The sequence below is a fragment of the Actinomyces sp. ICM47 genome, assembly GCF_000278725.1.
Lineage (GTDB): Bacteria > Actinomycetota > Actinomycetes > Actinomycetales > Actinomycetaceae > Pauljensenia.
Genome location: NZ_ALCA01000064.1, coordinates 1 through 47,266, shown reverse-complemented (window position 1 = coordinate 47,266; position 47,266 = coordinate 1). Strand labels below are relative to the sequence as shown.

Here is a 47,266-nt window from a genome sequence, read left to right as displayed (position 1 = left end):
CCCGCCGATCACTCGGAGGGCGTCGTCTTCTGGATGAGCATGAGGAACTCAGCGTTCGACTGGGTTTCCTTGAGCTTGTCGAGGACCAGCTCGAGGCCCTGCTGCTGGTCGAGGGTGCCCAGGACGCGGCGCAGCTTCCACATGATGCGCAGCTCCTCGGGCGCAAACAGCAGCTCCTCGCGGCGGGTACCCGACGCGTTGAGATCGATCGCCGGGAAGATGCGGCGCTCGGCAAGCTGACGCGAGAGGCGCAGTTCCATGTTGCCAGTGCCCTTGAACTCCTCGAAGATAACCTCGTCCATCTTCGACCCGGTCTCCACCAGCGCGGAGGCGATGATGGTCAGCGAGCCGCCCTCGGAGAGGTTGCGGGCCGCGCCGAAGAACTTCTTGGGCGGGTAGAGCGCGGACGCGTCGACACCACCGGAGAGGATACGGCCCGAGGCGGGCGCAGCCAGGTTGTAGGCGCGCGACAGTCGCGTCAGCGAGTCGAGGAGAACGACGACATCCTGACCCAGCTCCACGAGGCGCTTGGCGCGCTCAATCGCGAGTTCAGCAACGGTCGTGTGGTCCGATGCGGGACGGTCGAAGGTGGAGGCGATGACCTCGCCCTTAACGATCGAGCGCATGTCGGTGACCTCTTCGGGGCGCTCGTCCACCAGGACGACCATGAGGTGCACCTCGGGGTTGTTCAGCTCGATGGCCTTGGCCATCTGCTGGATGACCATGGTCTTACCGGCCTTGGGCGGCGAGACGATGAGGCCGCGCTGCCCCTTGCCCACCGGGGCAACCAGATCGATGACGCGCGGCGTGTAGGCCTTCGGCGAGGTCTCCATGCGCAGCTGCTCGGAGGGGTAGACCGGCGTCAGCTTGCCGAATTCTCGACGCGCCTGCGCCTGCTCAATCGTCATGCCGTTCACGGAGTCGACGCGCACGAGGGCGTTGTACTTCTGGCGCTGACGCTCGCCCTCGCGGGGCAGGCGGACGGCACCGGCGACCGCGTCACCGGCGCGCAGACCCCAGCGGCGCACGTTGCCGAGCGTCACGTAGACGTCGTTCGGGCCGGGCAGGTAGCCGGAGGTACGCACGAAGGCGTGGTTCTCCTGGATGTCGAGGATGCCGGCAATCGGGGCGAGGTTGTCCTCGCCGCCGCGCGCAGGGCGCGCTTCGCGATTCTCACGGCCCTCACGGTTGTCGCGGTTCTCGCGCTCGCGACGGGAGCGACGTCCGCGTTCGCGGCGTCCACGCCGTCCCTCGGTGTCGTCGCCGTCGGGCAGCTCGATGTTCAGGACGGTCTCGACGACGGTCGTGTCGGGTTCAGGCGTGGACTCACTGCGCTCGGAAGCGGGCAGCGGCAGGTCGAGAGTGACATGCGCGGGTTCCACGGCTCCCTGACTCACCGCGCGGCGGCGGCGTGAACGACGCGGGGCCTCGGCTGCGGGCATCTCAACGGCAGGCATGTCGGCCACGGGAGCCTCGGGCTGCGCGGGAACGTCCGGGGTTTCAGACGACGAGGCAGGGGTCTCCTCGCCCGGAGCGGCTTCCTGCGTGGTCGGAGCGCTGGCGTCGTTGCTCAGGAGCTCGATCAGCTGGGGTTTGCGAAGCTGGGAAATGCCCTTGAGACCGCGGGACGCGGCCAGGGCCTTCAGCTCAGGCAGCTTCATCGCCGACAGCGACACGGTCGTCATCTCGGCGGGGGTTTCGTTGCTCACGAAGTGGTCCTTACTGGAATGCGCCCAAGTCGGGCGAGGTGAATTGCTCAAGCACACGAGAAAGCTTGATGGAGGAAGATGCGCAATGAGGGCGCACCGCAATGATCGGAGTCGAGCATTCGACTCGGACCTGAAAAAAATATAGCAAGACCGCCAGCCAGCTGTCGATTAGACAGCGAAACTGACGGTGCTTGCGCAGAAACTCACAGATGAGAGGCTAGTTAGAACTCCACCTTCGCTAAAGATCCACGAGTGATCTGCACGCCGGAAGCGGCCACCGTGAGGGGAAGGACACGCCACCCCGAGTCCGCGGCTTCGCGGCGAATCTGCGCGCCAACGGGTTCCAGCGAGATGACAGTAGGTCCGGCACCCGAGACCACGGCGGCGTATCCCGCACCGCGCAGCCAGTCGACGAGGGCCAGCGAGGGCTCCATGGCACCGCGGCGCTGCTCCTGGTGGAGGCGGTCGCGCGTCGCTTCCATGAGCACCGCGTGCAGATCCGCTCCCCCGCTGGCCTGCGCATGACCGGACAGGATCGCAGCGAGCGCGCTCGCGCGGGCGACGTTGAAGCGCGCATCCACGTGAGACACGTTCTCGGGCAGCGCAGCGCGGGCGGTAGCAGTACGCAGTTCGAAGTCGGGAATGAAAACGACGGGAGACACGCACGCCGGCGGGTTCAGCCGAAGCGCACCCACCTCCTTCGTGTCCTCGTTCATCCAGGCAACGGTGGCCCCTCCATAGACGGCGGGTGCAACATTGTCGGGGTGTCCCTCCAGCTCCGAGCCGATCTCGAGGATCTCCTGGCGCCCCAGCACGTCCGGATCGCCGATGAGCGCACGGGCCAGCGTCAGGCCGGCAACGATTGCGCTCGCGGAGGAACCCAGGCCTCGCGAATGAGGAATGCGGTTCATGCAGCGCATGCGCACCCCCACCTGGGGAGCGCCCGCGTGGTCCAGGGCCAGACGCAGAGCGCGAACGACCAAGTTATCCTCGCCGAGGTCGACGTTGCCAGCCCCCTCGCCTTCGACGACGACCGAGGTCGACCCCGTCGTCGCGTGGATTGACACTTCGTCCCACAGGTCGAGCGCGAGGCCCATGCAGTCGAAGCCGGGACCCAGGTTGGCGCTCGTCGCGGGAACCTTCACCGCGACAAAGTCATCATGCACGCGCACCTCACTCACCCTCAACGCGGATCGTGGAGGTCACCTCGCGCACGGCGTCGGACACGGCGAGCGCACGAGCGACGGCGCGCAGGTCTGCCTCGCGGGCCTGATGGCTGGTCACGACGATGACGCACGCACCGGGAACCTCGTCGTTGCGCTGGTGCACCGACTGGATCGAGACGCCGTGGCGGGCGAAAATACCGGCGACGTCGGAGAGCACGCCGAGACGGTCCTCGACCTGCAGGCGGATCTGGTAGCGCGTGTGGGTCGATCCGGGATCGAGGATCGGCAGGTGGGCGTAGACGGATTCGCGAGGGGCGTGACCTCCGAAGGCGCGGTGATGCGCAGCGGCCACGAGGTCGGACAGGACGGCCGAGGCCGTGGGAGCCCCGCCGGCACCCTGGCCGTAGAACATGAGGCGTCCGGCGTTCTCACCCTCGACCAGAATCGCGTTGAAGGCACCGTCGACGGAAGCCAGCGGATGGTCGGATGGCACCTGGGCGGGGTGAACGCGCATGGCGACTCCCTCGCGGCCATCCTCACCGATGCGGCGCTCGGCAATGGCCAGGAGCTTGATGGTGTGGCCGACACGAGCGGCCTCTTCCATGTCCTCCTTGGTGATATTGGAGATACCTTCGACCGCGACGTCGTCGATGCCGACGCGCGTGTGGAAGGCCAGCGAGGCCAGGATGGAGCACTTCGCTGCGGCATCCAGGCCCTCGACGTCTGCGGTCGGATCGGCCTCGGCGAAGCCCAGGTCCTGCGCCTGCTTGAGGGCATCCTCGTAGCTCAGGCCCTTGGAACTCATGGCGTCCAGGATGAAGTTCGTCGTGCCGTTGACAATGCCCATCACGGTGGTGACGCGGTCACCGGCCAGCGACTCGCGCAGACCGTATACGACGGGGACCGCGCCGGCCACGGCGGCCTCGTAATAAAGGTCCGCGTCGTTGGAGGCGGCAGCCTCGTACAGTTCGGGGCCGTGGGCGGCCAGCAACGCCTTGTTACCCGTCACGACCGAAATACCCTGTGTGAGGGCGCGCAGCACGAACGTGCGCGCAGGCTCGATGCCGCCGATCAACTCGACCACGAGGTCCATCCCGTCAATCGCCTCAGCAGGGTCCGTCGTCAGCAGCTCGCGATCAATCGGCGAGTCACGCGGAGCATCCACATTGCGGACGAGAACGCGGCGGACCTCCATCTCAGCACCGGAACGTGCCGCGAAATCCTCACGGCTCGACTGCAGGATGCGAATGACCTGGCTACCAACGGTTCCAGCTCCAAGAACGCCAACTCCGAGGACCGGACGGGGTGCAGACATAGGAATTTTCTCCTTCGTGAAACGGGCACTGACACCAGTGTATGTGGTCAAAGCCCCCACTTTCTTTACGGGGACCTTCGTCCTACAATTGAAGCGTGGGAGACTTAAGACCCACACCCCTGAGACACAGAGCATAGGTCGATAGACGAAAGCGGTTGTCCCACCCCATCGGTCGTAGGACAATAGACCCAAGCGCCGGAATCCGGCGCACTGACGGAGCTTTGCTCCCTACAACCGTCCCCACAGGGATACGGAAAGATCCGAGAAGAGGAAGAATGACGACAGCAGACCAGAAAGCCTGGGAAGGTTTTGTCAAGGGTAACTGGTGCGATGAAATCGACGTGCGCGACTTCATCCAGCTGAACTACACGCCGTACGAGGGCGATGCCTCGTTCCTGGCGGGTCCCACCGAAAAGACCATGCGGGTCTGGAACACCCTTGAGGAAAAGTACCTTTCCGAAGAGCGCAAGGTGCGCATCCTCGACGTTGACACCGATACCCCGGCTGACATCGACGCCTTCAAGCCCGGTTACATTTGCGAGGACGACAACGTGATCGTCGGCCTGCAGACCGACGCCCCGCTCAAGCGCGCAATGATGCCGAACGGCGGCTGGCGCATGGTCGAGACCGCCATCCACGAGGCCGGCAAGGAATACAACCCCGAGGTGAAGAAGATCTTCACCCAGTACCGCAAGACCCACAACGACGCAGTCTTCGATATCTACACCCCGCGTATTCGCGCCGCTCGCTCCTCCCACATCATCACCGGCCTGCCGGATGCCTACGGCCGCGGTCGCATCATCGGCGACTACCGCCGCGTGGCCCTGTACGGCGTGGACCACCTGATCGCCGAGAAGCAGAAGGATAAGGATCGCTACGCCGACCAGCCCTTCTCCGAGCACTGGGCACGCTACCGCGAGGAGCACTCCGAGCAGATCAAGGCCCTCAAGAAGCTGAAGAACCTGGCCGCCTCCTACGGCTACGACATCTCCGGCCCCGCCACCAACGCACACGAGGCCGTGCAGTGGACCTACTTCGGCTACCTGGCTTCCGTGAAGTCCCAGGACGGTGCCGCTATGTCGATCGGTCGTCTCTCCGGCTTCTTCGACTGCTACTTCGAGCGTGATCTGAAGAACGGTACGCTGGATGAGTCCGGCGCGCAGGAGATCATCGACGCCCTCGTCATCAAGCTGCGTATCACCCGCTTCCTGCGCACCATCGCCTACGACCAGATCTTCTCCGGTGACCCCTACTGGGCCACCTGGTCGGACGCTGGCTTCGGCGACGACGGTCGTACGCTGGTCACCAAGACCTCCTTCCGTCTGCTCCAGACCCTGGTGAACCTGGGTCCCGCGCCCGAGCCGAACATCACCATCTTCTGGGACGAGAACCTGCCCCGCGGTTACAAGGAGTTCTGCGCTCGCATTTCGATCGAGACCTCGTCGATCCAGTACGAGTCCGATCCGCAGATCCGCGCCCACTGGGGCGACGACGCCGCCATCGCATGCTGCGTCTCCCCCATGCGCGTCGGCAAGCAGATGCAGTTCTTCGGCGCTCGCGTCAACGCCGCCAAGGCTCTCCTCTACGCCATCAACGGTGGCCGCGACGAGATGACCGGCAAGCAGGTCATGGAAGGCTACGAGCCCGTCCAGGGTGACGGCCCGCTCGACTTCGACGACGTGTGGAAGCGCTACGAGGAAATGCTGGACTGGGTCGTCGGCACCTATGTCGAGGCCCTCAACATCATCCACTACTGCCACGACCGCTACGCCTACGAGGCCATCGAGATGGCACTGCACGACGCTGAGATCGTGCGCACCATGGGCTGCGGTATCGCCGGTCTGTCCATCGTCGCCGACTCCCTGGCCGCAATCAAGTACGCGAAGGTCTACCCGATCCGCGACGAGACCGGCCTGGTCGTCGACTACCGCACCGAGGGCGACTTCCCGACCTACGGCAACGACGATGACCGCGCCGACGACATCGCCGCGACCGTCGTCCACACCGTCATGGACAAGATTCGCGCGATCCCCATGTACCGCGACGCGATCCCGACCCAGTCGGTCCTGACGATCACCTCGAACGTCGTCTACGGCAAGGCCACCGGTTCCTTCCCGTCGGGCCACGAGAAGGGCACCCCCTTCGCCCCCGGCGCGAACCCGGAGAACGGCATCGACACGCACGGCATGGTTGCCTCCATGCTGTCGGTCGGCAAGCTGGACTACAACGACGCGCTCGACGGCATCTCGCTGACGAACACGATCACCCCGCAGGGCCTGGGTCGTTCCAAGGAAGAGCAGATCCAGAACCTGGTCGGCATCCTCGACGCGGGCTTCGTTCCGGACGATTCCTGCGCCTACGACGGCACCAAGGGCTACTGATCCACCATTGGCGGGGGTCGATGTGCAACCTGCGTTGATCCCCGCCACCCACCATCGTGGGCGCACCGCAACCCGGTTCGCCCAGCCGGCACCGCCGGCGTCTCACAAGTAAGGAGAAATGTTATGGCAACCAAGACCTACGAAGAGCGTCTCGCTGACATGAAGGCCGCTCGCGAGGAGCGCGGCGACAAGGACGGCCTGTACCACGCGAACATCAACGTGCTCGAGGAGTCCACCCTGAAGGACGCCATGGAGCACCCCGAGAAGTACCCGAACCTGACCGTTCGCGTCTCCGGCTACGCCGTGAACTTCGTCAAGCTCACCCGTGAGCAGCAGCTGGACGTTCTGTCCCGCACCTTCCACCACTCGGCCTGATCGGTCGAATGTAGTGGGGCGTCGGGCGTACGCACGACGCCCCACTACTCTGTATGCCGCTGTCGGCCAATCCCACCGACCTACCCCGGCCTCGTTCCTGCGTGAACACCGCGCCCCATCCCCTCGAAGAAGGAAACATGACGCAGCTCCTCGCTATTCCGACTTTTCGCGAGCAGGACTTCCAAGCCCCCCAGTCCCGCACCGTCGGTGCGGGTGTTGAGGGCCTTGAGGAGATCACGGACCTGGAGCGTTCCGAACGCCTGCGACGCATGCGCGAGGGCACGCTCGGTTCGATCCATTCATGGGAACTTGTCACAGCCGTTGACGGTCCCGGAACGCGCATGACCGTGTTTCTGAACGGCTGCCCGCTGCGCTGTCTGTACTGTCACAACCCCGATACGTTCCTCATGAAGGACGGCGCGCCCGTGTCCGATACGGAACTGCTGTCTCGTATTGCGCGCTATCGCCGCATTTTCCGCACAACGAAGGGCGGAATCACGCTATCCGGCGGTGAAGTTCTCATGCAGCCCCATTTCGCCAAACGCATCCTCCTGGGTGCTAAGGAGATGGGTGTGCACACATGCATTGACACCTCCGGTTACCTGGGCGCGAACTGCGATGACGAGATGCTTGATGCCATCGACCTCGTGCTGTTGGATGTGAAGAGCGGCGACCCAGAGACGTACAAGAAGGCGACGGGCCGCGATCTGGCTCCCACGATCACCTTCGGCGACCGCATCGCGGCACGCGGCGGTGACACCCGTATCTGGATCCGTTTTGTCTTGGTTCCGGGTCTGACGGACGACCCTGACAACATCCGCAAGGTTGGCGAAATCGTCAGCCGCTGGAAGAATGTCATCGACCGTATTGAGGTTCTGCCTTTCCATCAGCTCGGCAAAGACAAATGGCATTCGCTCGGCCTGGAGTACCAGCTCGAGGACGCGAAGGCCCCGACACCCGCAGCGACGGAGGATGTGCGCAACTACTTCCGTTCGCTGGGCTTCGAGGTCCACTGACCTCCGCGTACATACAAGGACCCTGGGAGGGGTGGGCTAGGCTCGCTCCCCCGGGGTCCACGTGTATCCGGGGATGCCCCAGCCTCGTTCGGCCACGTGTGCGCGCGAGGACTCACGGTAGGGCGTATCGAGGCGATCAACGTAGAGGGTTCCGCGCAGGTGGTCGTACTCGTGTTGGAAGATGCGAGCGAGCCATCCGCGGGCGGCGACCCGGACAACGTTCCCGTCGGCGTCGTAGCCGCGTAGGATCGCTCCGAGCGCGCGGCGTAGCGGGTACTGGACACCGGGGACGGAGAGGCATCCTTCGGACTCATTCGTCATGTCGGGCTGCGTGGGTAGAATCGCGCCGACGCCATCGTTATCCCAGACGAGTTCGAGCGTCGGGTTGACGACGACGCCGCTCATTGCGGAGTTGTAGCCGCGGGCTGCTCCGTCGTCGACTCCCAGGATGTCCTTGTAGCGCCGATCAAAGGCACCACCGCCGCGATAAGACCAGACGAAAAGCTGGAGGCCGACGCCCACCTGCGGAGCGGCTAATCCGACGCCGGGGGCTGCGTGCATCGTCTCGATCATGTTGGCCACCAGGTCGCGCAGGGTTGAGTCGAAGGATTCGACGGGATCCGCGACCCGGTGGAGGACAGGCTCGCCCGTGATGCAGATCGGCAGGACGCTCATGCCCGCTCCCCCGTTTCCCCGCGGCTTATGACGCCAACGCCGGAGGCTTCGATGGCGCGCGGCACGCTCGGGTCGAGTGCCTTGATGACGCAGGCGGGGTTTCCGACGGCGACGGAGTTCGGGGGAATCGAGCGCGTGACGACCGCGCCCGCGCCGATAATCGAGTTTTCGCCGATGGTCACGCCGGGGCAGACGACGACGGAGCCGCCCAGCCACACGTTGTCCTCGAGGGTGATGGGCGCGGAGGATTCCCACTTGGCGCGACGAGGCCCGGGCTCGGTCGGGTGGATCGCCGTGTAGAGGGAGCAGTTCGGTCCGATGAGAACGTCAGCACCGATCACAATAGGAGCAACATCGAGGGCGGTGAGGCCAAAGTTAACCCAGGAGCCGTCCCCGATGGTGATGTTGTCACCGTAATCGACGCGCAGGGGCGGGCGAATATCAACATTCTCCCCCACCTGTCCGAGGACCTGGGAGAGCAGGTAGCGAGCGATGTCTGGGTCGCTCGGGTGAGCCTGCTCGTAGAGGCCAAGAAGACGAACGGCCCGCCTCGTGAGCGCCGAGAGTTCATCGTCCGCAACGTAGTAGTCGCCGTCGCGCATGCGTCGGGCGGGCGTGCGCCCATCGTCGTGGAATCGGGGGTCGTCGAAATTGGTTCCTGGGGAGATGGTCATGCGACCAGGGTAGTCGAGGCCCTCTCCAGTCGCGGCGCGCGGCGCGCGTCCAAGTGGCCCAGAAGTGCGTGCAGCTGGGAAATGTCGGCTGCGGGGTCTTCGGGGTGCCACTGCACGCCGATAATGGGGGCATCGATCGACTCGATGGCCTCGATCGTTCCGTCGGGAGCGTAAGCGCTGACTTGAAGGCCTTCGGCGAGGCGTGCGACGCGCTGGTGGTGCGCCGACGAAATGATCAGCTCCGAGTTGGTCAGGACGGGAGTCAAGGCACGCTCAAGGTGGCTGTCGGTCTCGACGCGCACGCTGTGGCGAATGAAGCGGTGGTCGGAGAGGATCGTGGGGTTCGTGTGGGTGCCATCCGCACCGTCGATATGCTGTTCGAGGGTGCCGCCGAACGCGGTGTTGATGATCTGCATACCGCGGCAGATGCCCAGCAGCGGTGTGCCGGTGCGGGCGGCGTAGTCGACGAGAGCGAGCTGTCCCTGGTCGGCGCGGTACCAGTGGCGACCCTCGCGGTTGTAGCCCTGCGAGCCGCCGTAGTTGAGCGGGTGGACGTCCTCGCCGCCCATGATGATGATCGCGTCGGCGGCCTGTGCACGCAGCGCTGCCCCCTCGGCTCCGTCCTCCTGCGCGTACTCGCGAATGACGTTCCAGGTCGGCAGAGCTGCCTGAAGAAGACGATCCCACAGGCGCATGCAGATGTTGTTGTATGCCTCGTCCCCCGGTCGTGCCGGCAGGACGTTGGAAATCAACAACGTCGGCTTCGTGTGGTTCGTCATGGTCTCTATCATGGCAGGAGACGGGTCCGCGCGCGCGGTGCGTTCACAAAATGGCGTTTTGTGACAGCGCGCGTCCACGTCGTACGGCACTGCGAAAAGTGCGCGTTTCTCGCGTGAAATCAACGGACGAGGCCGGGGTAGGCCACGCGATCACGTGTCCATGCCCCGGCCTCGTTCCACGAAACGAACGCTCAGGCGAGCGCGCCCATCGGATCCCACGCGGGCAGGTGCAGGGGTTCCTCCGTGATGACGGCGCGCAGATCGGCGGGCAGGTCGTCCACGTGCACGGCCACCTCGAAGACGTTGGCGTCGAACCAGGCGGCGTCCATCGTGAAGAAGCCCTTGTCGCCGTGGTCCTCACCCCAGGAGTTCTCCACGCGGAAGCGGCGGCCCTCCCCGGCCTCGTCAATGTCGACGCCGGTGAAGAGCATCGCGTGGTTCATCGCGGACTCGCCGGTGTTGACACGCTGCTCCTTGGAGGTGGAGAAGTCCACGCCGAACAGGTTGTCGAAGTCGTAGAGTCCCTCAACGAACAGGCCGGAGGCGCGATCAGACTGCTGGCTGCAGTCGGCGCCGAACCAGACGGCGCGACCCGAGGCGAGGATGGAAGCCGTGATCTGACGGATCTGCTCGACGGGGGTGTTCACGTACAGGATCGGGCGACCGCCGACGACATTGCCCATGTGGTCGACGGTCAGGGTGTGGCCCTTGGGGTGCTCGGCGCGCGGGTCGTCGACGAGGCACACGTACTGCGTGAGGTCCACGTCCACGTAGCGGGAGTAGAACTCGCGCGGGGTGAGGACGCCATCGCGATGGAACTTGCCCGAATCGTCGCGCCACTCCCACTCGAAGGAGGCCGGGGGTTCGCCCAGGCAGATGACGAGGATGCGCCACACGTCGGCCAGCGCGGCTTCCTTGACCTCGTTGATCTCTTCCTCGGAGGCTCCGTCTGCGACGAGGGCACGAAGCTCCAGGGCGGTGCGGCGCAGGACGACCTTCAGGCGGTTGTTCATCGGGGCGGTGTGGCCGGAGGATTCGGTCTCGGGCATCGCGGTCTTGGGGACGAGGCCGTGCTTGAGGTACAGGGACACAGCCATGTCCCACTGGCCGCCGTCGGAGAGAACGTCGCCGAGGAGGAACTGCAGGAGTCGACCGTCCAGCTCCTCGGTCGAGGCCGTGGCGATGATGTCGGTCAGGAAGAAGTTGGCGCGCTCGAACTTGTCCCAGAAGAGGACGTAGTTCTGCGAGAACTCGAAGTCCTTGAGGCCCAGATGCGTGCGGGTTGTCGAGCGCAGGAGGTTCAGGGAGGAGAAGAGCCAGCAGCGGCCGGACTTCTTTTGGGAGGTGACCTTCCAGTCGTCCACCTTGTGGGAGACGACGGTGGGGGTGGCGACGACCTTCGCGCGGTCGAAGGCGACGGATTCGACGCCGGCGTGGGAAACGGCGTTGCGCGCCACCGTGCGGGCGCTGTCCGAGTATGCCTGAAGGCGGTCAATCAGCTCGTCGGTGATCTCGTGAGCCATAAGTCTGGGCATCCTTTCTATCGAGAGTCATTCTCTATAAGGATACGCCTGGCGCGTGATGCGAACGACTCGACTCCGTTTAGAATGAGTGTGTTTCATGTTCAGTGAACGCACAGGAGCATTCATGGTTACGGTAGGCGCATCGGGGCGCGAAGTGGTTCTGAGGGCCGGGAACTATCGGGCGCGGATTGTCACGGTCGGCGCGGGCCTGGCCGGCTTGACGTATCGGGGGCACGAGCTCATCGTCCCGCACAGCGTGGACGAGTGTCCCCCCGCTTACCTGGGCAAGGTGCTCATGCCCTGGCCGAATCGCGTCGCCGGAGGCACCTATTCGTGGGAAGGGACCTCCTACGACCTGCCCGTCGACGAGCACGCTTTCGGCACATCCCTGCACGGTTTTGTGGCCTTCCAAGAGTGGGAAATCGCCGAGGCCGACGCCTCCTCGGTGCTCCTACGCGCTCTCATCCCAGCGCGCTACTCCTACCCGTGGACGCTCGTTGCGTCCGCGCGCTACAGCCTGGATCTGGAGCTCGGCCTCGCCGTCGAACTGTCGGCAACGAACATCGGCGAGGGCATCGCCCCCTACGGCGTCGGATTCCATCCCTACCTGGCTGTCGACGGTGTGCAGGTGGACGATCTGGAGCTTGAGAATCCCGCGTCGATTATCTACGAGGCCAACGCCTCCATGATCCCGGTCGCCCCCCACGACGTCGCGTCCTTCGGCCTGGACTTCCGCTCCCACGCCCTCATCGGCACTTCCCTACTGGACCACGCGTTCGGGGGGCTGCCGGAGGGCACCTGGACCGTCACGCTGCGCGACCCCGCCTCCGGCGTGGGCGTATCGCTGTCCTCGGATGCTCCCTGGCTGCAGGTCTACTCGGCGGATAACATCGACCGCGTGGGCGTTGCCGTCGAGCCGATGAGCTGCCCGCCCAACGCCTTCAACTCGGGCACGGACGTGATCGCCCTGAACGCGGGCGAGACCCACACGCTGAGCGCGCGGATCGCCGTGACGCTGGCCAGTAACTGACAAACGCGTGATACAGTAACTACGCAGTTACAGTTACGAGGAGGTAACAACAATGTCACAGGAGCATAAGTTCTTAATCTCGATGACGGTTCTCGATCACCTCGGACGCCAACTCTATCGCAATTTCATCACAGTGATTGGTGAAGCCATTTCGAACGCATGGGATGCTGACGCAAGGAATGTTTGGATCGAACTAGACCGTTCTACTCAAACGCTGTCAATCCTCGACGACGGACACGGAATGTCCTCTAAGGACCTCGACGATAAGTTTCTCAAGATAGGATACACAAAACGAGGTCGCGAGGGAACAGAGCGACACAGCGCAACAGGGCGTCCATACATCGGCGCTAAAGGAATCGGGAAACTAGCATTACTATCCTGCGCAGACACAATTTCCATTGCTTCAAAAACAACATCCACAGGGCCCACCGGATGCCTAATTAGCAACATTGAACTAGACCAAGCTATTACGAATGATCTAACAACTGAAGAAGTTATACTCAACGACGCAATCCCTCAAGCTTACAAACTACTTGACACACTGCCAAGTAATAGCGGAACCGCACTGATCCTTAATGGCATGAGAACCGCCAATTCGGGTGATGAATTTCTACGATCTTCAATTGCTCAGGGCTTCCGATTTTCATTGATCGATCCAGAATTTCACATCTACTACAACAAAGTAGAAGTCACAGTACAGGATCTAGGAAAGCTGATCTCTAAAACACAGTTTGCCTGGCTATTTCCTGGAACAAAGGACGATTTTACAGATCAGTTAGATCACGCTATTGAAAGATGTCGGAATACAGTGCCAGAAAAGGAGTATACGATACCGATCACTGTATTGAATACTAATAGCGCAGGAGCAGAAAACGATCCAGCAGTTGATGATATTCAAATTACTGGATTTATAGCATCCACAAATAAGCCACGAGATCTACACATTTACGGAAGCGACGAGCGCGCCACTCTTGACCTATTTGTCAATGGACGCATCAGGGAACGAAACATCCTCCAGCACATTCCATCATCAAGAGTGCCTGAACAATACATCTATGGCCAGATTCATGTAAACGGTCTCGATCGCGCCGGTACCGACCCCTTTACATCAGCTCGTGAACAGGTGATAGCGAATGACCCCATTTATCGAGCTGTCCTTGCTGAACTTAAGTTAATCCTCAAGAACATATACGACCACTGGGACATCATGCGTATACAACTCAAAGAGGAAGGTGACCCAACGACTAAGAATGCATCAAAGGATACCCGCGCGGCCGACCAGCTCGCCAAAGCAACCATGAAACAGATTCGCGACAAGTTTCCAGTTATGGAACGAGAATACTGGGACAAAACACTAAATGAACTCGTTGATCGCGCATCACTCAATTCAAGATTTTATACACGCGCTTTTTTCGCAGAAAACCTGCTGCGACACATACTCATCGACGCCGGTTATCAGCACAGATCTGACTATCCAACTCACATTCAGCAACTTTTATACGAGGATTCGAACCCAACAACACCAAATTCGAATATGACCACTGGCCATTCCTCAAACGTTCAACAACGCAAAGGTTCAATTTGGAAGAATATTGTACAGAAAACCCGCACCAAGGAAGCTAAGCAAGGATATAGCGGTCGAACTAGTATACGTCACACGATAAGTGATTTGGACTACCTACTTCTTAGCGATCTTCTAAGATTTGCTGACAAGACCAATAGCAATGGTCTTTCATTCAGAGCTGTCGCACCCGAATCCACTCGCAATATCGAAAAAATACTTTGTCTGCGCAACATCATCATGCACTGCTGCACCCTAACTAAGTATGGACGCCAAGAATTTATGCGCCTATATGAGCATCTGATTGAAGAAATGATTGAGTTCGCAACAAGTGAATAATCCTTCAGCACTTTTTACATAGCTTGAGCACATCAGCCTATCAGCATTGGAATACTTTACCTACTAATTGTCCGAAGACTGGAGGAACAGCATTCCCAATGAGACGACCGACATTTTCTAGGGTTATCTTCTCGTCCGGTCCAGTGAAGATAAAGTCCTTCGGGAACCCCTGAAGGATCGCGGCTTCGCGCAGAGTGAGGCCGCGATCCTGGGTGGGATGAGTAAAGCGTCCCGCACCAGTGTTATATGGCTGCGTCGTGATCGTTGGCGATGGCTCGTCCGCCCGCATGCGGCCGTAGAACGACCCAAAGCTCGCATTGACATCACGAATTTGACACGGCAACCGCAATTCAATCGGCCAATCCTGCCATGTCCCTCCCTGCCGTGAATGCTGTGCCCGCTTCAGGTTCATCGGGGACAGACGGCGTGCATAGTGCAGCGGATCTCGGGGATCATGCTCTCCTGAGGCCAAACGCGGAAGATCTCCGATAGCACTGTCAACCGTGACATACTCGTCCGGTGCGTGTGTGGGTGTCGGCAGCTTCGGTTCAGCTGCCAGTGCGCCTACGAGAACTAGACGACGGCGTTTCTGAGGCAGACCGAAGTCGGGCCCATATAGGATCCCGTAGTCAACTGAGTACCCTTCTGTCTCAAGAGTCTGTACGAAACGCTTGAACATGGCGTCACGCGCAAGAAGAGGAACATTTTCCATCGTCACGTAGTCGGGACTTGTCCCGCAGACGAGGCGCCCGAATTCATCAAGTAGACGCCAGTTCTTGTGCTGAGACGGATCTTTGCCCCGCCGTTGACTGGAAAATGGTTGACACGGCGCGCATCCGGCAAGAAGACGAAGTGCACCTTGCCCCCACAGCTCATTCAGCATCTCAGCAGTCACGTCAACCACCGACGCTTCGATGAACTGAGCGTTCAGGTTGTGCTCGTAGGGATACTTGCAGCGATGCTCAAGATCGATGCCTGCAACTACCTCAATTCCTGCCTGTTGCAAACCAAGAGAGAGACCGCCTGTTCCACAGAACAAATCGATCGCACGAATGTTCGACACGGCGTGCCCCTCTTCTGGTCACAAGCAACACAACGACAGCATTATCCTACCGTGATACACCATTAGTTGAACGCAGCAGACAAGGCCTCAAATGTCTAGAGACGTATCACTCTCACCAGCTCCTAGTAAGCTCCCGCGGCAGCGCGAATCAGCGTCAGGGCAACTGCGCCGGCCGTGGAGGAACGCAGGACATTGGCCCCCAGGCCGACTGTTCGAGCTCCGGCGTCCACCAGCTGAGCGGTCTCCTCCGGACCGATTCCTCCCTCGGGGCCGACAATCAGGGCGACGCGCGCGGGCAGGGACCCATCCGTAGCATCTCCCTGCACCCGTGCAAGGGCAGCTCCCAGGGACTGCGTGGCCTCCTCGTGACAGACGAAGGCCACCCCGGCCTCGTCCGTGAGGGCACGCACCCAGGAGGCCAGCTCCCGGCTGTCTGCCACCGCGTCAACGACGGGCACGTACGCGCGGCGAGACTGCTTAGCGGCCGCCCGCGCGACGCCCTCCCATTTGGCACGGCCCTTCTCGGCTTTCGGTCCCTTCCACTGGACGATTGCGCGCTGCGAGGCCCACGGGATGACCCGATCAATACCGATCTCGGTGCAGATTTCCACGGCGGCCTCGTCCCGCCCGCCCTTGGCAAGGGCTTGGACGAGGATGATCTCTGGGAGCGGGGCATCTTCCTGAACAATCTCACGCACCACGAGAGACAACGAAGACTTGTCGGCACTCGCGACCTCACAGATCAGTCGCAGCCCGCGCCCGTCGACGACGTCCACCCACTCCCCTGCACCGATGCGGCGCACGGAAGCGGCGTGACGACCCTCGCTACCTCCGAGCGTCGCGCGCTCCCCCACCGCCAGCGACGAGGGAACGCAGGAGAGGTCCTCAGCGAGAAAAACGGGCCGTGTCATCGCGCATCAGCCCATAAAAGTGTCGCGCAGCTTGTCGAAGAACGTCGGCTGCTGGCGGTAGGGTTCCACGCGGACCTCACCGCGCACCTTCGCAAGTTTTTCCAGCAGTTCGCGCGACTGATCGTCAAGCTTCTTGGGGATTTCGATGTCCACATGCACGTGCATGGCACCACGGCCCGAGCGCTGCAGGTGGCCGACTCCCAGACCCTCCAAGACGATATCGTCGTTGGGCTGCGTCCCCGGGTCGATCGTAACGTTCTTCTTCCCATCCAGGGTGTCGAGCTCGAACTCGGTACCCAGGGCGGCAGTCGTCATCGGGATCGTGATCCACGTGTGCAGGTCGTCTCCGCGGCGATCAAACACGGGGTGCTTCTTTTCGCGGATGGACAGGTACAGGTCTCCGTTGGGGCCGCCGCCCGTACCGACCTCGGCCTCGCCGCTCACGCGGATCTGGGTGCCCTCGCTGGCACCGGCCGGAATGTTGATGCTCAGAGTGCGGCGCGTCGGAACACGACCCGCGCCGTTGCACTCGGTGCAGGGACTGGGGATCGTCGTACCGAAACCCTGACACGTGGGACAGGGTGCCTGGGTCTGCATGCGGCCAAACAGGGAGTTCTGGATCTGCGTGACGAAGCCGGATCCCTGGCACATCGTGCAGGTCTCGGGAGAAGTACCCGGCTGGCACATCGAGCCGTGGCAGGTGTCGCACAGAACGTGCGTCTTGAAGGACACTTCCTTTGCTGCACCGAACGCGGCGTCCTCGAGGGTGATGTCCACACTCACCTGCTGGTCCTTGCCTCGGCGCACGCGCGAGGCCGGGCCGCGTGAGGAGGCACCGAATCCGCTGGCGAACACAGCCTCGAAGATGTCGGAGAAACCGGTGAAGGGCGCGCCCGCGCCAGCTCCACCACCGCGCAGGGCGTCGGGGCCGCCGATGTCGTACATCTGGCGCTTCTCAGGGTCCGAGAGCGTTTCGTAAGCGACCGACAGCTCCTTGAAGGCTTCCTCCGAGTCCGCACCCGCGTAGTCCGGATGGAGCTTACGCGCGAGCTTGCGGTACGCCTTCTTGATCTCGTCCTGGCTGGCGTCTCGGGAGACGCCGAGGACCTCGTAATAGTCTCTCACGCTTCCTGTTCCTTCCCGCGGGGGCGCTTATTCGTCGTCTGATCGGTCATGGATTGCATGGTCAGTTGGTATTCTCCTGGGCCAGGTACCTGGACAGGTAGGCGGCGACGGCTCGCACGGAACTCATGGTGCGCGCGTAGTCCATCCGCATGGGACCGACGATTCCCAGGTGCGCGCTTCCTCCGGTCTCGTCCGCCCCGGCACGGTAGGTTCCCGTGACTACGGCGGCCTCAGCCAGGGCGTCGTGAGGATTTTCAGCGCCGATGCTCACGTGCAGGTCTTCGCCGGGATCGGCCTCGGAAAAGAGACGCATGAGGACAACCTGCTCTTCGAGGGCGTCCAGGACGGGGGCAATGTCGCGGAAGTCCAGTGCTCCGCGCGCCAGGTTGGCGGCACCAGCAACGACGATCTTCGCCTCACTGGCTCCGGAGAGGACGTCGGTGAGTGCCGCGCCAACCGCATCAACCGCGCCACGCAGCTCAGGCCGACACGAGGCCGTGGCAGCCTCCGCGCACGAGCGCACAGTTTGTGAGGTGGCGGCTTCACAGTGAACCCGCAGGTGGTCGCGCACCTGGACGACCTGGGCATCGTCAAGGGGGGTATCGAGAGTGAGGGTCCGCTCCCCCACCTCTCCATCGGTCGTGATCGCGACGACGAGGACGCGGCCTGGCGCGATGCCGAGAACCTCGAGGTGCTTAAGGATGCGCACGCGCGAACCCGGGTATTGCACGAGGGCCACCTGATGAGTGACCTGCGCGAGCAGTCGAACGGAGCGTTCCACGACGTCGTCGATGTTGACGGACTCGGAGAGAAACGTTTCCAGGGCCTGGCGTTCCGGGGCACTCATGGGCTTGAGCTGGGCGAGGCGGTCAACGAAAACACGGTAGCCGCGGTCGGTCGGGACTCGGCCCGCGGATGTGTGCGGCTGATAGATGAGTCCGGCTTCCTCCAGGACCGCCATGTCGTTGCGGATCGTCGCGGATGAGACACCCAGGCCTCCCGCAGCGATGGCTTTTGAGCCGACAGGTTCGCGAGTGGCCACGTACTGGGTGACGATGGCTCGCAGGACGTCAAGCCTGCGATTTTGCGCGCTATTGCGTGCCATCTCACTCCCTTCGCCCTGGCACTCTCTTTTTCTGAGTGCCAATGCTACTCCCCGCGCCCAAGCCGAGGCGACCCGTGCGCTGCCGGATATGTGCGCTCATTGCGAACCTCACGGCCACGGCCCGCCTCACTGTGCCCAGGGCACCGTCACGAAGTCGATGAGTTCTTCGACGCGCCCCAGCAGCGCGGGTTCTAGGTCGCGATACGTGCGCACGGTGGAGAGGATTCTCTTCCAGCCCATGGCGATGTCACGCTGGTCGGCGTGCGGCCAACCGAGGGCGTCAAGGGTCCCATGCTTGATATCGATACCACGTGGAACGTCAGGCCAGCGCTCAAGGCCGACGCGAGCGGGTTTCACGGCCTGCCAGATGTCGACGAAGGGGTGTCCGAGGACGAGAACCGCGCCCGGCCACCTGCGCGAGACGGCCTCGGCGATACGCGATTCCTTCGAGCCTGGAACCATGTGGTCAACGAGGATGCCCGCGCGCGCTGTATCCGTGGGGCCGAAGACCTCCAGGACTGCCTCGAGGTTGTCGACGCCCTCGAGGAGCTGGACCGCAATGCCTGCCTCTGCCAGGTCCTCTCCCCACACATGCTGCACGAGTTCGGCATCATGGCGTCCCTCCACCCAGATACGCGAACGCTTGGCAACCTTGGGGCCGCTCGATGTAGGGGCGAACGAACCGGAGTTCGTGATACGCCGCCCCGTCGCACTGACCTGCACAGTCGACGAGGCTTTGGCGGCCTTGGGTCGTGGAGGCAGCGCCTCGATGGGACGCCCCTCCAGCCAAAAGCCGGGGCCAAGCGGGAAGGACCGACGCACTCCGCGCCGATCCTCGAGTTCGACGAGGTGAACACCACCGGACTTTTCAACGCGCGTGACAGCTCCGACCCAGCCGGAGGACACGTCCTCAAGGACCATGCCGATCTCGACGTGTACGGCCACCGAACGCGGGCGACGGGCACCGGGACCGTCTCGATGCGGGTCGTGGGCGAAGATATCACGCCCGTAGGGATCTGCTGTGCTCACCCGGGATACTCTAAGCGGCCTCAGCCGAACGCCTGGAGCGCCACGCGGACGAACAGTGCCACCAGCGCAGCCAGAATCCAAGAGGAGATCGAGCCAATCAGGAACTCCTCAGCCTTCTCACCCGTGGAATCCTGCGAGATCTCAGGGAATCGAATGACGCCCTTAGCCGCGACGACCGCGCCGATAGCGACGTCCGCACCGGCACCCACCAGGACGATGACGAGCAGGCGTTCAAGGGGGCCAATCCAGCGTCCTCCGCGCAAGGCAGGCCCCTCTTCTTCAGCTATTGCCACGTCAGCATCACCATCCGACGGGGAACTGGAGGTCGACGAGGCTTCCTCATCCCCAGCTTGAGGATCGTCACCCTGCGGATCTGCCGCCTTGCTTTCCCCGTCAGATTGCTCTGCGTCGGCGGGCAAGGGAGGAAGGACGGGAGCGTTAATCCACCCTGGGACAGGGTCCGTCGATCGCCCTCGGGCGCACATGAGGATCGCGGTGATGAGATGGTTAGCAGGCCCCATCGCCATAAAAGTAATGGCAATGATGAGGTCAAGTGGCCGCACATCGAGCAAGGACAACGCAGGGTATTCCCCAGGTTCTACGGTTAGGAGAGCCACAAAGCCGATAGTGGCCAGTGCCCACCTAGTGAGCACGCCGCGAGCGGACCCGTCCACCAGGTCCCATCCGAACCAGACGAAGGCGAGCACAGTACCCGTCACGTTCGCAACCGTACTCACCCCGAGAACGAGCCACGAATAGAGCACGACCCCGATGATGAGCGTTACAAACAGCACGAGGCGACGCGACCACCGCCTCGGATCGGACGTCAGTAGGACTGTCAGCTCCGCGGCAGCGATGCCAAGAAGAAGAGTTTCATGCACGAGTGGCCTCCGCAATGAGGAGAGAGGACTGGATGAGCCCCGCCCCCGTGCCCCGCGCGAAGTCTGAAATGGCCTGTTGCGAGAGCTTTTCGACGCGCGCAATCTCCACCTGCGTCTTACCGAGCAGGAGCGAGGCGGTGATACGACGGTGGCGAGCAGAGAGTTTGAGGATCGCATGGTCACGCAGGCTCAGCAGCGCATTGACCACGGTCTGGCAGCTTGACGACACGTAGGTTTCCACGGAGGCATGAGCTACAAACCACGTGCGGATAAAGGGGTTGGAGGAATCCTGGACATCGTGCGCGCGATTGATAGCCGCACGCGCAGCCCACCACGCCGACCCGTCCTGGAGGGATGTTCCTTCACCCGCACGGGGACGCGCCGGTGCCTGACGATGGACTCCGGAAGAGAACTCTTCGATACGACCCGCACCAATGCCAAAACGTAACTGAAGCTGAGGAGGCAGCAGAAGCTGAGCACGCAACGTTAAGAGCAAGGCGTCTTCAAGGGAGTAGGCGACAGCCTGAAATTCGTCGCCCACCGTCGGGTAAGGGGCTTCCAGGAGACCAAGCCCCTCAGCAGCCCTCTCAAGAGCAGCTTCAAAGATTCTCTGAGCCTCTGCACGATTGGTCAACGTACGAGAGCCCACGATGTCAGCAATGACAGCGTATCGCAGAGTCACAGTCCCACACTTTTCCTTGTATACTGCTCTCTACAAGTCCCATTACGGAGACGTCTTGTAGACAGCTCGGTTTCACATGACAACTCTAGGGGACCATACTTCAACCACAATGTCAACATTATTGCGACGTAATCGGAGCTTGTCACACCCTATACAAGCACAAACTGACAAATGGTGGGTATTGGTTGACACATTTCATCTTGTATTGCACTAGGTACAAGTCAGTTAATTATTTGTCTGAACAATATTGAATGTTTACCATAAACATTAAAATCCGCATCATTGCAGCTCATCAGGATCAATATCCCATCAATTCGCGCGTCACATAGTCAGCCAACAACCGTCCACGTAGCGTCAAAACCGCACGCCCACCCAGCGCCGCGACACCGTCGATCAGCCCATCCGCGATGAGCGCGGCGACGCGACCACTCGCGCACTCGTCGACGACGCTCCCAGACACGGCCTCGTCACCCCGACCAACCCCCGCAAGTCCCTCAAGCACCACGCCTTCGGACGTACGCAACCCCAGCATGACACGTTCAAGTTCGCGCTCCTGCGCACCCAGGACCTCCCCCGCTGCCGCGGGCGAGCCACCCGCGCGCAGGCGTCCGGCATACGCTCCCGGGTTCTTGACGTTCCACCAGCGCGCACGCCCCACGTGAGAATGGGCACCCGGCCCAAAACCCCACCAGTCCCAGTCACGCCAGTACGCCAGGTTGTGCGCGGAGGCGTGTTCAAAGTGGGTCGACGGGTATCCCGATAATCGGTCAGCCTCGGTCGCGCGCGCGAAGTTGGAGATCTCGTACCAGGCGTATCCGGCCTCGGCAAGCAGTGCGTCTGCCAGCTCGTACTTGGCGGCCTCATCGTCCGGGTCTGGCGTGGGCAGCTCGCCGCGCGCGACCTGCGCACCCATCTTCGTCCCCTCCTCGACGACGAGGGCGTAGGCGCTAATGTGATCGGATTCGTAGGACAGGGCGGCACGCAAGGACGTTTCCCAGTCCGCAAGGCTCTCACCGGGCGTCCCATAGATGAGATCGACGGACGTCGACAGGCCCGCCTCCTTTGCCCACTGAACAACGAGGGGCACACGCTCGGGCGTGTGAGTACGATCCAAGGTCGCCAGGATCGCCGGCACGGCAGACTGCATGCCAAAGGACACTCGCGTGAAACCGGCGCCAGCCAATGCGTGCAGATCCTCACGCGTCACGGTGTCTGGGTTAGCTTCGAGCGTCACCTCAGCACCGGGCGCAATCCCGATGCGCTCACGCAGGCCCGCCAGAATGTCGATCAGCTCGGTCGCATCCAGCATCGTCGGTGTACCACCACCGAAAAACACCGTCTGCGCGCGGCGCGCAGGCAGGCCGGCCTCCTCCATGACACGCACCGCCAGATCCGCCTCAGCCAGGACAGACGGCGCATAGTCGCCTATCTGCGCGCCCGGCCCGAAACCCACCGTGTACGTATTGAAATCACAGTACCCGCAGCGCACGCGACAAAAAGGCACGTGCACGTACAGGGACAACGGGCGACCACAATCAGCCTCGACGAGGCCGGGGTCAAGCGCTCCGTCAGCTGGCCACCGCGTTCCGTCGGGCTGGGCGGGACTCATGAATGTCCGTCAACCACGAGGGCGGCGAACGCCGACGATGTCATGAGCGTGGCGGCCCGCATCGATGCCTCGCGTCTCAAAGTGCGTGACGACGCGGCCTTCGAAACGCGGCGCAAATCCGCCACGCTCCGGCTGCGGATCCTCCGGGTCCGGACGCTCGCCCGCATGCGGGTTCTCAAATAGTTCGCAGGCCTCAATGACGTCGCGCATCTGCCAGGCATAGTCATCCCAGTCGGTGGCCAGACGCCACACTCCACCATCGCGCAGGAGACGTCCGATCTCGAGCGCGAAGTTGTCGGAGACCAGGCGACGCTTGCGGTGCCGGGCCTTGCGCCACGGGTCCGGGAAGAAGGTCCAGACCTCGTCGAGGGATGCGTCCCCAAGCATGATCGGGAGCGCCTGGGCGGCGTCGGCCTCGATGACGCGGATGTTGTCCACGTCGGCCTCGACAGCCTTAGAGATCAGTTTCGCGATGCCGGGAACCCACACCTCGAGGGCCAGGAAGTTGCGCTCGGGGTGGGCGGCGGCCGCCGCGACGATCTGCTCGCCCGTGCCTGAGCCAATCTCAAGCGTCACGGGAGCGCTGCGTCCAAACAGCTCGGCCAGATCGAGCGTAAAGTCCTGCGCGACCGTCGTGTATCCGACGCCGCGACGCGGCTCGACCACGTAGCGGTGCGCATGCGCCTCCCACGTGCGCGCCAGGTTCGACGGCAGCTCGCGAGTACGCCGCGTGAAAGACTTCGTGCGGCTCATGAACACCGTGCCCTCTGGAGCCTCGCCCGGACGTCGGCCCGCGGCCTGCTCACCTCGAGCGCAGGCCTCCACGGCCTCGTTCACCTGATTCGCGCTCACTTCTTACCCGTCGGGACGTCGGAGGTCAGGGCAGCAATGAAGGCCTCCTGCGGCACGTCGACGCGGCCGATGGACTTCATGCGCTTCTTACCTTCCTTCTGCTTCTCGAGCAGCTTGCGCTTACGGCTAATGTCGCCGCCGTAGCACTTGGCCAGCATGTCCTTACGCAGGGCCTTGATGGTCTCGCGAGCGATGACGCGCGCGCCGACCGCGGCCTGGACCGGAATCTCAAACTGCTGGCGGGGAATGAGTTCCTTCAGGCGCTTCGTCATACGCTGGCCGTAGTTGTAGGCGCCGTCGCGGTGCACGATCGCGCTGAACGCGTCCACGCGGTCACCGTTAAGCAGGATGTCGACCTTGACGAGGTCAGCACTCTGCTCGCCGCTCTCCTGATAATCCAAGGAAGCATAACCGCGCGTGCGAGACTTGAGCTGGTCGAAGAAGTCAAAGACGATCTCGGCCAGGGGCAGCTGGTAGTGCAGCTCGACACGATCCTCGCTCAGGTAATCCATCCCCCGCATCGAGCCACGCCGATCCTGGCACAACTCCATGATCGTGCCCGTGAACTCCGTGGGAGTCAGGATCGTCGCGTTAACGACAGGCTCGCGCACCTCGGCGATCTTGCCCTCGGGGAACTCACTCGGGTTGTCGACGCGCACTTCGGTGCCGTCTTCGGTGATGACGCGGTAGACGACGTTCGGGGCGGTCGCAATGAGGTCCAGGTTGAACTCGCGCTCAAGTCGCTCTCGGATGATCTCCAGGTGCAGCAACCCCAGGAAGCCGCAGCGGAATCCAAAGCCCAGAGCCGCCGAGGACTCCGGCTCGAAAGTAAGCGCCGCGTCGTTGAGCTGAAGGCGTTCCAGCGCGTCACGCAGATCCGGGAAGTCCGAGCCATCGACCGGGTAGATGCCGGAAAAGACCATCGGGTTCGGGTCGCGGTATCCGGCGAGGGCCTCGGTCGCGCCACGCACCTGGCTGGTAACGGTGTCGCCAACGCGGGACTGACGCACATCCTTCACGCCCGTGATCAGATAGCCCACCTCACCGGCACCAATACCCTCTTCAGGCTTCGGTTCGGGTGAGATGACGCCCAGTTCAAGAAGCTCGTGGGTGGCACCCGTCGACATCATGCGCACGCGCTGACGGGTCGAAAGCACACCGTCGACGACACGCACGTAGGTGACGACCCCACGGTACGTGTCATACACGGAGTCGAAGATCATCGCGCGCGTCGGGGCATCGGGATCACCCTCGGGAGCGGGGATTACCTCGACAATACGGTCGAGAAGTGCTTCGACGCCCTCACCGGTCTTGCCGGACACCTTGAGCACCTCATCCTCATCGCAGCCGATGAGCTGAGCAACCTCATGCGCATACTTCTCGGGCTGGGCACCCGGCAAGTCGATCTTGTTCAGGACCGGGATAATCGCCAGGTCATTCTCGAGAGCCAGGTACAGGTTCGCGAGCGTCTGAGCCTCGATGCCCTGCGCGGCGTCGATGAGCAAGACCGCGCCCTCGCATGCCGCCAGGGAACGGGACACCTCGTAGGTGAAGTCCACGTGCCCGGGCGTGTCAATCATGTTGAGCGCGTATGGGGTGTCCTTGTACGCCCACGGCATGCGCACGGCCTGACTCTTGATCGTGATGCCACGCTCGCGCTCGATGTCCATGCGATCCAGGTACTGGTCGCGCATCTCGCGAGCCTCAACGACGCCGGTCAGCTGGAGCATGCGGTCCGCGAGCGTCGACTTCCCATGATCGATGTGGGCGATGATGCAGAAGTTACGGATCTGCGCCTGCGGGGTGTGGGACGGGCGGATCTGCGCCTGCTGCGCGGGCGTGGGGATGGGCACGTGTACCTCCGTGAAGTCGTTAACCTCTTTATCGTCCCATTGTCGCAGGCCTTTGTGCCAGTTCAGGGGCGGGAAGTCGCGCACACTCGCCCAGGCTCACAGCCACGTCCGCGCGCTACTGGAAGTCCTGCGGGCTGATGCCGGCCTCGGCGAGCAGCTCCACGGCCTCGGTCATGTCGCACTCATCCCAGTCGTCGGGGTGATCAGCCTTGAGCTTGCGGGCAATCGACATCGCGGTGTCGTCGTCTCCGCGCAAGATCGCCAGGGTAAGGAGGATCGTGCGAATGCGCGCCGTGAACTCGTCTCGGTCCCCGAGGTAGCGTCGACAGTCCTCAGCCAGGACAGTCCACAGGCCTTCTCCCGCGACGCGGTCCCCGCCCATCCAGGTGTTGCGCGCAATTTCGTTGCGCAGACGCAGAACTCGCCAGTCGCCTCGGTCGGCGACATGCAGGAGGGCCTGAAGGTTGCGCTCGTACAGACGGATCGCCTCCTCGTACTGACGGTCAGCAGATAGCACTTCGGCGAGGTTGTCGCGCACCGTCAGCACCGTCATGTCCTCCTCGTCGCACAGGGGCTCCATGTCTGTCAGCAGCTCCCGGTAGACGCGCGCGGCACGAGACCACTTACCCGTATTCTTCCAAGGCATGGCCGAGTTATTACGGATCGCGAAGGCGAGCTGGGGGTCCAGGGACGGGTTGTTTCTGACATCGGCCACCAGGGCGGAGAACTTGCGGGCCGACATGTCCGCGTCTCCGAGGATGGCGAGCCAGTAGGCCTCTGAGTTGCGCAGCATGAGGATGAGCGGGTGATCGCGCTCCAAGTAGCTGGTTCCCAGGTGGACCGCGCCTGCTGCGAGCACGCGGCACTTCCCGTAGTCGCCGAGGGCCGCGTGCCAGTCAATGCAGAGCTTCGCGGCCTCAAGCCTCAGTTCGATCGAGGCTTCTTCGTTATCGTAGGCGTCACGTGCATACTCGAGCGCCTGGTCGAGTCTGCCGGACGTGGCACTACGAAGAGCCGCACTCAGGGATGCTCGGGCCTCCATGTCGGGGGTGGAAGCACAAGACGAGCTCGGGCATCCAAAGGAATTGAGGGGGACAGACATTCCGTGAATCGTTTCGGTCGACATCATTGTCACCTATCTTTCAGTGAGGAGTTATTCCGCGAACACATCCAGAGTGACACCCACCTACGCTTACTGTCACGTCCGACAATAAACCCTGTGCATAACTCGCATCCCACGGATGCTCTGTGGATAACCACTGTTCGATCCCTCTCGTCCCTCTCCCGTATGCTGGTGCCATGAATTCATTCCTCACCGGCATCGTGCGCGCACTCCTCGGCTTCCTCACCAACACGGGTTCGTCGAACACCGAGTCCACGAGCCAGGACGCAGCGCCCGCTCATCCGGAGCCGCGTCACAACAACCGCCAGGAGAAGCGTTCAACGTCGCACGCTCCCACACCCACTCCCCGGCCCCAGCAGCCCCAGCCACGCGGGAACGCCCACCGATATGAGGACCCGGCTACCTCGAACCGCCCCCACACCTCAATCCGAGAGGCCAGCATCGCCGACGCACTGGCCCATGCCTCGTACCAGCCGATCATGGACGGCGACGCCGACCCGGGCGAGGTCGTGTGGACGTGGGTGCCCTACCAGGAGGACGCTTCCGTGGGCAAAGACCGCCCCGCTGTCGTCATCGGCGCACAGGGTGAGGGCGTCTACCTCCTCCAGCTGACAAGCAAGGACCACACGCACGAAGCCGCGCAGGAGGCCGCCGCGGGGCGCTACTGGTTCGACATCGGAACGGGTGCGTGGGATTCGAAGGGACGCCCCTCCGAGGTTCGCCTCGACCGCGCGCTGTGGGTCAAGGCCACCGACGTACGTCGCGAAGGTTCGATTCTTCCCGAGGTGACGTGGCGTCGCATCGTCGACGCTCTCGAGGAGCATTACCGCACGCACGGCGAGTGACACACCGCCCGGACAGCAAGCCGGCCCCGCCGAAGAATGCGCGACCACTCGCCGGACCACTCACGACCTTGACGTGACCGAACTTACGAGGCCTTGGCCCATCTCGGGGCGCGACGGCAAGCAACACTGCTGGTATGCTTGGTCGTTGGACTCCCGGCCTGGTCGGGCAGGGGGTCTGGTTAGGACCGTTTGCGGGTGTCCCCACGCCTAAGTCCCGGTCTTGACACAGCCCTCACCGACCCTGCAAGACATACATCAAGGAGAAATCCGACTGTGGCAAACATTAAGTCCCAGAAGAAGCGCATCCTGACCAACGAGAAGCGCCGCGTTCGCAACCAGTCCGTGAAGTCCGAGCTGAAGACCCTGGTGCGTCACACCCGCGAGGCCGTTGAGGCCGGCGACAAGGAGAAGGCTCTCGCCGCGCTGCGCGTTGCTTCGCGCAAGCTGGACGTCGCCGTCTCCAAGGGCGTCATCCACAAGAACCAGGCCGCGAACCGCAAGTCCAAGCTTGCTCGTCGCGTCGCCTCGATCGCTGACTGATCGCGAACAATAGTTCGACGTGAAGCGGGTCGCCCTTCGGGGCGGCCCGCTTTCGTATACCCACTCCCCCATAACCAGGGCGCGGGTACGCACGACAAAGCCCCAGCCTCGTGAATGTGAACGAGGCCGGGGCCGGGTGCGCGAAGCGACGACCGTTAGTCGAGTTCGAAGGCTCCCGTGTAAAGCTGGTAGTACACACCCTTCTGAGCGATCAGATCGTCGTGGCTGCCGCGCTCGATGATGCGGCCGTGGTCCAGAACCATGATCGCGTCCGAGTTGCGCACCGTCGAGAGGCGGTGGGCGATGACGAAGACCGTGCGCCCCTCCATGAGGTTGTCCATGCCCTGCTGCACGTGGGCTTCGGTACGCGTATCAATTGAGGAGGTCGCCTCATCCAAGATCATCGCGGGTGGGTCGGCCACGGCCGCGCGGGCAATCGACAGGAGCTGAGCCTGTCCCTGAGACAGATTCGATCCGTTACCGGTCAGCATCGTGTCGTAGCCGTCGGGCAGACGGCGAATGAACGAATCAGCGTTAGCCAGCTTCGCGGCCTCGATGCATTCCTCGTCCGTCGCGTCCAGGCGGCCGTAGCGGATGTTCTCCATGACCGTGCCTGTGAAGAGCTTAACGTCCTGCAGGACGACGCCCAGAGAGCGACGCAGGTCCGACTTGCGGATCTTGTTGATGTTGATGCCGTCATAGCGGATCTTGCCGTCGGCAATATCGTAGAAGCGGTTGATCAGGTTCGTGATCGTCGTCTTGCCCGCTCCCGTGGCACCCACGAAGGCGATCTTCTGGCCGGGCTTGGCCCACAGGGAGATGTCGTGCAGGACGTCCTTCTTACCGTCGTAGGAGAAGTCCACGCCCTCCATGACGAGTTCGCCGCGCAGGCGCGTGTAGGTGACCGTGCCGTCCGCCTTGTGGGGGTGACGCCACGCCCAGATGCCCGTGCGTTCCTCGGTGGGTTCGACCGAGCCGTCGGGCAGTTCTCGGGCGCGCACGAGGGTCACGTAGCCGTGATCCTCCTCAGGTGCCTGGTCGATGAGCGCGAACACGCGGCCTGCGCCCGCCATGCCGAGGGCGATCATGGGGACCTGCATCGACATCTGTCCGATGGTCTGAGAGAAGTTGCGGACCATACCCAGGAAGGACACGACGATGCCGACAGTGATGACATCGATGCCAAAGAAGTGGATATTCGGCGTCTGTTCCAGGATCATGACGCCGCCGACGATAGCGACCACGACGTACATGATGTTGCCGATGTTGCCCAGGGCAGGCATGAGGACGTTGCCGTAGATGTTCGCCTTCTGTGAGGAGTCGAAGAGTTTCTGGTTGTACTCGACGAACTCGTCCTTGGCGTCCTGCTCATGGTTGAAGACCTGGACGACCTTCTGGCCGTCCATCATCTCTTCAATGAAGCCTTCTTCGTCCGCCAGTGCAGCCTGCTGGGCCTTCATGAAGCGGCCCGAGAGTCCGCCGAGCTTGCCAGTCAGGAACGCCATGAGGCCGCCCACGACGAGGACGACGAGGAAGAGCCACACGGAGTAGTAGAGCATCGTGCCGATCAGCACGATGATCGTCAGGCCCGACTGGATGAGAGTCGGGATCGACTGGCCGATGAGCTGACGGATCGCATCCGTGTCGTTCGTGTAGGTCGACATGATCGCGCCGTGCGGGTGCGTATCGAAGAAACGCAGGGGCAGGCGCTCCATCGAGTCGAACATGTCGTCTCGCATGTGCTTGAGCGTCCCCTGCGTCACAATCGCCATGGCGCGGGTGTAGATGAAATTGCCTATGACACCGGCGCTGAAGATGATTCCCATCGTGACGACGAGGCGCACCAGTGTTCCTCGCACGGCGTCGAAACCGCTCTCGAGGCCCGGGGTCACGACGTTGTCAACGATCTGCTGCATGAAGATCGAGCCGACGGCCGAGGCCACGGCGGCCAGGATGATGCACACGACCGTCAGGGTGATGCGCACTGGGTAGTGGTGGAACACGTAGCGCATCAGGCGACCGAAGGGACGCTCGATTCCCTCGAGCTTCTCCGAGTCCTCCACGCGGGCGTTAACCGAACGTGCCATGTCAGGCCACCTCGCTTTCGCTCGCGGCGTTCTGGGAGTTGTAGATCTCGCGGTATTCGCCGCCCGCTGCCATCAGTTCCTCGTGGGTACCGCGTTCCTTGACGCGACCGTCATCCAAGACGATGAGCTGGTCCGCGTGCTCGACGGAGGAAAGGCGCTGGGCGATGATGATCGTCGTCGTGCCCGGGATCTCGGTCTCGAAAGCGCCTCGGATCAGTGTGTCGGTCCTGGTGTCCACCGCGGAGGTCGAGTCGTCCAGAATGAGAATTTTAGGGTTCTTCAGGAGCGCGCGGGCGATGCACAGGCGCTGCTTCTGGCCGCCTGACACATTGGTGCCGCCGCGGGAGATCACGTAGTCGTAGCCGCCGGGCAGCTGCTGGATGAACTCGTCGGCCTGCGCGAGCTTGCACGCATGCTCAATCTGCTCATCGGTGGCGTCCGGGTTACCCCAGCGCATGTTGTCCTTGATGGTGCCGGAGAAGAGGACGTTCTTCTGCAGGACGACGGAGACAGCGTCGCGCAGCGAGGTCAGGTCGTAGTCGCGCACGTCGCGCCCGCCGACCTTCACGGAGCCTTCGGAGACGTCGTAGAGACGGCAGATCAGCTGGATGAGCGAGGTCTTGGCTGAGCCGGTGCCGCCCACGATGCCGAGTGTCGAGCCGGATTCGAGGCGCAGGTCAATATCGGACAGCGCGTATTCTTCGGCGGTGGCCGAGTACTTGAAGGACACGTTCTCGAAGACGACGGAACCATCCGCAACGTTGGTCGCACCGTTCTCGGGTGAGGTCAACGATGGCTCGTGATTAAGGACCTCGGCGATACGGTGCGCGGACTCGGCCGCCATCGTCGTCATGACAAAGATGAAGGCGAGCATCAGCATATGTGTCAGGATCTGGATGCCGTAGGTGATGAGGGCGGTCAGGCCGCCCTTCGTCAGCTCGGTTGCCCCCGAGTTGATAATGATCGAAGCACCCACGTAATCGACGGCCACGATCGCGGCGAAGATGAAGAACATCATGACGGGGCTGTTGAGCGCGATGAGTTTCTCAGCGTTGGTGAAGTCCTTGCGCACGTCGGCTGAAGCCGAGCGGAACTTTGTGGTCTCGTGTTCCTCGGTGACGAAGGACTTCACAACGCGGATAGCGGCGACGTTTTCCTGCACGGAGTTGTTCAAGGCGTCGTACTTCTTGAAGATACGGCGGAAAATCGGGAAGGCGATGAGCACGATAGCCGCCAGGATGATGGCAAGCACCGGCACCATTCCCAGGAAGATGAGCGCCATCTGGACGTTGATGCGCCACGCCATGACGATGGAGAAGATAATCATGAGCGGCACGCGTACAGCGATACGGATCATCATTCCGAATGCATTTTGCACGTTCGTGACGTCGGTCGTCATGCGTGTGACCAGCGAGGAGGTGGAGAAGCGGTCGATGTCCGCGAACGAGAAATCCTGCACTTTAAAGAACAGATCCTGACGCAGGTTCTTCGCCAGTCCCACCGAGGCGGTCGCTGCGAAGCGCGCGGAGAGAATGCCACAGGCCAGCGAGGCGAAGGCCAGTCCGGTAAGGATCAGTCCCAGGCGCATGACGGGACTCAGGGACACGCCGTCGAGCGCATCCACCAGCGAGACCATGGTCAGCGGGATCAGACATTCGAGAATCACCTCCCCGATGATGAACAGCGGGGTCAGGATCGCGGGAGCCTTAAACTCCCGCAGTCGCCCCATCAACGTTCGAATAGTTTTCATGAATCTCCTCAGTTCCGTCGTTCTTCTTCTCGGTGACGAGGCCGTGGCGCTTTCTCAGCGTCCGTGCAGCCTGCAGATAGTGATGATTGCTTTTTCGATGGCACGCTGCGGGTCACGCGACGCGCCCTTCGTTTCGGCGTCGGCAGTGGCGATCGCGCCGAAGGCCCCGGCCAGCGAGGCGTCGGACCAGCCGCGCAGCTCACGCCGGGCACGGTCGACCTGCCAGGGGGCCATTTTGAGGGCAGACGCAGAGCCACCGATAGATACCTTCGCCATGGCGCGGAACTTCATGGCCAGCGCGGCGACGAGCACCTGCGGGGCAATGCCTGTCGCAAAGGCGTGGCGCGTAAGAGTGAGGGCCTTGGCGGAGTTTCCGGCGACAGCCGCGTCGGCGACGTCGTAGCCGGTGGCCTCGACGCGTCCGGCCTGGTAGCGGCGCACGTCCTCGAGGGTGATGCGTCCGCTCACGTCGGAGAGCAGCTGGGCGAGGGCACCGGCCATGGCACGCGGGTCATTACCGAGCGCGTCCACAAGGGCCTGCTGTGCTTCGGTGTCCATCTGTCGGTGCGCGGCTCGCACGTCGGAAGCGATGAGTGCCAGCTTATCGCGGTCGTTTTTGAGTGGATCGGCCGGGATCACGGGCCATTTCGCCTTAGTGATCACGTCGATGACCTTCTTGCCGCGAGCATTGCCGCCGGGGTGGGCCAGGAACATCCACACGTCGGGGGCGGGGGCTGCCGCGTAGGCGATCAGGTCGTTCGCGAGGGCGTCACTCATCGTTTCCAGGTCGCGGATGATGACCATGCGGGACTCGCCGAACAGGGAAGGCGAGGCGATGACGTCGATCTGTCCTGCCTGGTAGGTGGCGGCGTTGATGTCGGTGCGCTCCAGGTTCGGGTCAGCCTCGTATGCCAGGGCGCGCAGCCGGTCGAGGGCACGGTCGACGAGAAGGCCCTCGGGTCCCTTGATCAACACGATGGGGGCCAGCGTAATGGGGGCGGGTGCCGCCGAGCGTGATCCGCGTGCTGCCACGTCTTCCTGCCTTTCGACGCGATGGTAACTCCCTAAGTCTGCCACCGCGGGCGCTCATCTGCGTCCGCCTTTGCCCTGGGCGGACATGAGTCGTGGCAGGTGTCACCGCCTGTGGCCAAGGTTTGCACAGAGGGGTTCTCCGGGGAGCTGGCACCGATGAGGGAACATGCACTCTCGTGGCATCGGTATTCCACGCAATCGTCACGGGTCCGCGCGAGGATCCCAGGCCTCGTCCGTGAGGGAAACGACCCAGCGCCGCCACACGCACCACAGTGCGAACCCGCATCCCGCGCACGCGTATAGAGAGAGGATGGTCCGCGCTCCCCCTGGCACCTGTGTCCCCGATCCTGGCATCCCCTCGAAGAACCGTGCGGAGAATGCGATCCACCCGGTCGCCCAGGAGGCCACTCGCGCGCAGAATTCGGCGACCCCGGGGCTGATGGGCGCGAGGAGGGCTCCCGTCAGGCCCGCGAGCGTGGCCACGGGCACCGCAGGCTCGGCGGCGACGTTGGCGGCGATCCCCCACACGGGCACGGATCCCGACAGGGACACGACGAGTGGCGCGGTGGCGAACTCGGCCAGGGCGGGCACGCACACCATTTCGGTCAGCCGACGCAGGACCCGACCGATGCGCGTGTCTCCCCGGATACGCCGTTTCGTGCTCCTGGCGATGGCAGCCGCGGGTCCGACGACAGCCAGGGCCGCCAGCGCGGAGAGCGCGAACCCGTAGGATCGGGAAGCCCACGGGTCGATGAGGAGGGTCCCGATGACGACGGCACCGAGAGCTGCGACGGCCTGCCCTTCGCGTCCGAGGATCAAGCCAAGAGCCGCGACCGACGCGACGCACACGGAGCGCACGACGGAGGCCTCCGGTCCGACGAGCACAACGATGGTCCCCAGCACCACGAGTGTCGCGCCGACGCGCAGGGGCACGCGCGCAGGCAGGATCAGGGTCAGGGCCGCCAGGATGATAACGATGTGGGAGCCGGACACAGCCGTCAGGTGCGTGAGAGAGGTGGCTTTCATGGCGTCGGACAGGTCGGAGGGCACCAGGCGGTCGTCACCGATCGCCATGCCGGGAACGAGGCCTCGCGCGTCTCTGGCCAGATGTTCGCACGCACGCGCGAAGGCCCGGTGTGTGTCCCGTCTCCAGACGTCCAGGCCGCCGGGACGCTCTGCGAGAATCGAGGTCCGGGCTCGGATCGAGCCGACGGACGGAGCGGCGGCCGCGAAGGAGGCATCGAGACTACCAGAGATCTCGTAGACGTCGCCGCGCGCTGCATCCTCCCACCCCGGGGCACTCACCAGGGCGGTAGCATCTGAGGCCAGCCACCGCTCCCCCACTCTCACCGCGAGGATCCTCACACGCGCTCGACGCTTCGTCGAAAAACCGGACGAGGCCGGGGCCGGGTCACGCTCGAGCCGGACCCGCGCGTGGATCGGCCCGGAGTCCATTCGCGCGGGGTCATCACGGTAGGCGCGTCCCGCAGCGGAGGCGACCGCGAGCGCGCACGCGGTGGCTGCGAGGATGAGGGCGGCTGCTAGGCGGAGGGATCTCGGTGGGGTGAGGGCGTGGCGTGGTGGGCGTGTGTGCCTGTGGGACCAGGCGTAGGAGGTGGCGGTGATGGCGGCAGCGAGCGCGCATGTGGCGATGAGAGGGTGGGGTGCGGGGTGGGTGGTGGCCCACCAGGTTGTGGCCCAGGTGGCGGTGGCTGGGGTGAGGAGGCGCAGGTCGATCATGCGTGGGGCGCTTTGGTGCGTGGTGTGGGGTGCGCGCGGAGTGGTGTCGGGTGGTGGGGTCGTGGATGTTGCTGTGTGTGGCCCCTGCGGGGTGGGGGTGCGCGTGTTTCCTCCGGTGTTTGTTGTCTCGTTTTGTCCGTTCATGGGCAGACGCCTGGTCGTATTTTTTCGATGAGGGAGGGGCCTATGCCGGGGACGTCGTCGAGGGCGTCGACGGTGGCGATGTGGGGGTGGGTTGCACGGTAGTTGATGATGCGTTCGGCGAGGGCTGGGCCGATGCCGGGCAGGGTTTGTAGGTCGGTGGCGGTGGCGGTGTCGAGGCGGACGCAGGCGGGGTGGGTGGCGTCGCCGTTTGCCGTGGGGGCCGGTGGTGTTTCTCCGATTCGGGAGATGCGTATGTGTTCGCCGTCTGTGAGGGGGCGGGCTAGGTTGATGGTGTCGAGGTCGGCGTCTTCTAGGGCGCCTCCTGCGGCGGTGATGGCGTCGGTGACTCGGGAGGAGGCGGGCAGGGTGAGGACGCCGGGGGTGGCGACGGCTCCGGAGACGTAGACGATGACGTGGCCTGCGGGTCCGGGAGGACCGGGCGAGGCGTGGGAGGCGGGGCGGCTGGGCGCGTTTCCTTCCGGTGCCGTCTCTGGGTCCTGGCGTGTGGTTTCTTCGGCCTGGCGTTCGGCTGATTGCTCGGCGGCTTGTTCACTCGCGTGTGCTTCGTCTGCGGTCCGGGCGTTTCTCCACACGCCGATGCCTGCGAGGGCGACGAGGACGATGAGGAGTGCGGCGACGGTCGTCCCGCCGGGTAGCAGGCGCGCGTAGGTGGGTTCGGGCGGGTCATCGTCGTCGCTGACCGCTGAGTCGTATACGGCTTTCGTCAGGGCTGCCATCCTGCGGTGTGCGATCCATCGTGGAGGGTTCATGTGTCGACGCTAAGCCCAGCGCCTTGCCTGTGTCGCGCCGCCTGCTTTCGCCTGTGGATGGGCGCGACACGGAGCAACCCCCTGTGGATATGCGCGACACGAGCACCGCGCCTGTGGACGGAGCCACACGCGCTCTCCCCTGTTATCGCGCGCATGGGATTGTCATCCCAAGGGATACTGTGTCGGTAACGTCGACAGACAGTGGCGCACCGCGCCCACAGCCGAAAGACCACACCATGAGCGAGAACATCGAAGATCTCAAGGCGCGCCTCGCCGAAGCTGAAGCCGCCGCGAAGGCGGCTGAGGCCGAGGCAGCCCGCGCGAAGGCAGAGGCGCTGCGTCTCCAGCTCGAGGCAGCGGGTGCCGCCGCGGATGCCCCTGCCGCCACCGCGGGTGCTGAAACAGCTGAGGCCGAGGTGGCCCGCGCAGCGGCCGACGCTTTGCGTTCCCAGGTCGAAGCAGCCGAAACCACCCCCGAAGCGCCAGCATCCGTGGGTGAGGCGGCCCAGGCCTCGTCCGAGGTATCCGGCGGCCTCTCCGCGTTCGCCTCAGGGATCAAGGCCGCCTACTCCTGGGACGTCCCCGCGGTCACCATCGGCACCCTCATCGAGGACGGAACGCGCGTGCCCGGCGTGAGTGCTGCGATGCCGGTTCCCATGTTTAACCGTCACCTGCTGGTTGCCGGCGCGACAGGCACGGGCAAAACCCGCACGCTCCAGCTCCTCGCCGAGGGGCTGTCCGCGAACGGCTCCTCCGTGCTCCTGTGCGACGTCAAGGGTGACCTGACGGGCCTGGCCGAGGCCGGTGCCAGCTCGGAGAAGCTCCTGTCCCGCACCGCGGCTAACGGCCAGGCGTGGGCACCCACGTCCTTCCCGATTGAGCTGCTGAGCCTGGGTGGGGCGGATTCGCAGTTCCCGGGCGTGCCCGTGCGCGCCGAGGTCTCTGACTTCGGCCCGATCCTGCTGGCCCGCGCACTGTCCCTGAACACGACGCAGGAGCAGGCCCTGCAGCTGATCTTCGCGTGGGCGGACGGCCAGGGACTCGAACTCGTGGATCTGCCGGATCTGCGCGCTGTCATCTCCTTCCTGACCTCGGACGAGGGCAAGGAGGAGCTGGCGACGATCGGCGGCGTCTCCAAGGCCACCGCCGGTGTCATCCTGCGCGCCCTGACCGCGCTCGAGTCCCAGGGCGGCGGCCAGTTCTTCGGTGCCCCCGGCTTCGACACGGCCGACCTGATGCGCATGGATTCGACCGGACGCGGCATCATCTCCCTGCTGGGCGTGGGCGACATTTCCTCGCGCCCCGCCCTGGTCAGCGCCGTCATCATGTACCTGCTGGCCAACCTGTTCGCGACACTGCCCGAGGTCGGCGACGCGCCGCGCCCCAAACTGGTGTTCTTCTTCGACGAGGCCCACCTGCTGTTCGCGGACGCCACCAAGGAGTTCGAGCGTCAGGTCGTCCAAACCGTGCGCCTGATCCGCTCCAAGGGCGTGGGCGTCGTCTTCGTGACCCAGACGCCCAAGGACATCCCCTCCGACGTGCTCGCCCAGCTCGGTTCGCGCGTCCAGCACGGCCTGCGCGCCTCGACGCCCGATGACTTCAAGAAGCTCAAGGCGACCGTTCAGACCTTCCCGAAGACGTCCCTGGAACTCGACGAGATCCTGACCACCCTGGGCACGGGCGAGGCCGTCGTGACCGTCCTGGACCCGAAGGGTAACCCCACCCCGGTCACGCCCGTCGGCATCTGGGCACCCGCCTCCGTCATGGGTCCCGCCTCCGCCGACACGCTCGCGCGCATCAACCAGTCGAGCGTCATCATGGGCCGCTACCGCGACGCCGTGAACCCGGATTCGGCCGAGGAGAAGCTCGAGCGCCGCGCCGCCGAGGCCCAGGCCGCCCGCGAGGAAGCGGCCGCCCAGGAGGCCGCCGCCAAGGAAGAAGAAAAGGCCCGCAAGGAGGCTGAGAAGGCAGCGGAAAAGGCGGCCAAGGAAGCCGAAAAGGCTGCCGAGAAGGCCGCCAAGGAAGCGGAGAAGGCCGCCGCCAAGGAAGAGGCCGCCCGAGAAAAGGAAATGGAACGCTTGCGCCGACAGGTCGAAAAGCAGCAGGAGAAGGAGGAAGCAGCCCGCCAGCGAGCCGCCGAGCGTCGCGCCCGCCAGGTCGAAAACGTCCTCGGGTCCGTCCTGCGCACCGCCGGCCGTGAGATCACACGCTCGATCTTCGGCACGCGCAAGCGCTGACGCGCTATTTTCCACCGTTTTCTTCCCCACGAGGCCGGGGCTGGGTTGCTCGACAACGCAAACCAGCCCCGGCCTCGTCTCACAGTTCGACCATCACGCCAAGAGCAGGCAAAATGCGGGTAGGCTGCGTGGCAAGTGACCAACACTCGCAGGGAGAGTCTCATGCGCATCGGATTTATCGGAACGGGAGCCATGGCCCAGGCCATCGCTCGCGGTGCCGTCGCGTCCGGTGTCGATCCTGCGACGCTGGTCTTCTCTAACCGCACGGCTGCTAAGGCCTGCGACCTGGCCGACGAGCTGGGCGCGACCGCCGCGTCGTCGAACACGTCCCTGGCACGCCAGGTTGACATCATCATCCTGGCTGTCAAGCCCAAGGACCAGCGCACGGTTATCAAGGAGATCGACTCCATCGTGGTCGGACGCCCCGACGCGTGCGTCGTGTCCCTGGCCGCCGGGCGCACCCTCGACCAGATCACGCAGGATTTCGGCTCGGGCATCCCCCTCATTCGCGTCATGCCGAACGTGGCGGCCACCGTCGGACAGTCCATGACTGCCCTCACCGCCTGCCGGACCAGCGACGCGCAGGTGGACGCCGTGCGCGACCTCATGAACTCGGTCGGTCGAACCATCCTCATTGACGAGGACTATTTCCCTGTGTTCCAGGCCCTGGCCTCGTGCTCTCCGGCCTGGTATTTCCAGATTATTGATACGTTCGCCCGCGCGGGCCTCAAGTACGGGCTGTCCAAGGACAGCGCCGTCGAGATCGCGGCGCAGGCGATGGCGGGAGCCGCCACGCTGCTCCTCGCTGAGCGCGAGGCGGGCACAATCCCCGCGCAACTCATTGACCGGGTGACGAGCCCCGGCGGCACCACAATCGCAGGATTGCTGGCCGCCGAGGAAGGTGGTTTGTCGAACGCACTGGTAGGTGCTGTCGACGCCTCCATCCACGCCGATTCCCATCTCGGCTGACACCACCACCTGCCGCGACGCGGCTTACTTTCTCCACCTCACGTGGCGCTTTCGCGCACCCTCAACACAGGAACACTCATGTTGCTTTTCAACGCAGTCGTGCTCTCCGTGATCGTCATGCTGGTCCTCAGCGTCGCACGCGTGCACGTCGTTATCTCGCTTTTCGTCGCCTCGCTGGTGGGCGGCCTGGTGGCCGGAATGGGTATTTCGGGCACGATGGTCGCCTTCCAGGACGGCCTGGCCGGCGGCGCCAAGATCGCCCTGTCCTACGCCCTCCTCGGCGCGTTCGCGATGTCGGTGGCCCACTCGGGTCTGCCGCGCCTGCTGGCGAACTGGATCATCGCCAAGCTGCGCAACGCCGACCAGTCGAACTCGGCGCGCGTCGCCCGCTCCGTGAAGTGGGGCATCCTCGGCGGCGTCCTCGTCATGGGCGTGATGAGCCAGAACCTCATCCCGATTCACATCGCGTTCATTCCGCTGCTGGTACCCCCGCTCATCGGAGTCATGAACGAGCTGAAGATGGACCGCCGCCTGGTCGCCTGTGCAATCACCTTCGGCATCGTCACCACCTACATGTTCGTGCCAATCGGCTTCGGTCGTATCTTCCTGCACGACATTCTCTACAAGAATATTGAAGACGCGGGCCTGCCCGTCGAGGGCATCGTCAACCCGATGGCCGCCATGGCGATCCCGGCCGCCTCGATGGCCGTGGGCTGCGCTATCGCCCTGCTGGTCTCCTACCGCAAGCCGCGCGAGTACGAGCAGCGCGAGACAGAGTTCAGCTCCCAAGATGACAAGCCAATCGACATGAAGAAGGTCTGGGCGGCCGTCATCGCCCTCGTCGCCTGCTTCGTCATCCAGGCTGTCCTGACCAAGATGGACTCCGAGGCCGACCCGCTCCTCGTGGGCGCTCTCGTGGGCCTGTGCCTCATGCTCGCCATGCGCGTCGTGCCGTGGCAGCAGGCGGACGACGTCTTCTCTGGCGGCATGCGCATGATGAGCCTCATCGGCCTTATCATGATCACCGCCCAGGGCTACGCGGCTGTCCTGAAGGCTTCGGGCCAGATCGAACCCCTCGTCGAGCAGACCTCCGCGATGTTCAACGGTTCCAAGGCGCTGGCCGCCGTCATCATGCTGCTCGTGGGTCTGATCATCACGATGGGCATCGGCTCTTCGTTCTCGACGCTGCCGATTATTTCCGCGATCTACGTGCCCCTGTGCGTGACGCTGGGCTTCTCCGCCACCGCCACGGTCGCAATCATCGGCACGGCGGGCGCGTTGGGCGATGCCGGTTCCCCCGCCTCCGACTCGACGCTGGGTCCGACAGCCGGTCTGAACGTGGATGGTCAGCACGACCACATGCGAGACACGGTCATCCCCGAGTTCATCCACTACAACATTCCGCTGCTCATCGGCGGCTGGATCGCCGCGATGGTTCTCTGAACGTTTCACGTCGTTTCACGAGGCCGGGGCCGGGTTCACTGTTCAGGTGACCTGGCCCCGGCCTCGTTGTGTGCCCAGGCCAGACGCGTCAGCGCGTCACGAGTATGCACGCCCTGGCCCGCGCGGTTTCCTCCCACTGGGCGGATTCCCAGAGTTGTTCCAGCGTGAGTGCCTCCGCCCAGGTTTCCACCCATGTCTCGCCGAATTGTTCATCGTTCCACGGGTCGTGGACCAGCGCACAGTCACCGACGATCCCCCACACGTACACCCAGTGTGGGGTCGGCTCCCCGTTCAGGTTCTCCAAGTCGACCAGCATGATCGCGCGTTTGCCGCTCGCCAACGCCCCGCGCAGGTCCTTGAGGCTGGCGGGTCCGATGCGGTCATGCACCCCGAGGCCGCGCGCTTCGTCCACATGCTGGTCGTGGATCGCCCGACGCACAGCAGGCGACGCAGCATGCGCACGCATCAGCCCAACGACGGGACCGTCGTGCGTCACGAGGACTTCGACCGCCAGACCGCGCCTGGCCAGGGAGGATGCCAGCCCGTAGGGTCCCACACCGAGCGAATACGTGGCCTCGCGCCACAGCTCCATCTCCTCGACGAGGCCGTGGCTGACCTGGGCGGGAACGGCACCGCAGGCGTGCGCGAGGGCCATGAGGGCGCTCGCAGGTCCGCATGTGAACTCGGTTTTCTGGCGAACATAGGCAGGAATAGGCACGCCCGGGCCGTTCCATCGCAGCCAGGCGCGTACGAGCGCGTGACCGTGATCAGAGTGTTCCTCGATGGACAGCGGAGAGCCGACGACGCCAGCGGGCGCGAAGCCCCGCGAGCGCAGCGCGGCCTCCCAGCGGGAGTTCGTCTCGCGTGACACGGCCTTGATCAGCGGGGCGTTCGGCGCTGAGTCGATGACCGCCTGGATGAGAGTCTCCCAGCGCGGTGTATGCGTATCGTTCTCGGTTGTCGTTGCTGCCTCGTGCAGGAGGCAGGTTGCGCTGATTGTTCGGTGAGCGGATGTGGCCCGGTGGGTTTCGAGCAGCGCGTGGTCCCTGTAGGTCCACAGTGTGGCCGACACTGCGGGGCCCATCATGGCCCAGAGCTGTGCGTCGTGGTCGGTCACGCCGAGGGCGAGTAGTTGGTCGCGCGCGCCGCCCCCGGGTGTGATCGGCGTTGCTTCGACGCTGTGGCGAGCGCTCATGCCGACTGCGCCTGACGGCCGGGCACGGCGGCGAGCAGGTCGGCCGTGTATTCCTTCGTGGGATGGCGCAGGATCTCCTCCGTGCGTCCTTGTTCGACGACCACCCCGTCTTTCATGACGACGAGGCGGTCGCACATGGCTCGGGCGACCGCCAGGTCGTGCGTGATGAAGAGCAGGGCGAAGCCTTGCTCGGTTTGCAGGCGCGTGAGTAGCTCCAGGACGGAGGCCTGCACGGAGACGTCGAGGGCGGAGACGGCCTCGTCGGCGATGAGGACGCGCGGGCGCGTGGCGAGGGCGCGCGCGATTGCCACGCGCTGGCGTTCCCCGCCCGACAGGCGGGCTGGGCGGCGCTTCGCGTACTCGGCGGGCAGGTCAACGGCGGCGAGCAGGTCGGGAACATCGCTGGCCGGTCGACCGGCGACGGCGGCCGCCTCGGCGAGTGTCTGGCCGATGGTGCGCGCAGGGTTGAGAGCCGAGTAGGGGTTTTGGAAGACGATGCCGACTGCGGGGCCTCGTTCGGCCTGGGCGTTCACGCGCACGGTGCCCGAATCGGCGTGTTCCAGCCCGACGATGATGCGCGCGAGCGTCGTCTTGCCCGAGCCGGATTCTCCGACGATGCCGATGGATTCTCCCGGTGCGACGTTGAGGGAGACGCCCCTGAGGGCGACGCGGGTGTCCTTGCGTGAGCGGAACACCTTGGTCAGGTCTCGCACCTCGACAACCACGTCTGCGCCCACGTGAGGCTCGTGCCCCGCGCGCGGATTTGGTCCATCGATCCGCGGCTCCGCGTCAGCCAGTCGTTTCGTGTACTCGTGGCGCGGCGACACCAGCACCTCGTTGATTGCTCCCTCTTCGACGATCTGGCCGTCTTTCATGACGATGACGTCGTCGCCGAACTGCCGTGCGAGCGCCAGGTCGTGGGTGACCAGCACGAGCGTCATGCCGCGCTCGTCGCGCAGGCGCGTCAGCAGCGTCAGGATGTCGCGCTGCGTCGTGACATCCAGGGCGGTCGTCGGCTCGTCGGCGATGAGCACCCCCGGCTCGGAGTCGAGGGCGGCCGCGATGGCGACGCGTTGACGCATGCCGCCCGACAGCTCGTGCGGGTACGAGCGGGCGACGCGCGCGTCGAGGCCAACCTCTGCGAGTAGCGCACGTGAACGCTGGGCGCGCTCGGAGCGCCTGCCCGTGCGGGCAGCCGTCACCTGCTTGGCGCAGCGTATGGTCGGAGCGAGCGAGGTGAAGGGGTCTTGCGGGAGCCAGACGATGCCGCCCCCACGCTGCTTCTTCAAGCGTCCTTGATCGGTCGCCAGGTCGTAGTCTTCTCCACCCAGCGACACCGTTCCGCTGGCGGATAGCGCGGATGGCGTCAGCGCGCACAGCGTGCGCGCGAGCATCGATTTGCCCGCGCCTGATTCACCCACGATGACGAGAGTGCGCCCGGGGCGCGCGTGCACGCTCACGTCGTCGACGATCACGTGTCCAGCGCGGTCGGTCACGCTCACGTGGGAGGCGACGAGGCCGTGGCTGGGAAAATCGGACAGAGGCTGGTTCATCGCTCGCCCTCCTGTCGTTCGGCGACCCAATCCCCTGCGATGTTGATCGCCGTGGCTGTGATGATGATGGCGAGGCCGGAAGCCACCGCGGCGGCTGGGTTCTGGGCGAGGATTGCGCGCCCGTCGGCCAGCTGTCGCCCCCAGTCGGCGTCTTGTGCCCCGACGCCCAGGCCCAGGTAGGACAGGCCGGACAGGGACACGAGCGCGAAGGCGATGTTGACAAAGAGATTCGCCCACACAATCGGCGTGATATTGGGCAGGACGTGGATGCCGAGGATACGGGGGCCGGACAGGCCCAGCACCCGCGTCGCTTCAATGTAGGGCTGCGGCTTCTGCGCGAGGGTCGCCGAGCGAATCATGCGGATGTCCGAGGGCGCGAAGAGCACGATAAGGACGCCGACCGTCACCCAGTAGCTGCCGCCGATCACACCCGCGACAACGATCGCGAGGAGCGTGACGGGAAGCGAGAGCAGCACCTCGCAGGAGCGAGACACGCACGCATCCCAGGCCCCGCCCCACCACGCGGCGCTCATCCCGAAGACCAGACCGGCCGCCATGGACCCCACCGCGATGACGAGAGGACCGACGACCGCCGAGCGCGCACCGGCAACCGTCAGGGCGAGGACGTCGCGCCCCACCTTGTCGGTGCCCAGCAGGTGGCCGGGCGTTCCCGCCGGGGTGACGCCCAAGGCGACGTGTTGGTCCAACGCGCCGGGCACCAACACCGAGGAGAAGAGGACGCACACGGCTACCAGGCCAAGAAACGCCACGGAGAGGACCACGGAACCGGGGACGCGGCGCGCAGCCGAGCCCAGGCCTCGTCCCAGGACGCGAGGAGACAACGACACCGCCATCACGCTCCCCTCCCCTCGCCCACCGCCTGACGTGGATCGACGGCGAACGCGGCAACGTCAACGATCAGCGTCACGGCGATGATGACGACCGCGACGAGCAGCGCAATCGCCTGCACGACGGGCACATCCTTGTAGGTGATGGAGTCGGCGAGCAGCTGGCCGAGGCCGGGCAGGGAGAACGCCTCCTCGACCAGGACCGTCGACCCGAACAGCGTCCCGAGGATCAGGCCGCCGGAGGTCAGGATCGGCAGGGCCGCTCCCCGCACGTACATGGCCGTGATCCGGCGGCTCGGCACACCCCGCGAGCGCGCGAAGGTCACGTAGTCTTGGCTCAGTTCTGCGCCGACGGCTGCGCGCGTGATGCGCACGAGCATGGCACCGATGCCGGTGGCCAGGGCGATGGCGGGCAGGGTGAGATGCCAGAGGGTGTCGGCCAGGCCGGTGCCTTCGCCGAAAACGGGGAACCAGCCGAGCATGAGTCCGAAAACATAGAGGAGGACGAGTCCGAGGGCGAAGCCGGGTGCGGACACGCCGACGACGGACCAGCCGACGATAGTGCGGTCGACCCACGTTCCTTTGCGTCGCGCGGCGAGGATTCCCAGGGGAATGCCGACGGCGACGGCCAGGAGGAACGCTCCGATGGTGAGCCACGCGGTGAGGGAGACGCGGGAGGCGAGGACATCCGTGACGGGGGTCGCTGATCGCACCGAGTCCCCGAAGTCGCCGGTGAGCGCGCGGGTCAGCCAATGCCAGTAGCGCAGGAGAAGGGGTTCGTCGAGGCCGTAGCGCGCGGTCACGGCCTGGCGGACTTCGGGGGTGAGGCGGCGCGTGCCCACCAGGATCTTCACGGGATCTCCGGGTACCAGGTACAGGAGGGAGAAGACCAGGAAGGACAGGGCGAGCATCACCACTACCGCCCCGGTGAGGCGGCGCAGGATGTAACGCAGCATTAACGCGTCAGCTCCAGAGAGGCCGCCCACGGGGTGTTGAAGAAGTAGGGCGTGTACTGCGTTGGGGTGACGCGCGAGGAGAAGGCGGTCGAAGTCTTTCCCCACCAGATCGGCGAGTAGATCGTGTTGTCCTGTGCGATGCGTTCGGCTTCGACGATGTCGGTGACGCGCGCGCTCGGGTCGGTCTGGGTGGCCTGTGAGGCGATGAGGGCCTGGACCTGCGCGTTCTCGTAGCGCGCCGGGTTGTCGGGCCCCAGCAGCCAGCCGGCCACCTCGCCCGGGTCACCCGTCGTGGAGGTGTAGCTCATGAAGGACAGGCCGTAGGTGCCGCTGCCGACCTCGGAGATCCATTCTTCGATGGGCTTGGAGCTGACGGTCAGGTTGACGCCGATCTGCTTGAGGTTGTCGGCAATCGCCAGCGCCGTGGAGCCCAGGTCCGGGATGGAGGACGGGTAGGTGAGTTCGGCGCTGAAACCGCCGGGGACCTTGGACTGGGCGAGTTCGGCGCGCGCGGCGTCGAGGTCGAAGGAGTCAATGGGCAGGCCCGCCTGCGCGTCCGCGGCCGCCTGTTCGCCGATCTCGCTGCCCAGCTGGTCCGGCGGCTCGATACCCGTGGCGACGCTCGCCTGCCCCTTGAGGATCGAGGAGACGATGGTGTCGCGGTCGACGGCGTGGGCGACGGCCTTGCGAACGTGGATATCGTCGAAGGGTTCGATGTTTTGGTCGAAGGTGAGGCCCACGTAGGAGCGGTCGGATTCAGTCAGGACGTTCACGCCGTCTATGCCCTGGAATTGCGAGACCTGGTCGGTGGGCACCTGAGTAGCGATGTCGATCTGCCCGCTCTTATGTGCGAGCAGGCGCGCGTTCTCGTCCGAGAAAAAGTCGAACTCGATGGTCTGGGCGGGGGTGTCTCCGCCCCACCAGGTGCCGCTCTTTGTGAACACAGCCTTGGAGTCTGGCTGGAAGGAGACGGCCTTGTAGGGGCCTGTCCCCATGATGAGGTCGGCCGAGGACCCGTAGGAGGCGGCCGCCTCGTAGAAGGATTTCTCGGTGATCCATAGGCCGCCGTTCGCGGTGACCGTCCACCCGAAGTTAACGGCGGGAGCGGGCAGGGTGATCGTGATCTGGTTGTCGCCGCTCCCGGCGGCCTGCACGCCCGCGGGCCAGTAGCTGGCCGACGACGGGGACTTGTCGGGGTCTTTGGCGATGTCGATGGAGAAGAGGACGTCGTCGATAGTGACGGGGTTGCCGTCCTGGAAGAGGGCGTCGGGGCGGATGTCGAAGACCCACGTCTGGGCGTCGTCCGTGTGGTACGAGGAGGCGATCGCGGGGATCAGCTGGCCGTTCTTATCCACGGCGAGCAGTCCTTCGGAGACGACCTGCGCGACGTAGTAGTTGATGATGCCGGTTTCGTGCGCGGTGTCCAGGGTGGACAGGGATCCGGGCAAGCCGACCGCGATGGTTCCCTCGCGGGAAGCCGACTGGGCCGTTCCTCCCGACGGCGCGCAGGCGGCCAGGGTCGCACACATCATGGCAGCGACGGAGGCGAGGGCGGCTGCTGTTCGTGGGATGCGTGCGATGTGCATCGGGGTCTCCTTGTGTCTAGTAGCGGCGGGAGTGCCGACACCTACCGTATGCACCGGAGAAGTCTCGGGAGAAAGATCCTCGTCAGGCGACCATTTGTAACAGTAGTTGATTACTTGTCATCTATGTGTCAGGTACTGCGTGACGATGTCGTGTAGCACCTCGGCGGTCGCGCGCACGTCCGCGAGCGCAATGTGTTCGTCGTGTGCGTGGAGTTGGGCGTAGACGTCGCCCAGGCTGGCCCCGCTGTCGTAGGCCCCGAAACCGTATCCGATGCCGCCGTGCCTGCGGGCCACGCGCAGGTCGGTCCCACCGGGCATGAGGACGGGGACGACGCTCGCGCCCGGGTAGCGCCTGGCGAGGGCCGCCTTGATCGCCCGGTACAGGTCGGTGTCGGTCGACGAGGCCGTGGCGGGTTCACTGAGGAGGCGCTCGATATGCACGTGGTCCGCGAGATCGCCGAGGGCCGCCACGATGGCGGCGTCCACGTCGTCATCGTCGACGCCGGGCAGCGTGCGAATGTCCAGCTCGAGGGTGGCGTGGGAGGGCATGACGTTGATGGGCCCGCCCGAGTGGGCGACCGTCTGGGCAACAGTCACGTGGGAGATGGCGTGCGCGAAGGCCGCCAGATCGCCAAATTCGGCGTAGTCACCCTCGTAGGTGCCGTTGATGAGACTCGTTTCGGTCGCTTCCTCGAACTCGAAGGCGCGCACAAACCCAGCCCAGACCTCGTCCGTGGCGGTGGGCCAGCGGGCGGCGGACAGCGCCGCGCTCACCTGGGCGAGCCGCTCAACGGC

At 64.1% G+C, this 47,266-nt stretch carries 39 protein-coding genes; 10 read left to right on the top strand and 29 right to left on the bottom strand.

What is annotated here, in order from left to right; translation table 11 throughout:
• Positions 1 to 8: 8 nt before the first annotated feature.
• The 3 genes from rho to HMPREF1136_RS03990 form a co-directional block, all read right to left on the bottom strand.
• Positions 9 to 1,709, bottom strand: a complete 1,701-nt coding sequence (gene rho / locus HMPREF1136_RS04000; RefSeq protein ID WP_009648031.1) for a transcription termination factor Rho — start codon at positions 1,707 to 1,709, stop codon at positions 9 to 11.
• A gap of 221 nt (positions 1,710 to 1,930) precedes the next feature.
• Positions 1,931 to 2,881 (bottom strand): homoserine kinase, encoded by a 951-nt coding sequence (gene thrB / locus HMPREF1136_RS03995; RefSeq protein ID WP_034504807.1) that lies wholly within the window; start codon positions 2,879 to 2,881, stop codon positions 1,931 to 1,933.
• A 1-nt stretch (position 2,882) separates the two neighbouring features.
• Entirely contained in the window at positions 2,883 to 4,190 is a 1,308-nt protein-coding gene (locus HMPREF1136_RS03990; protein ID WP_009648018.1) for a homoserine dehydrogenase, read from the bottom strand.
• A 275-nt stretch (positions 4,191 to 4,465) separates the two neighbouring features.
• On the opposite strand from HMPREF1136_RS03990, the gene pflB reads away from it, so the two are divergent.
• The 3 genes from pflB (at position 4,466) to pflA (ending at position 7,962) form a co-directional block, all read left to right on the top strand.
• Positions 4,466 to 6,571 (top strand): formate C-acetyltransferase, encoded by a 2,106-nt coding sequence (pflB, locus tag HMPREF1136_RS03985; protein ID WP_009648039.1) that lies wholly within the window; start codon positions 4,466 to 4,468, stop codon positions 6,569 to 6,571.
• A 123-nt stretch (positions 6,572 to 6,694) separates the two neighbouring features.
• Positions 6,695 to 6,946, top strand: a complete 252-nt coding sequence (gene grcA2 / locus HMPREF1136_RS03980; RefSeq protein ID WP_009056454.1) for an autonomous glycyl radical cofactor GrcA2 — start codon at positions 6,695 to 6,697, stop codon at positions 6,944 to 6,946.
• Positions 6,947 to 7,083: 137 nt separating this feature from the next.
• Complete coding sequence (gene pflA, locus HMPREF1136_RS03975) at positions 7,084 to 7,962, top strand: pyruvate formate-lyase-activating protein (RefSeq protein ID WP_034504804.1); 879 nt, start codon at positions 7,084 to 7,086, stop codon at positions 7,960 to 7,962.
• A 36-nt stretch (positions 7,963 to 7,998) separates the two neighbouring features.
• Here pflA and HMPREF1136_RS03970 read toward each other — a convergent pair whose 3' ends face one another.
• From HMPREF1136_RS03970 to HMPREF1136_RS03955, 4 genes are all read right to left on the bottom strand, one after another.
• A complete protein-coding gene (locus tag HMPREF1136_RS03970) occupies positions 7,999 to 8,637 on the bottom strand; it encodes a peptide deformylase (protein ID WP_009648029.1) in 639 nt (212 codons plus the stop codon).
• Entirely contained in the window at positions 8,634 to 9,311 is a 678-nt protein-coding gene (locus tag HMPREF1136_RS03965; protein WP_009648047.1) for a sugar O-acetyltransferase, read from the bottom strand. Before HMPREF1136_RS03965 ends, HMPREF1136_RS03970 begins: the two co-directional genes overlap by 4 nt.
• Positions 9,308 to 10,090, bottom strand: a complete 783-nt coding sequence (locus HMPREF1136_RS03960) for a gamma-glutamyl-gamma-aminobutyrate hydrolase family protein (protein WP_009648017.1) — start codon at positions 10,088 to 10,090, stop codon at positions 9,308 to 9,310. Before HMPREF1136_RS03960 ends, HMPREF1136_RS03965 begins: the two co-directional genes overlap by 4 nt.
• Before the next feature lie 191 nt (positions 10,091 to 10,281).
• Positions 10,282 to 11,613: an aminopeptidase C gene (locus tag HMPREF1136_RS03955; RefSeq protein WP_009648036.1), complete on the bottom strand. Its 1,332-nt coding sequence runs from the start codon at positions 11,611 to 11,613 to the stop codon at positions 10,282 to 10,284.
• 124 nt (positions 11,614 to 11,737) lie between these two features.
• On the opposite strand from HMPREF1136_RS03955, the gene HMPREF1136_RS03950 reads away from it, so the two are divergent.
• Together HMPREF1136_RS03950 and HMPREF1136_RS10605 are read left to right on the top strand one after the other, a co-directional pair.
• On the top strand, positions 11,738 to 12,643 hold the full coding sequence (locus HMPREF1136_RS03950; RefSeq protein WP_034504815.1) for an aldose-1-epimerase: 906 nt from the start codon (positions 11,738 to 11,740) through the stop codon (positions 12,641 to 12,643).
• Positions 12,644 to 12,695: 52 nt separating this feature from the next.
• Positions 12,696 to 14,543, top strand: coding sequence for an ATP-binding protein (locus HMPREF1136_RS10605; protein ID WP_009648033.1), 1,848 nt, complete (start codon positions 12,696 to 12,698; stop codon positions 14,541 to 14,543).
• Positions 14,544 to 14,583: 40 nt separating this feature from the next.
• Here the strand turns inward: HMPREF1136_RS10605 and HMPREF1136_RS10600 are convergent, their stop codons facing one another.
• From HMPREF1136_RS10600 to HMPREF1136_RS03900, 11 genes are all read right to left on the bottom strand, one after another.
• Complete coding sequence (locus HMPREF1136_RS10600) at positions 14,584 to 15,606, bottom strand: DNA cytosine methyltransferase (RefSeq protein ID WP_009648048.1); 1,023 nt, start codon at positions 15,604 to 15,606, stop codon at positions 14,584 to 14,586.
• A gap of 122 nt (positions 15,607 to 15,728) precedes the next feature.
• Complete coding sequence (locus HMPREF1136_RS03945; RefSeq protein ID WP_009648030.1) at positions 15,729 to 16,517, bottom strand: 16S rRNA (uracil(1498)-N(3))-methyltransferase; 789 nt, start codon at positions 16,515 to 16,517, stop codon at positions 15,729 to 15,731.
• Between the two features lie 6 nt (positions 16,518 to 16,523).
• Positions 16,524 to 17,642 (bottom strand): molecular chaperone DnaJ, encoded by a 1,119-nt coding sequence (gene dnaJ, locus HMPREF1136_RS03940; RefSeq protein WP_009648021.1) that lies wholly within the window; start codon positions 17,640 to 17,642, stop codon positions 16,524 to 16,526.
• A 61-nt stretch (positions 17,643 to 17,703) separates the two neighbouring features.
• Positions 17,704 to 18,747, bottom strand: coding sequence for a heat-inducible transcriptional repressor HrcA (hrcA, locus tag HMPREF1136_RS03935; RefSeq protein WP_009648022.1), 1,044 nt, complete (start codon positions 18,745 to 18,747; stop codon positions 17,704 to 17,706).
• A gap of 126 nt (positions 18,748 to 18,873) precedes the next feature.
• A complete protein-coding gene (locus tag HMPREF1136_RS03930; protein WP_009648026.1) occupies positions 18,874 to 19,776 on the bottom strand; it encodes a DUF3097 family protein in 903 nt (300 codons plus the stop codon).
• Positions 19,777 to 19,796: 20 nt separating this feature from the next.
• Positions 19,797 to 20,657 (bottom strand): hypothetical protein, encoded by an 861-nt coding sequence (locus HMPREF1136_RS03925; protein WP_009648038.1) that lies wholly within the window; start codon positions 20,655 to 20,657, stop codon positions 19,797 to 19,799.
• Entirely contained in the window at positions 20,650 to 21,339 is a 690-nt protein-coding gene (locus HMPREF1136_RS03920; RefSeq protein WP_009648045.1) for a SatD family protein, read from the bottom strand. The genes HMPREF1136_RS03925 and HMPREF1136_RS03920 overlap by 8 nt, the downstream gene beginning before the upstream one ends.
• A 298-nt stretch (positions 21,340 to 21,637) precedes the next feature.
• Positions 21,638 to 22,948, bottom strand: a complete 1,311-nt coding sequence (hemW, locus tag HMPREF1136_RS03915; protein WP_009648035.1) for a radical SAM family heme chaperone HemW — start codon at positions 22,946 to 22,948, stop codon at positions 21,638 to 21,640.
• A 9-nt stretch (positions 22,949 to 22,957) separates the two neighbouring features.
• Complete coding sequence (trmB, locus tag HMPREF1136_RS03910) at positions 22,958 to 23,800, bottom strand: tRNA (guanosine(46)-N7)-methyltransferase TrmB (RefSeq protein ID WP_034504801.1); 843 nt, start codon at positions 23,798 to 23,800, stop codon at positions 22,958 to 22,960.
• Positions 23,797 to 25,653, bottom strand: coding sequence for a translation elongation factor 4 (gene lepA / locus HMPREF1136_RS03905; RefSeq protein WP_034504809.1), 1,857 nt, complete (start codon positions 25,651 to 25,653; stop codon positions 23,797 to 23,799). The genes trmB and lepA overlap by 4 nt, the downstream gene beginning before the upstream one ends.
• 115 nt (positions 25,654 to 25,768) lie before the next feature.
• Positions 25,769 to 26,788: a hypothetical protein gene (locus HMPREF1136_RS03900; protein ID WP_009648020.1), complete on the bottom strand. Its 1,020-nt coding sequence runs from the start codon at positions 26,786 to 26,788 to the stop codon at positions 25,769 to 25,771.
• Between the two features lie 164 nt (positions 26,789 to 26,952).
• Between HMPREF1136_RS03900 and HMPREF1136_RS03895 the strand changes: the two genes are divergently transcribed.
• Together HMPREF1136_RS03895 and rpsT are read left to right on the top strand one after the other, a co-directional pair.
• On the top strand, positions 26,953 to 27,621 hold the full coding sequence (locus HMPREF1136_RS03895) for a type II toxin-antitoxin system PemK/MazF family toxin (protein ID WP_009648028.1): 669 nt from the start codon (positions 26,953 to 26,955) through the stop codon (positions 27,619 to 27,621).
• A gap of 273 nt (positions 27,622 to 27,894) precedes the next feature.
• On the top strand, positions 27,895 to 28,161 hold the full coding sequence (rpsT, locus tag HMPREF1136_RS03890) for a 30S ribosomal protein S20 (RefSeq protein ID WP_009648032.1): 267 nt from the start codon (positions 27,895 to 27,897) through the stop codon (positions 28,159 to 28,161).
• 155 nt (positions 28,162 to 28,316) lie between these two features.
• On the opposite strand, the gene HMPREF1136_RS03885 is transcribed toward rpsT, so the two are convergent.
• The 5 genes from HMPREF1136_RS03885 to HMPREF1136_RS03865 form a co-directional block, all read right to left on the bottom strand.
• The gene (locus HMPREF1136_RS03885) at positions 28,317 to 30,248 is read right to left on the bottom strand and encodes an ABC transporter ATP-binding protein (RefSeq protein WP_009648025.1); all 1,932 of its coding nucleotides are present in this window, start codon (positions 30,246 to 30,248) and stop codon (positions 28,317 to 28,319) included.
• Position 30,249: 1 nt separating this feature from the next.
• Complete coding sequence (locus tag HMPREF1136_RS03880; protein WP_009648019.1) at positions 30,250 to 31,998, bottom strand: ABC transporter ATP-binding protein; 1,749 nt, start codon at positions 31,996 to 31,998, stop codon at positions 30,250 to 30,252.
• A 54-nt stretch (positions 31,999 to 32,052) separates the two neighbouring features.
• Positions 32,053 to 33,030: a DNA polymerase III subunit delta gene (gene holA, locus HMPREF1136_RS03875; protein ID WP_009648016.1), complete on the bottom strand. Its 978-nt coding sequence runs from the start codon at positions 33,028 to 33,030 to the stop codon at positions 32,053 to 32,055.
• A gap of 201 nt (positions 33,031 to 33,231) precedes the next feature.
• A complete protein-coding gene (locus tag HMPREF1136_RS03870; RefSeq protein WP_034504798.1) occupies positions 33,232 to 34,770 on the bottom strand; it encodes a ComEC/Rec2 family competence protein in 1,539 nt (512 codons plus the stop codon).
• Between the two features lie 140 nt (positions 34,771 to 34,910).
• The gene (locus HMPREF1136_RS03865) at positions 34,911 to 35,684 is read right to left on the bottom strand and encodes a ComEA family DNA-binding protein (RefSeq protein ID WP_232204169.1); all 774 of its coding nucleotides are present in this window, start codon (positions 35,682 to 35,684) and stop codon (positions 34,911 to 34,913) included.
• A gap of 236 nt (positions 35,685 to 35,920) precedes the next feature.
• On the opposite strand from HMPREF1136_RS03865, the gene HMPREF1136_RS03860 reads away from it, so the two are divergent.
• From HMPREF1136_RS03860 to HMPREF1136_RS03850, 3 genes are all read left to right on the top strand, one after another.
• On the top strand, positions 35,921 to 37,921 hold the full coding sequence (locus tag HMPREF1136_RS03860) for a helicase HerA-like domain-containing protein (protein ID WP_034504796.1): 2,001 nt from the start codon (positions 35,921 to 35,923) through the stop codon (positions 37,919 to 37,921).
• Between the two features lie 162 nt (positions 37,922 to 38,083).
• A complete protein-coding gene (gene proC, locus HMPREF1136_RS03855; RefSeq protein ID WP_009648027.1) occupies positions 38,084 to 38,890 on the top strand; it encodes a pyrroline-5-carboxylate reductase in 807 nt (268 codons plus the stop codon).
• A 78-nt stretch (positions 38,891 to 38,968) separates the two neighbouring features.
• Positions 38,969 to 40,333, top strand: a complete 1,365-nt coding sequence (locus tag HMPREF1136_RS03850; RefSeq protein ID WP_009648034.1) for a Na+/H+ antiporter family protein — start codon at positions 38,969 to 38,971, stop codon at positions 40,331 to 40,333.
• 88 nt (positions 40,334 to 40,421) lie between these two features.
• On the opposite strand, the gene HMPREF1136_RS03845 is transcribed toward HMPREF1136_RS03850, so the two are convergent.
• The 6 genes from HMPREF1136_RS03845 to HMPREF1136_RS03820 all read right to left on the bottom strand — a co-directional run.
• Entirely contained in the window at positions 40,422 to 41,528 is a 1,107-nt protein-coding gene (locus HMPREF1136_RS03845) for a peptidase C39 family protein (protein ID WP_009648011.1), read from the bottom strand.
• Positions 41,525 to 43,081 carry an ABC transporter ATP-binding protein gene (locus HMPREF1136_RS03840; RefSeq protein WP_009648023.1) on the bottom strand — a complete coding sequence of 519 codons (1,557 nt, stop codon included), beginning with the start codon at positions 43,079 to 43,081 and terminating at the stop codon, positions 41,525 to 41,527. The genes HMPREF1136_RS03845 and HMPREF1136_RS03840 overlap by 4 nt, the downstream gene beginning before the upstream one ends.
• Positions 43,078 to 43,935 (bottom strand): ABC transporter permease, encoded by an 858-nt coding sequence (locus tag HMPREF1136_RS03835; RefSeq protein ID WP_009648043.1) that lies wholly within the window; start codon positions 43,933 to 43,935, stop codon positions 43,078 to 43,080. The genes HMPREF1136_RS03840 and HMPREF1136_RS03835 overlap by 4 nt, the downstream gene beginning before the upstream one ends.
• Positions 43,935 to 44,885 (bottom strand): ABC transporter permease, encoded by a 951-nt coding sequence (locus tag HMPREF1136_RS03830; protein WP_009648044.1) that lies wholly within the window; start codon positions 44,883 to 44,885, stop codon positions 43,935 to 43,937. The genes HMPREF1136_RS03835 and HMPREF1136_RS03830 overlap by 1 nt, the downstream gene beginning before the upstream one ends.
• Entirely contained in the window at positions 44,885 to 46,471 is a 1,587-nt protein-coding gene (locus HMPREF1136_RS03825; protein ID WP_009648015.1) for an ABC transporter substrate-binding protein, read from the bottom strand. The genes HMPREF1136_RS03830 and HMPREF1136_RS03825 overlap by 1 nt, the downstream gene beginning before the upstream one ends.
• A 117-nt stretch (positions 46,472 to 46,588) precedes the next feature.
• Positions 46,589 to 47,266: M20/M25/M40 family metallo-hydrolase (locus HMPREF1136_RS03820; protein WP_009648012.1), on the bottom strand; the 678-nt coding region annotated here is incomplete at its 5' end.

Coding starts and splice junctions, on each gene's coding strand:
- HMPREF1136_RS03990 (WP_009648018.1), bottom strand. CDS start 4,190: ATGTCTGCACCCCGTCCGGTCCTCGGAGTTGGCGTTCTTGGAGCTGGA.
- pflB (WP_009648039.1), top strand. CDS start 4,466: ATGACGACAGCAGACCAGAAAGCCTGGGAAGGTTTTGTCAAGGGTAAC.
- grcA2 (WP_009056454.1), top strand. CDS start 6,695: ATGGCAACCAAGACCTACGAAGAGCGTCTCGCTGACATGAAGGCCGCT.
- pflA (WP_034504804.1), top strand. CDS start 7,084: ATGACGCAGCTCCTCGCTATTCCGACTTTTCGCGAGCAGGACTTCCAA.
- HMPREF1136_RS03970 (WP_009648029.1), bottom strand. CDS start 8,637: ATGAGCGTCCTGCCGATCTGCATCACGGGCGAGCCTGTCCTCCACCGG.
- HMPREF1136_RS03965 (WP_009648047.1), bottom strand. CDS start 9,311: ATGACCATCTCCCCAGGAACCAATTTCGACGACCCCCGATTCCACGAC.
- HMPREF1136_RS03960 (WP_009648017.1), bottom strand. CDS start 10,090: ATGACGAACCACACGAAGCCGACGTTGTTGATTTCCAACGTCCTGCCG.
- HMPREF1136_RS03955 (WP_009648036.1), bottom strand. CDS start 11,613: ATGGCTCACGAGATCACCGACGAGCTGATTGACCGCCTTCAGGCATAC.
- HMPREF1136_RS03950 (WP_034504815.1), top strand. CDS start 11,738: ATGGTTACGGTAGGCGCATCGGGGCGCGAAGTGGTTCTGAGGGCCGGG.
- HMPREF1136_RS10605 (WP_009648033.1), top strand. CDS start 12,696: ATGTCACAGGAGCATAAGTTCTTAATCTCGATGACGGTTCTCGATCAC.
- HMPREF1136_RS03945 (WP_009648030.1), bottom strand. CDS start 16,517: ATGACACGGCCCGTTTTTCTCGCTGAGGACCTCTCCTGCGTTCCCTCG.
- hrcA (WP_009648022.1), bottom strand. CDS start 18,747: ATGGCACGCAATAGCGCGCAAAATCGCAGGCTTGACGTCCTGCGAGCC.
- hemW (WP_009648035.1), bottom strand. CDS start 22,948: ATGAGTCCCGCCCAGCCCGACGGAACGCGGTGGCCAGCTGACGGAGCG.
- HMPREF1136_RS03895 (WP_009648028.1), top strand. CDS start 26,953: ATGAATTCATTCCTCACCGGCATCGTGCGCGCACTCCTCGGCTTCCTC.
- HMPREF1136_RS03885 (WP_009648025.1), bottom strand. CDS start 30,248: ATGGCACGTTCGGTTAACGCCCGCGTGGAGGACTCGGAGAAGCTCGAG.
- HMPREF1136_RS03880 (WP_009648019.1), bottom strand. CDS start 31,998: ATGAAAACTATTCGAACGTTGATGGGGCGACTGCGGGAGTTTAAGGCT.
- HMPREF1136_RS03870 (WP_034504798.1), bottom strand. CDS start 34,770: ATGATCGACCTGCGCCTCCTCACCCCAGCCACCGCCACCTGGGCCACA.
- HMPREF1136_RS03865 (WP_232204169.1), bottom strand. CDS start 35,684: ATGAACCCTCCACGATGGATCGCACACCGCAGGATGGCAGCCCTGACG.
- HMPREF1136_RS03860 (WP_034504796.1), top strand. CDS start 35,921: ATGAGCGAGAACATCGAAGATCTCAAGGCGCGCCTCGCCGAAGCTGAA.
- proC (WP_009648027.1), top strand. CDS start 38,084: ATGCGCATCGGATTTATCGGAACGGGAGCCATGGCCCAGGCCATCGCT.
- HMPREF1136_RS03850 (WP_009648034.1), top strand. CDS start 38,969: ATGTTGCTTTTCAACGCAGTCGTGCTCTCCGTGATCGTCATGCTGGTC.
- HMPREF1136_RS03845 (WP_009648011.1), bottom strand. CDS start 41,528: ATGAGCGCTCGCCACAGCGTCGAAGCAACGCCGATCACACCCGGGGGC.
- HMPREF1136_RS03840 (WP_009648023.1), bottom strand. CDS start 43,081: ATGAACCAGCCTCTGTCCGATTTTCCCAGCCACGGCCTCGTCGCCTCC.
- HMPREF1136_RS03835 (WP_009648043.1), bottom strand. CDS start 43,935: ATGGCGGTGTCGTTGTCTCCTCGCGTCCTGGGACGAGGCCTGGGCTCG.
- HMPREF1136_RS03830 (WP_009648044.1), bottom strand. CDS start 44,885: ATGCTGCGTTACATCCTGCGCCGCCTCACCGGGGCGGTAGTGGTGATG.
- HMPREF1136_RS03825 (WP_009648015.1), bottom strand. CDS start 46,471: ATGCACATCGCACGCATCCCACGAACAGCAGCCGCCCTCGCCTCCGTC.